The organism is Nocardia sp. NPDC004711, from assembly GCF_053601595.1.
In genome coordinates this window covers 1-57,671 of sequence record NZ_JBSGCB010000028.1, presented here as the reverse complement: position 1 = coordinate 57,671, position 57,671 = coordinate 1, and the positions used below count along the sequence as shown (strand labels likewise).

Below are 57,671 nucleotides of genomic sequence, written 5' to 3'. Positions count from 1 at the left end.
GACCGCGGCCCTGTCCGGCGGCATCCACCGTCACGCCGCCGACCTCGACGCCACCTCCCCCTTCGGCCACGTCTGCCGCCCCGAAGAGGTAGCCGACGTCGTCGCCTTCCTCGTCTCCCCCGCCGCCGGTTACCTCACCGGCCAGCGCATCGTCATCGACGGCGGCGCCTACCCATACCGGCCGTGAACCCGGAATTGCCACTGGCCAGGTCGATGCCCGGGTGCTCCCGGAATGTTCAACACAAGTTCGTGACCAGTCGGTATTCCGTGACCGGAATGCCGGGAAGCATGGTTAGCTGACCATGTGCCTGCCCTCCGACAGGCCGCAACCGACCGATTCTCGGGAGGATCCGTATGCCCACGACAGACAAGGCTTGGCCGCAGGGAACTCCGTGTTGGGTCGACTGTTCCGTCGACGATCCCGCCGCTGCGCGGGACTTCTACGCCCAGCTGCTCGGCTGGGACGTGCTCGACAGTCCGCCCGAGGCGGGCGGGTATCTGATGGCGATGCTCAACGGCAAGCCCGCCGCGGGCATCGGGCCCAAGATGGGTGAGGCCGCCATGCCCTCGGTGTGGACCACCTACTTCGCCGCCGAGAATGCCGATGCGGTCGCGGGCGCGGTCACGGCGGCCGGCGGCTCGGTGTTCATGCCGCCCTTCGACGTGATGGATGTCGGGCGCATGTTCGTCGGTGCGGACCCGGGGGGCGCGGTGTTCGGTGTGTGGGAAGCCAAGGCGCACACCGGCGCCGGGATCTTCAACGAGCCCGGTGCGTACTGCTGGAACGACCTGCACACCGCCGTGTACACACCGTCGCAGGAGTTCTACAAGCAGGTCTTCGGCTGGTCCTTCGACGAGATCGGCAGCGAGCAGATGCCGTACTCCACCTTCGCCGGCGCGGACGGCCGCCCGATGGGCGGCGTGGCCGACAGCACCGGCCAGCCCGGCGACGGCCCCAACTACTGGCTGACCTGGTTCCAGGTCGCGGGCGCGGACGCCGCGCTGGACAAGGCCAAGGAGCTCGGCGCGACCGTCCTGATGGGCCCGTCGGACAGCCCCTTCGGGCGCATGGGCATCGTGTCGGGCCCGCAGGGCGAGGTCTTCGGTCTGATCGACACCACCGTCACCATCGGCTGATCCATCGGTCGACGCCAAGGCCGAGTGGCTCTGTGCCACTCGGCCTTTCGCGTCAGGAGAACAGTCGCGCCACGAACGGCAGGCTGTCGGCCAGAGAGGCGAGCATGGCGCCGCTGTGGTCCTTCCCCGCGTAGACGTGCACCTCGGGATGCGTTCCGGCCACGGCCATGTCGGCGACCAGCTTGGCGGTGAGCGGTGCGGGGACATCGGTGTCATTGGTGCCCTGCCCGATGAACAGCGGCCGGTCGTAGCCGGTCAGCGGGACATCCATGACCGACCGCGCGGTCGGCACGAAATCGCCGTCCGCCAGCGGCCGCGACACCAGCTGGTTCAGCGACACACCGGTGGCACGCTCGGCCATCGGAGCGAAGCACAGGGTCTGGGCGTCGGTCACCAGCTGCTTGCCCAGCGGGGTCAGGTAGCTGTCGAGGTCGAAGTCCGGGCGGGCCGCCTTCAGGCCGTTGAACACGTAGGTGGTGTAGGCGGTGATGTGCGGGGACCCGATGGGCGGGGTGTTCGGACCGATCAGGGTCGCGGCATCGACGATATTGGAGGCCGGGCCGGTTGCCACCGCGCCACGGTAATCCAGTTCGGGCGCATAGCGTGTCGCGAGCGAGGCGGTGAAAACCGCGGCGCCGCCGCCCTGCGACTGCCCGATCGCCACCCACTTCGGGGCCAGCGAGTCGTCCACGGCGCGGGCGGCGCGCACCATGTCGATGGCGGCGTGCGCCTCGGCGCGGCCGTCGAGGTAGGCGTGCACGCCGGGGGTGCCCAGGCCGATGTAGTCGGTGGCGACGATGGCGTAGCCCTGCTTCATCCAGGTGGCGAGGAACCCCATGTCACGGTCGGAGCGACCGGCCACCGAGGGCGCGCAGTCGTCGCCGATGCCGACGGTGCCGTGCTCCCAGGACAGCACCGGCCAGCCGCCGGGCGGCGGGGTCCCCACCGGGGTGAAGACCACGCCGGTGGACAGCGCGGGCTGATCGGAGGAATCGCGGGTCCAGTAGGTGAGCTTGCGGGCCGAGCCGGTGCCGTCGATCCAGAGGTCCTGCGCCAGCGCCTCATTGCCGACGACGGCGCCCGGGGCCGCGCCCTCGGCCCGGGCGGGCGGGTCGGCCTGGGCGGTGGCGGCGAGCGGCCCGGTGGCCAGCACGGCCGCCGAGACCAGGGTGATCACGGTGCGTCGCGTCATCGGAGGAGTCCTCTCGTATCGTCTCGCTTTGGTGTCACAGTGAGACACTTCGGTCAGACTATCCTGAGAAGTGTCACTTTGAGACACCAGGGTGGATATCGGCGACACGAGAGGGCGGGATGACGGCACCGACCGGATTGCGGGAACGCGAGAAGGCCAGGGTGCGGCGCGAATTGATCGACGCGGCGCTGCTGCTGTTCGAGCGCCGCGGCTTCGAGCAGACCACCGTGCAGGAGATCGCCGACGCCGCCCAGGTGTCGCGGCGCACCTTCCACCGTCACTTCCCCGCCAAGGCGGCCGTGGTCTTCAGCCATGAGGAGGACGTCATGTCCTACCTGCTGGCCGCCCTGGACCACCGCCCGCCGCACGAGGCGGTCTTCGTCGCGCTGCGGGCCGCGCTGCGCGAGTTCCTGCTCGACGATGCCGAGGCCGAGCTGCGGCGCCGCCAGGCCGACACCGCCCGGCGGGCGCGGCTGGTGCTGATCACCAATCCGCAACTGCGCCAGGAGAATTTCACCGGCACGTTCGGCCGCCGGGACGCGCTGGCCCGGAGTTTCGCCCGCCGCGGCGGACTGGCCGAGGACGACCTGCGGGCGAAACTCGCCGCCGCGACCTGCTTCGCGGCGTTCGGAGTGGGGCTCGACGACTGGGTGGCGAGCCCCCATCCGTCCCTCGACCGCCTCTACGAGGTTCTCGACGGCACCGTCGCCGCGCTGCAGCACGGTCTCGAGATCCCCGCGGCGGCGGGCGACGACTGAGGGCTACAGCAGACCGCGCAGCCTCAGATCCGTGACGTACTTGTCGATGAGTTCCCTTGTCAGGTGCGGGATGTCGCCGTTCGGGCCGAGTTTCGCCTGCTGCACGGCCGTCTGGAAGCGCTTGGCCGGGAGCGCCGCGCCCGCGATGGGCAGGCCGGGGCGGCGGTAGGCGTGCAGGAGCGGCAGCACCGAGTGGGTGCGCTGCTGCTCCGGCAGGGCGCGCAAGGCGGTCTCGAAACGGCCGACCCAGTCCGGGTAGGAGTCGATGCGGTCGATGGGATGGCCGGATTCGATGAGCCAGTCCACGAATTCGTCGAGGGAGATGCCGTCGTCGTGGGGGTTGAGGACGTCGTAGGTCTCGAAACCGGCGGTGACGCGGGCGCCGAGAGCCGTGATGGCGGCGGCGGTGAAGTCCGCGGGCAGCCCGTCGTAGTGGGCCCGTCGCCGCCCGCCGCCGGAATCCAAGGCGTAGAACGACTTCGGGGCCAGACCGGTGGCGAGCACGCTGAGCAGCAGGCGGGTGAACATGTCGGGCAGGTTGAACTGCCCGGCGTACACGCTGTGCGCCAGGATCATGTCGGAGCGGAAGACCGCCACCGGCAGCCCGCACAGGTCGTGCGCCTCGCGCAGCAGCACCTCACCGGCCCACTTGCTGTTGCCGTAGCCGTTGGCGTACCCGTCGCCCACCGTGCGTACGGGGCTGATCTCGCGGATGTCGCCGTCCTCGGTGAACACGGCGGGGTCGATCTGATCGGCGACAGCGACCGTGGACAGGTAGGTGACCGGTTTGCGGGTCGCGGTGAGCGCCAGGCGGATCACCTCGGCGGTGCCGACCACATTGGGACCGAACAGCTGGTCGTAGGGCAGCACGTGATTGACCAGCGCGGCCGGGTGCACGATGAAGTCGACGGTCTCGGCGAGCTCCTGCCAAACCTCTTGGTCCAGACCGAGATTCGGTGCGCCGATGTCGCCGGCCAGCACGCGCAGGCGACGCCCGGCCAGCTCCCGGTAGAGCCGCAACAGCTCGGGATCGCCGCTGTCGAACACCTCGTCCAGCCGCCGGCGCGCCGATTCGGCGTCGCGGCCGCGAATGATGCAGACGAGGGTGCCGTCGGTGTCGTCCAGGCGCTGCAGCCATTCCAGGCACAGAAACCGGCCGAGGTAACCGTTGGCGCCGGTGAGCAGCACCGTACGCGGCGGCTGCGGCGCGAGCGGCAGACCGGGCGCGGCCGCCAGGGTCGCCGCGTCCACGAACTTGTCGAGGGTGAGGTCGGTGGCGCGAATCTCGCTGCCGCCGTGCACGGTCGACGCGGTGGGACGACCGCCTGCGCCGGACCGTTCGGCCTCGATGCGGGCGGCCAGCCCGGCCAGGTCGCCGGCGGGGCTGACGATCACGCCCACCGGCACCTCGACATCGAAGATCTCGCGCAGCAGCGTCGAGAACGACAGCGCCGACAGCGAATCCCCGCCCAGGTCGGTGAAGTGCGCATCCGCCTGTGGCTCGCCGCCGCCGAGGACGGCGCGGGCGGCCCGGCACACCGTCTCGAGCACCGGCCGGTCGGCGGCCTCGCGGCGCAGCGCAAGCAGCTCGTCCTCCTGCTGCCGCGCCTGCGCGCGGTACAGCTCCTCGAGCCGCTCGCCGTAGCGCTGCCTGAGCTTGGGCCGCAACAGTTTTCCGATGCCGGACAGCAGGCCGTTGTCCTGGGTGAAGGGCTCGGTCTCGATCAGGAATTCGCGCGGGATCTCGTAGGACTCCAGTTCGGCATCCTTGGCGATCTGCTGCATGGATTCGGTGATGGCCGCGGTCATCTCGGCGGGTTCGAGCGCGACGGCGGCCGCCGAGGGCACGATGACGGCCAGCAGGTGCGAGCGCTCACTGGACCCGTGCACGAAGATCTGGGCGATCAGCGGGCTGGTGGCGAAGACGGCCTCCAGCTTGGCCACGGCCACGAACTCGCCCTGCGACAGCTTGAGCACATTGTTGCGGCGGTCGACGTACACCAGATGGTCGGGCCGGACCTCGGCGACGATATCGCCGGTGCGGTAGTAGCCGTCCTCGTCGAAGATCTCGGCGGTCACCTCGGGACGTTTGAAATAGCCCGGGATCTGCTGCGTCGACTTCACCAGGAACTCGCCGCGCGGGTACGGCTTGTCGGTGGCGAAGTAGCCGAGCTCGGGTACATCGGCCAGCTTGTAGTCGATGACCGGCGGCCGGCGGATCTCGTTGTCCATGAGCAGGCCGCCGCCGGCCTCGGTGGAGCCGTAGCCGTCGACGAGCGGCTGGCCCAGCACCGAGTTCATGAACTCCTTCATCTCCGCGGAGATGGGCGCGCTGCCGACCATGACCCGGAGCAGGCGGCCGCCCAGGAAGTCCTGTCGCAGTGCGGCTTTCGCGGCCTCGTCGGCCTCGAAGGGGGCCGCGCCCGCGGCAATGCGGCGCTGTACGTCGCTCTGATAGCGCTGGAACACCATGTCGCACACGCGCGGGACGAAGAACGCCTCGGTGGGCCGGGCCAGGCCGAAATCCTCGAACAGGGTCGACATGTCGCTGGCCGCCGCGAAATACGCGGTCCCGCCGCGCGCGAAGGTGCCGCTCAGCACCATGCGGCCGGCGACGTGACTCAGGGGCATATAGCAGAAATTGATGACCGGGGCCGGAATGACCGTGGGCCCCAACCACATACCGGTCGCCAGACGCTGCGGGTAGATCGCGCCCTTGGGGGTCCCGGTGCTGCCGGAGGTGTAGATGAGCAGGGCGAGCTCGTCCTCGTCGGCGGGCACGTGCAGCGGCGCCGCGGGCAGGTCCCGGCCCCGGTCCGCCACGGCCGCAAGCGATTCCAGGCTGATCGCGGCTCCCGACTCCGCGATGCGGCGCTGTGCGGCGGCGTAGGTCTCGGCGTGGTGGTCGTCGCCGGGTTCGAAGTCGAAGACCACGATCGATTCCACCGGCGTGCCGCCGAGCACGCAGTCGAGCGCGGGCGGGAGCAGTTCCAGGCTCACCGCCAGCGTCCGGGCGCCGGTCTCGGTGATGATCGAATGCCATTGTGCGGCAGGTGAACCCGATTGCAGTGGGACGCTCACCAGGCCCAGCCGGATGCCGGCCAGCTCGACGGCGGTGAAGTCGCCGCTGGCGAAGCCCAGGATGCACAGGAAGTCCCCCGCGCGCAGGGGGTGTCGCGGGTCCGCGTGCCAGGCGGCCGCGATATCCCCGGAACGCACCCACAGCTCGCCATAGCTCGTGGTGCGATACGCGGGCAGCAGCCGCCGGGTGCGCCGCCCGTCGGCGCCGACCACGATCTCGGTGGCCCGCTCGGCGATGGCGGGCCGGTCGGCGTATCCGCCGAAGAGCACCGCCGCCACACCGGCCAGCCCCTGCCCGGACTGCTGGGCCGCGGCCGCGACCTCGGGTAGCGGGACCAGCGCCCGCACCTGATCGTCGGCCATCAGTTCCTCGAACCGCTTCGCGATCTCGGCATGCGCGAGCCGATCCGCGAATCGCTGGGTAAGCTCCGCCCGAACGGCGTCCTCGACCATCAATGTCCTCCCTGGTCTCCGGCGATCACGACGCCACGAATTCGTTCGGACGTCGGGTTTTCTCCCCATCAATTAGCTTTGCTAACGTTTCCACCATGGGCGGCCGGGAGGGGAAAGTCAAGCACTCCGCGGCGCACCCCCAATCCAGGATGCGCCGCGAATCCGCAGCGTGCTACCGGTAGCCCGAATCGGTCACCGCGGCATCGATCAGGTCGGCGATGGTGACCCGGCTGCCAGGCCAGCGAGGCGTGGCTCGAGGTCAGCTCGACGGTCCGGCGGGGCCCGTCCGCTCGGCCATGCGCCGCTCGTTGTCCAGGTTGATCATGCGGTCCCCGGTGGAGACCTGATACCAGGTCGGCTTGGCCTTCCAGGCCGGGGCGGTAACGGCGTCACCGAAGGTGGAGCCCAGTGGGGCCTGCTGGGTGACCGCCATGACCGGACCCTCGTCCTCAGTGTGGTCCTGGCAGAAGCTGTCGTGGAACTCAGACCAGGGCGTCGTCGGCGGGGCTGGGCTCGGCGGCGGGCCGGTCGGTGCGGAGCAACAGGCCGCAGCCGAGAGCGGCCACCGCCATGACGATCGCGCCCAGGATCGCCATGGTGTTCATACCCGAGGTGAAGGCGGCGCGGGCCGCCGAGAGGATGGCGTCCCCGCCGGGCAGGCCGGCACTGACACCGACAGCGCCGCCGAGGGTTTCATGAATGGTGTGCGCGGCGGCCGGGGGCAGATCCGCGGGCAGGGCGCGATCGACCTTGCTTCCGTACACCGCCGCGCCGATGCTGCCGAGCACGGCGATGCCGAGCGCACCGCCGAATTCGCCGCCGGTCTCGAGCACCGCGGAGGCCGCGCCCGCCCGCTCCGGCGCGACCGCGCCGATGGCCAGATCGGTGACCAGGGTCATCACCACCACCAGTCCCGCGCCCAGCAGGGCGGCCGCCAACAGCACCAGCGCCAGCGAGTGCACCCCGACCAGCGCCATCACCACGAAACCTGAAGCAGCGATGAGGAATCCGGCCGCCACCACCGGGCCCGGCCCCAGCTTGGGGGCCAGCGCCGCCGCCAGCGGAGCCGCGCCGCCCACCACCACGGCGGGGGCCAGGCTCCACAGCGCCGACACGAACGGGCTCATGCCGAGCACCGACTGCAGGTACTGGGTCACGAACACCGCATTGCCGACGAGGGCGAACATGCCCAGCAGTTGCGCCGACACCGACACCGTGTAGGTGCGCCGGGTGAACAGCGCCGCGTCGAGCACCGAGTCCGGCACCCGCCGCTGCCGGATCACGAACACCGCGCCCACTGCCAGCCCGGCCAGCAGGATCACCAACCGCCACACCGTGAATCCATTGGCGGCCCATTCCTTGAGCCCGAAGATGATCGGCATGACCGCCGCCAGCGACAGCACCGCGCTGATCCAGTCGAACCGTTCCGCCCGCGCCCCACGGAATTCCGGCAGCATCGCCTGGGCCAGCACCAGCAGCAGCGCCATGGCGGGGATATTGATCAGGAACACCGAGCCCCACCAGAAGTACTGCAGCAGTGCGCCACTGAGCACCGGACCGATGGCCACGCCGCTGCTCATCACGCCCGCCCACACCGCCATCGCCTTGGTGCGGTCGGCATCGCGGACGAAGATGTTGCGGATCAGCGCCAGCGTGGACGGCATGAGGGTGGCGCCCGCGATGCCGAGCACGGCACGGGCGGCAATGAGCGCCTCGGCATTCGGCGCGTAGGCCGCCGCGAAGGAGGCCACACTGAAGCCGGCCGCGCCGATCAGCAGCAGCCGCCGCCGGCCGATGCGGTCACCGAGCGCGCCCATGGTGAGCAGGAGCCCGGCCAGCACGAAGCCGTAGATGTCGAAGATCCACAGCTGCTGGGTGGCACTGGGATCCAGGTCGCGCACGATGAAGGGCACCGCGAAATACAGCACCGAGACATCCATGGAGACCAGCAGCAGCGGCAGGACGAGCACGGCGAGCGCGCTCCATTCCCGCCGGCCCGCGCGCCGGTGTTCTTCGTTGTTCATTGACTCGACGACTTTCGTTCCGGGAGAGGCGAACACCGCCAGCATCGCCGAATCCGCTGGCAGGGCCCTGGTATCGGATTGCCAGCGGACTGACAGCGCGCCCGGTCAGCATGACGGGTCGAACTCCCGTCCCCCGATGGGTCACACTCGATCGGCACGTACACGACGATCCGCCCCGAGGAACCATGCACAACCTTCCCGACGACGCCGTGCGCGTCGAAACCCCCGCGCGCTACCGGATCTCGAACTCAGCGGCGTTCTGGCTGCTGTCGATCGCGCTGGGGCTGCTGCTGTTCGCGTCGGCGGCCCCGTCGCCGATGTATCCGGTGTATCAGCAGATGTGGCACTACTCGTCGCTGGTGTCGACGGGTGTCTATGCCGCGAATGCCATTGCGCTGCTGGTGACTCTGCTGTTCGCGGGCTCGCTGTCCGACCATATCGGGCGGCGGCCGGTGCTCATCGCGGCGGTGCTGGTGGAGCTGGCCGGGACGCTGGCCTTCGCCGAAGCGCAGTCCGTGACTTGGCTTTTCACCGCCCGCATCGTGCAGGGCATCGCGACCGGACTGGCCACGGGTGCGATCACCGCGACGCTCATCGATCTGCAGCCCGCGGAATCGCGGCTGGGCGCGCTCATGACGAATGTGGCGGCCGGCGGCGGGCTCGCGGTGGGTGCGATCAGTTCCGGGCTGCTGGTGGCCTACGCGCCCGCGCCGACCCGGCTGGTGTACTGGCTGCTGGCGGTGGCGTTCACCGTCATCGTGATCGGCGTGCTGCTGATTCCGGAGACGGTCGCGCCCGACGGGCGGGGCCTGGCCTCACTCAAGCCCAAAGTGTCGGTGCCGCAAGAGGTCCGGGTGGCCTTCCTCACCCTGGTGCCGTCGATCGCGGCCACGTGGGCGCTGGGCGGGCTCTATCTGGCGCTGGGCGGCGCGCTCATGAAGGTGCACTTCCACGTCGGCACACCGCTGGCCGGTGGCCTGGTGGTGGTCGCGTTGCAGGGCACCTCGGCGGTGACCGCACTGCTGGCACGCGACTGGACCATCGATCAGGCGCTGCTGCGCGGGCCGATCCTGCTCATGTCCGGGGTCTCGCTGGCGCTGCTGGGCGCGGCGACCGAGTCGGTGTGGCTGTTCTTCGCGGCCAGTGTGGTGGCCGGGGTCGGCTTCGGGCCGTCGTTCTCGGGTGCGCTGCGCCTGCTGACCGGTCTGTCACCGGCCGAGACCCGGGCGGAGGTGGTGACCGCGATCTATGTGGTCTCCTACCTGTCGCTCAGTGTGCCCGCGGTCATCGCGGGGCTGTGCGTGCAGCGGTTCGGCCTGGCCGCCACGACCTACGGCTACGGCCTGATCGTGATCGCGATGGAGGCCGTCGCCCTGGCCGGGTCGCTGCGCCACCGCAGTCCGCACACCGCGCTGGCCGGACATCTGTGCCCGGCGCCGTGCCCGGGCTCGGTCGCGCCGATGCCGCGGGTGGTGTCGGCGCACCCCTGACCAGCGATCGCGGCCGCGGCTTGTTAAGGTGGACAGGTGATTTCCACCCGGCAGGCATGGCGCTGGCTGCACTAGCAGCCCGATGAACCATGACCACGGGCTGTACGCGGCCCGTGATTCCCGACCGGAACACCCAGCTCGTGCAGCCTCCATGAACTTTCAGGAGTTGTACGTGACCACCCTTTCGGATTCCTTCGCCGCGTCCCGCGAGCGCAGCGACGAGCTGGCCGCCGAGGTGGCCGCGCATCCCGGCCGCTTCCGCGTCCTCACCGGTGAACGGCCCACGGGCAGACTGCATCTGGGCCACTACTTCGGCACCGTCCGGGAACGGGTGCGGTTGCAGGAACTGGGCGTGGACCTGTGGGTGATCCTCGCCGACTATCAGGTCATCACCGACCGCGACAGCCTCGGCCAGGTCCGCGAGAACGTCTACAGCGCGGTGCTGGACTACGCCGCCGCCGGGATCGACATGAGCCGGGCGACCGTGTTCACCCATTCCTCGGTGCCGGCCCTCAATCAGCTCATGCTGCCGTTCCTGAGTCTGGTCACCGAGTCGGAGCTGCACCGCAATCCGACGGTGAAGGCGGAACTGGCCGCCTCGGAGCGGGCGCTGAGCGGGCTGCTGCTCACCTACCCGGTGCATCAGGCTGCCGACATCCTGTTCTGCAAGGGCAATCTGGTGCCGGTGGGCAAGGACCAGCTGCCGCACCTGGAGGTCACCCGGATCATCGCGCGGCGCTTCAACGAGCGCTACGGCCGGGTGTTCCCGGAACCGCAGGCGCTGCTCACCTCGACCCCGGAGATTCCGGGCCTGGACGGCCGCAAGATGTCCAAGAGCTACGGCAATGCCATCTCGCTGTCCATGACCGCAGATGAGACCGCGGCGCTCATCCGCCGCACCGCAACCGATTCCGACCGGCGCATCACCTTCGATCCCGATGCCCGGCCCGGCGTCTCGGCGCTGCTCACCACGGCCGCACTGTGCCTGGGCACCGATGAGCAGACGCTGGCGGACAAGCTCGGCGACGGCGGCGGCGCGGCGCTGAAGAAGCTGGCCACCGACGCGGTGAACGACTTCTTCGCGGGTCATCGGGCCCGGCGCGCGGAGCTGGCCGCGGACCCGGATTTCGCGAGTGGCATTGTGCGCGAGGGCAATCGGCGCGCCGACGAGATCGCCGAACGCACCCTCGACGAGGTGCGCTCGGCGATGGGGACGGTGTACTAGTCCGCCAGGGCTCCGTAGACCGCGGTCAGGAAGTCGTCGCCGAGCGGGCTGCGCCACTCGGCGGCGATGATGATGTTGGCGGACTGCACGAAAAGCAGTGTCACCAGATCCTTCTCGGGGTCCGCGTACCAGGCGGTGCCGAGACCGCCCGGCCAGGACAGGGTGCCGACGCTCGGGATGCCGCTGCCGGGTTCGGTCTGCATCTTCACGCCGTAGCCGAACCCCTGGTCGGCCCAGATGGCCTGGCCCAGCGGCGGATTGAAGGGAGCTGCCGCGTGCTGCTCGGGGGTGAGGTGGTCCCGGCTCAGCGCGGCAACCGTTTCGGCCGACAGGATCCGGAGCCCGTCCAGCTCACCGCCATTGAGCAGCATGCGGGCGAAGCGCGCGTAATCGTCCACCGTGGATACCAGGCCCGCGCCGCCGGAGGGGAACAGCGGCTCCTCGCCCCACGCGGTGGTGGCCGGCCGGTCGAGTTCGGTGCGATCGGGGCCGTACAGCACGCTCAGGCGGTCGCGCTCCGATTCTTGCACCGTGAATCCGGTGTCCATCATGCCCAGCGGCGTCAGCACCCGTTCGCGCAGCACGGTTTCCAGCGGCTGCCCGGTCACCCGGCTGATCAGGATGCCGAGGATGTCGGAGGCGGTGTGATAGCGCCACACCGTGCCGGGCTGCGCGATGAGCGGCAGCTCGCCGACCCGGCGCAGCCACTCGTCCGGTGCCAGCCGTTCGGCGTTCGCGACGCCGATGGCGCTCGCGATGGGATCGGCGGTGAGGGCGAACAATTGCGGTGCGAGGCTGGAGCGGCCCCAGCCCAGGCCCAGCCGGTAGGTGAGCAGATCCTCCACGGTGATCGGGCGCTCGGCGGGCACCACGTCCGCGGGCGAGCCGTCCGGGTCGCGCATGACGGTGCGGCCGGCCAGTTCCGGCAGCCAGGCGTCCACCGGATCCGACAGCGCGATGCGGCCCTCGTCCACCAGGGTCAGCGCCGCCACCGCGGTGATCGGCTTGGTCATCGAGGCGATGCGGAAGAGGGTGTCGCGCCGCATCGGCTGCTCGGCCCCCCGATCCCGCCAGCCCACCGTGTCCACCTGCACCAGTTCGCCGTGCCGGTAGATCGCGGCCACCGCGCCGGCCACCTCGTCCCGCTCGACGTACCCGTCGAGTACCTCGCTCACCTTCTTCAGCCCCTCGGCCGAAAACCCGTTCACCGCAATCGCTCCCTTCCGTCGGCAGCCGGAATCAACCGCCGACGGCCGCCGATATTCCCGGCGGGGTTCGGGTGGTTCTCTCAGGCACCCACGTATGCGGCGAGGTGCTGACCGGTCAGCGTCGAGCGGGCGGCCACCAGATCGGCGGGGGTGCCCTCGAAGACGATCCGGCCGCCGTCGTGACCCGCACCCGGTCCCAGATCGACGATCCAGTCGGCGTGCGCCATGACGGCCTGGTGATGCTCGATGACGATGACCGATTTGCCGGAATCCACCAGGCGGTCCAGCAATCCGAGCAGATGCTCCACATCGGCCAGGTGCAGACCGGTGGTGGGCTCGTCCAGCACATACACGCCGCCCTTGTCCCCCATGTGGGTGGCCAGCTTCAGCCGCTGCCGCTCACCGCCGGACAGCGTGGTCAGCGGCTGCCCCAGGCTCAGGTAACCGAGGCCGACATCGTCGAGATGCTGCAGGATCTTGTGCGCGGCAGGGATTTTCGCCTCGCCGTCCGCGAAGAACTCGAGCGCCGCGCTGATCGGCATGGCCAGCACCTCGCTGATATCGCGCCCGCCGAGCTGGTATTCGAGCACCGCCGCCTGGAAACGCTTGCCCTCGCACTCCTCACACACGGTGGCCACGCCGGCCATCATGGCCAGGTCGGTGTAGATCACGCCCGCGCCGTTGCAGGTCGGGCACGCACCCTCCGAATTCGCGCTGAACAGTGCGGGTTTCACGCCATTGGCCTTGGCGAACGCCTTGCGGATCGGCTCGAGCAGGCCGGTGTAGGTGGCCGGATTGCTGCGCCGCGAACCCTTGATCGCGCCCTGGTCGATGGACACCACGCCCTCACCGGCCGGAATCGACCCGTGCACCAGCGAGCTCTTGCCCGAGCCCGCGACACCGGTGATGACCACCAGCACGCCCAGCGGGATGTCGACATCCACCTTCTGCAGGTTGTTGGCCGTGGCGCCGCGGATCTCCAACGCCGCCTCGGACTTCCGGACCACATCCTTGAGCGCGGCCCGGTCGTCGAAGTGGCGTCCGGTGATGGTGCCACTGCTGCGCAGCCCGTCGACGGTGCCCTCGAAGCAGATCTCGCCGCCGCCGGAACCCGCACCGGGGCCGATGTCCACGATGTGGTCGGCGATGGTGATGGTCTCGGGCTTGTGCTCGACCACCAGCACGGTATTGCCCTTGTCCCGCAACCGCAGCAGCAGATCGTTCATGCGCTGGATGTCGTGCGGGTGCAGGCCGACGGTCGGCTCGTCGAAGACGTAGGTGACATCGGTGAGCGCCGAACCCAGATGCCGAATCATCTTGACGCGCTGCGCCTCACCGCCGGACAGCGTGCCCGATGCGCGGTTCAGGCTCAGATAGCCCAGCCCGATCTCGACGAACGAGTCCAGCACCTGCTGCAGCGATTCCAGCAGCGGCGCGACCGACGGCTCGTTCAGCGCGCGCACCCAGTCGGCCAGATCGCTGATCTGCATGGCGCAGGCGTCGGCGATGCTGATCTCGCGGATCTTCGAGGACCGGGCCAGCTCGCTGAGCCGGGTGCCGTCGCAGTCGGGGCAGATCTGGAAGGTGACCGCGCGCTCGACGAACGCGCGCACGTGCGGCTGCAGCGAGTCGATGTCCTTGGACAGCATGGACTTTCGGATCTTGGGAATCAGGCCCTCGTAGGTCAGGTTGATGCCCTCGACCTTGATCTTGGTCGGTTCCCGGTAGAGCAGGTCGGCGAGCTCGCGCTTGTTGTACTTCTTGATCGGCTTGTCCGGGTCGAAGTAGCCGCTGCCGATGAAGATCCGCCCGTACCAGCCGTCCATGCTGTAGCCGGGAATAGTGAACGGGCCTTCGTTGAGCGACTTGCTGTCGTCGTAGAGCTGGGTCAGATCGATGTCGTTGACCGCGCCGCGCCCCTCACAGCGCGGGCACATGCCGCCGGTCACCGAGAAGCTGCGCCGCTCCTTGACCTGCTTGCCGCCCTTCTCCACGGTCACCGCGCCCGCACCGCTGATCGAGGCGACATTGAACGAGAACGCCTGCGGCGAGCCGATATGCGGCTGCCCGAGACGGCTGAACAGGATGCGCAGCATGGCACTGGCGTCGGTGGCGGTGCCGACGGTGGAGCGCGGATCCCCGCCCATGCGTTGCTGATCCACGCTGATGGCGGTGGTCAGGCCCTCGAGCACGTCCACCTCGGGACGGGCCAGCGTCGGCATGAACCCCTGCACGAAGGCGCTGTAGGTCTCGTTGATCAGCCGCTGGGATTCGGCGGCGATGGTGTCGAAGACCAGTGAGCTCTTGCCCGAACCTGATACGCCCGTGAACACCGTGAGCCGGCGCTTGGGCAGATCGACGGAGACGTCCTTGAGGTTGTTCACCCGCGCGCCGACCACCCGGATCAGGTCGTGGGCGTCGGCGGCGGGCAGGGCGGGCTGCGGGGACTTGCTCGGGGCCATGCGTGTCTCCATCTGTGCGGGCGTACCGGTGGGGCGGAAGAGCGGGTCAGGAAGCCTGCTGGATACGAACCAGATTGCCCGCGGGGTCGCGCACGGCGAAGTCACGCACGCCGTAGGGCTGATCGGTCGGCTCCTGGACGATCTCGACCGCGTCGCCGGCCTGCAGCTTCTCGAAGGCGGCGTCGACGTCCGCGGAGGCCAGCAGGATGGCGCCGTAGGTGCCCTTGGCCATCATCTCCACGATGAGCTTGCGCTCGTCCTCGGTGATGCCCGGATCCACGGCCGGCGGGTGCAGCACGATGGAGGTTCCGGGCTGATCGGCCGGGCCGACCGTGAGCCAGCGCAGCCCGTTGTAGCCGACGTCCTTGCGGAGTTCGAAGCCGAGCGCGTCGCGGTAGAAGGCCAGCGCGGCCTCGGCGTCATTGTGCGGGAGGAAGCTCGCTGCAATGGTGATATCCATGGCGATCAGGCTAGTTGCGGGGCGCTTGCCTGGGCTTCTCGATTCCTGATCGGTCGGGTCACCTGCTTCTCGACGCAGGAGGGCATGCCCTCGGGGGCATCGGCCATCTGCTGTTTGTACACGCTGGGCGGCACCCCGACCAGCTCGGTGAAGCGGGTGCTGAAGGTGCCCAGCGAGGAGCAGCCGACCGCGAAGCAGACCTCGGTGACACTCAGGTCCCCGCGTCGCAGCAACGCCATGGCCCGTTCGATGCGCCGCGTCATCAGGTAGGCGTACACCGATTCGCCGTAGGCGGCCCGGAACTGCCGGCTCAGATGCCCGGCGGAGATGTGCGCGTCGCGGGCGAGGGCCTCGACATCCAGCGGCTGCGCGTACTCGCGGTCGATGCGGTCCCGCACCCGGCGCAGCCGCGCCAGATCGCGCAGCCGCTGTTCCTCGTCGGGTTTGCCGGTCACCTGTCGATGGTCGCACGCTGGGCGAATACTGTCGCGACGGCGTACCCGGTGATTTGGGGCTACCCTGCAAACGTTTTGTCAGGTAACAGTTTTGCCTTGACACAAGACATAGCGTGTCGGGGGAACCGGATCGGCCGGGGCCCCGGCACGAATCGACGATGAGGCCGAGCGTGGCCCGAGGACTGGAATCAGCTGTTCGATGAAGCTCTCTGCACTACGTAATAGGACCGCCCTGCGGACCGCCGCCGTCGCGCTCACCGCCGCGTTGTCCGTGGCCCTGGCCACCGGCACCGGCTCGGCCGACCCGGACAAGCCTTCGGCCATCAGTTCCATCCAGAAGGATGGACGGACCTGGCATCTGAAGGTCTACTCCGCGGCCATGGGCCAGGACATCCCCGTGGACGTGCAGCGTCCGGCCGACGAGTCGCAGGCCGCGCCGAACCTGTACATGCTCAACGGCCTCGACGGCGGCCTGGGCACCGCCAGCTGGAACGCCCAGACCAATGCCCTCGGCTTCCTGGCCGACAAGCAGGTCAATGTGATCCAGCCGATCGGTGGCCGCGGCAGCTACTACACCGACTGGATCAAGGACGACCCGCAGCTCGGGCGCAACAAGTGGACGACGTTCTTCACCCAGGAACTGCCGCCGCTGCTCGATGCCGCGCTCGGCTCCACCGGCCTCAATGCCCTGGCCGGCCTGTCCACCTCCGGCACCTCGGTGCTGCAGCTGGCCGAGGCCCAGCCCGGTCTGTGGAAGTCGGTGGCCGCCTACAGCGGGTGCGCGCAGATCGCCGACCCGATGGGCAAGCAGTTCCTCAAGTTCGCCGTGGAGACCTGGGCGGGCGGCAAGACCGAGAACATGTACGGTCCCGACGACAGCCCGCTGTGGACCGCCAACGACCCGGTCATCAATGCCGAGAAGCTGCGCGGCACCCAGCTCTACATCTCCAGCGGCAGCGGCATTCCGCTGATGAAGGACGTCGAGTACTACACCAAGTCCGCTCCCGGCCCGCAGGGTGACATCAACCTGGCGCTGGGCATGATCATCGAGGGCGGCGTCAACGCCTGCACCCACAACCTCAAGGACAAGCTGGACTCGATCAACATCCCGGCGACCTACCAGTTCGACCCGGTGGGCACCCACTACTGGCCGTACTGGGAGACCGCCCTGCACGACTCGTGGCCGCTGCTGGCCTCGGGTATGGGCATTCCCGCCTGAGTCACAGTTCGCGAGCGCCGCATGCCGTCGATCGGCATGCGGCGCTGCTGTTTTCCGGGGTTGCTACCGCCTGTCCGGGTTCGCCATCGGGGTCGCGGGGTCGGGGACGCTCATCGGTGAGCGCGCGATGCGGCCGCCCAGCCGTTCGTTGACCGTGAAGCCGTGGTGGCGGCACCAGGCGGCGAGGATGGGGACCGCGGAATCGTCGTCGCGGAAGGTCGGCACCAGCTGGCCGACGATGTAGAGGTGGTGGGCGTCGGCGGCGCGGCACAGGTGCTGCAGGACCGCGGTGCCCAGGCCGGTGCCCCGCAGTTCCGGATTCACGGTGATGTTGTCCAGCTTGATGGTGTCGGCGTAGATGTCGAACACCACCTCGACCAGCGGGTCGGCGCGGCGCAGGGATCCGATGTCGAAGGGCACCGGTCTCAGCACGCCGGGCAGGTGGTCGGACAGCCGTTGCCGCGCGGTCTCGTCGGGAGCGGTACGCGCCACGGCCAGCACCTCCTCGCTGAGGTCGGCGACCACCGCGCGGTCGCCGACCGCGGCCATGGGCCGGGCCTCCTCGGTGGCGTGGGCCAGGGCGGGCAGGCGGCGGGCCCAGTGCGGGGCGTCGTCGCCGTAGCGCAGGGCCAGGTCGGCGAGGGTGTCCTCGAGGCAGAAGGGCGCGCCGAGGCTGCGCACGAAGGCGCCCGACAGCACGCCCCAGCGGTGGTCGTCGGCGCCGACGCCGTGCACGGCGAGCTCGCGGACCAGGGCGTCGCGGCGGGCGGTGGCACGGGCGACCGGCGAGCCCGGCAGCTGCTGCAGCCAGCGTTGCCAGCCGGTCAGATTGGCGCGAATGCGGGTGGTGGCGATATCAGCGCTCGCGTCGAGATAGTTGCACAGCGCTTGCTGTCTGCGCTCCAACAGCTCCCTCGCCCGCTCTCGCCCGGGCTCGATGGGCGGCGTCCGACCCTCACTCATACTGACTCACGCTAGCGTCCAGTTGACTATGCACTGGTCACCGGCACGCAGAAACTGCGCTACCAGCCGGAACGCGCACCCGCGCCACCGGGGATGCCGCCCGGCCCGGGCCCGTACCACTGGGGCAGTGAAGTTTGCTGGGGCGCAACCGAATCCAGGTCCGTGACCCGGTCCAGCAGCCCGCGCTCGTAGACCAGGGCCTGCTTGCGCGACCATCCGGTCGAATGACGCAGCGCGGCACGGGCTTTGCGGCGGCGGTGATAGGTGAGCAGGGGCGCCAGCCCGGCCTCGGTGCCGACGGTGCGGGCGGCCGGGCCGGCGATGAGCGCACGGAACCAGCGCCGCTCGGTGGTCAGCACCCAGGCGTAGGCGATGGCGAAGATGACCAGGTCGATGAGGATGGGCAGGTAGGTCGACAACAACGCCGGACCGGGCGGGCGCGGGGCGTCGAAGAGGACGTGCATGGTGACGGCCAGCCCGTAGAACAGCGCGAGAACGCCGAGCCGCCAGAACCACGACCGGTCGGTGCGGCTGATCAGCAGCACGATGCCGACACCGGCCAGCGCCGACATGGCCCAGTGCGAGGTGAGTGCGGTGAAAAGTCGCAGCACCGCCACCAGGATCACGTCCACCACCGGATCCTGCGGGGAGGACAGTGCGGTCTGGGTGCTGTAGAGGCAGTCCTCGGCGATCTGCGCACCCAGCCCGACCGCCGCGCCGAGCAGCAGGCCGTGCATGGGCCGGGTCAGCCGGCCCCGGAACAGCAGCGCGACCACGGCGATGCCGATGGCCTTGATGTACTCCTCGTCGATGGGCGCGGTGATGGCGGCGCTCCAATTGACGGCGAAGCGGTCGCCGAACAGGTTCGTGATGGCGCGACTCACGTGATCGTTGGCCCACATGGCCAGGCCGGTCCACACCGTGGCGCCCCAGATCGCGCCCATCACCATGGGGGCGACCAGGTGGCGGCGGGCCCGGAAGGGGTCCAGCGCGAACAGGATTCGGCCGATGAACAGCAGGGTGAGGGCGGTGATCGGCAGGGCGGCGAGGGCGGCCGCGCCCGCGAACCACACCTGCCCGGCGGCCTGCAGCACGAACAACAGCGGCCCGGCCATCACGGCCAGGCAGTACACCCAGAACAGCAAGGAGCGCGGCTGGAACCAGCTCATGCCGCATCCTTTCCGGCCTGAGGGGAGCCCTCCATGGTTACGCTGCGCGAGCGCAGGGAGGTGGGGTGGCGCCTCCGGGCTCGACCGCTCACGCCTCGACCGCCTTGCTCGAGTTCAGCACGTCCGCGATCAGCCGGAATCCGGCTTCGCGGGTGGTTCCGGTGGCCGTGACGGTCACGCCCACGTCCCCGCTGTTGGCCACCGCGCACACTCCACCGGTGGTGTCGGGAAGCACGCAGGTGAGCCCGTGGAAGTCGCCGATATCCACGGCTCCCCCGTCGAAGCGGACGGTGACCCCGGCCGCGCGCAGCGGGAGCAGCATGCGCGGGGCGGCGGTGGCGAAGTCGGTGATGCCGTCGACCACCGACACCGACACCCGCTGGTCGCCGCTGTCGGAGGTCAGGACGGCGACGGATTCGTCGCCGGTGGCCCGCCGCCGCATCTGCTCGGGCGCCAGGAAGACCATGGCGTTGGCGGGATTCGCGGCGCCGTGCACGGCGCCGATCCCGGTCGCGATGATCTTGATACTGGTCCCCGCCGCCACCTCGGTCTCGCGGACCGGCACCGCCGATGACAGCAGGGGCGGCACCACGAGGGCGACCGCCAGCGCCCCCACCGCCCCGATCGCGGGCACTACCGAATGCACAAGGCGCACCATGCTTTCCACCCTCTCGGCTCCCTGAGGCAACGCCGGGGAGGGCGGATGCGTTCCGGACGCCCGGGTCGGGGTCCGGGCAGTCGCCCGCCCGGCGCTTGCCGCGAGTTAACCACACCGGCGGGCGCGATCGGGGTCGCAGCGCCGGGCGGGACCCGGGGTTGTGATCGGGCGCGCGGCTAGGAGGTGCGCGCGATGACGGCGTCGGCGACGCTGCGCAACCCGGACACCGCGGCGGGCGGGAACGGGGCGTGGGCGAGGGTCCGCTGCACGAGCAACCAGCGCTCACGGATCATCCGTTCCACCGTGGGACGCGCTGTGACGCTGAAGATCTCGCGACAGAGTTCGGCCCCGTGCAGGTCCAGTCCGGCATTGCCGACCAGGGCGTCGAGCTGGGCGCGCTGCTCGGGGCACGCGTGTCGCAGGGCGAGTGCGAGCAGCGTGGTGTGCTTGCCCTCGCGAAGGTCGTCGATGTTGGATTTGCCGGTCTGCGCCGGGTCACCGTAGACCCCGAGCAGGTCGTCCTGGAGCTGGAACGCCTCGCCTAGAGGACGCCCGTAGGACGAGAGTGCCCGCGCCACGCCGGGTCCGGCCCCGGCCAGGGCGGCGCCCAGTTGGAGCGGCCGTTCCACGGTGTAGGCCGCCGTCTTGTACCGGATGATCTCGAGCGCCCGGTCCAGGTCGCGGGTGGGGCGGCCGGTGGTGAGCAGGTCGAGATACTGGCCGTAGTTCACCTCGGTGCGCATGGCGTCGAGAATCGGTGCGGCAGCGGCATTCTGGGCCGCCGAGAGGCCCGCGGTGTGCAGCAGTTCCTGCGACCACACCAGCCCGAAGTCGCCGATGAGCAGGGCGGCGTGGGCGCCGAAGCGGGCGGCGGCCGGGCGGTCGCCGCGAGCGCTCTCGGCCACGGCCCGGTGCACGGTGGGCCGGTCGCGGCGGGTGGCGCTGTCGTCGATGATGTCGTCGTGGATGAGTACGGCGGCGTGGAACAGCTCGACCGCCGCGGCCACCCGGACCACGGAGTCGGGCAGCTCACCGCCGCCGCCGGCGTACCAGCCGAGCACGCAGAACAGCGGCCGGATCCGTTTGCCGCCCGCGAACAGGAACGCGCGCACCGCGTCGACCACGTCGGGGGGCAATCCGGCGGTGGCCGCGGATTCGGCCTTGTCGCCGAGGAATTCGTAGAGCGCGGCCTCCACCCGCACCCGGATGGCGGTGCGGTCCAGCGGGGATAGGGCGATCGCGGGGGTACTCACAGGGTGTCCTCCGATCCGGCGTTCTCGGTGAGGGATGGTGTCGCCGCGGCGAGGTCGAGCCGGGTGGTGGTCATGGCCGCCTCCGCATCGCGGCGGGGGCGGCGAAGACGACGTGCTCGCGGGCGATCTCGTACTCGCGCACGGTGACCGGGCCCCACCAGCGCAGCGCGTCGACCACCGCGTCCACCAGGGCGGGCGGCGCGGAGGCTCCGGCCGAGAGCCCGATCACCCGGGTGGGCTCGATCCACGCGCCGTCGATGTCGCCGCCGTCGTCGATGAGATGCGCCGCGATCCCCTGCCGCCGTGCGACTTCCACCATGCGTTGTGAGTTGGACGAGTTGACGGAGCCGACCACCAGGAACAGGTCGCTGCGTGCGGCGACCGCCTCGACGGCGGCCTGCCGGTTGGTGCCGGCGTAGCAGATGTCCGCGCTCGCGGGGCCGTGTAATCGTGGGAAGCGTTGCCGCAGTGCGGCAATGGTGTCGCGGGTCTCCTCCACCGAGAGCGTGGTCTGGGTCAGGAAGGACACCCGGTCGGGATCGGGCACGACCAGCGCGGCCACCGCGGCCGGGCCGTCCACGATGACCGTGGACTCCGGGGCCTCACCCGCGGTGCCCTCGACCTCCTCGTGCCCGGCGTGCCCGATGAGCACCACGGTGTCGCCGCGTGCCGCGAAACGCTGTGCCTCCGAGTGCACCTTGCTCACCAGGGGGCAGGTGGCGTCGACGACGGTCAGCAGTCGTTCACGGGCATGCTCGCGCACGGCGGGCGAGACGCCGTGCGCGGAGAACACCACGGTGGACCCCACCGGCACCTCATCGAGCTCCTCGACGAAGATCGCGCCGCGCGCGGCCAGATCCCGGACCACGTGGATGTTGTGCACGATCTGCTTGCGCACGTAGACGGGCGCGGTGCGGCCCGGCGCGGCAAGCAGCCGCTCGACCGTCACGATGGCGCGCTCCACCCCCGCGCAGAACGAGCGCGGGGCGGCCAGCAGCAGGGTGCGCCGGCGCTGCTTCGGAAGCCGCTCCAGTACCGAACTGGCACAGGTGTTCTCGTTCACGACCTCTCCTTCGTCACTTGTTCCGATGGTCGACGAGCTGAGCGAGGGTGCGGAGATCGCCGCACCCGGGCCGGTCCGGCAGTGCGGCCACCGCCGCGCGCATGCGCTGCCGCGCCAGTCGTTCGGCGCCGTGCCGACCGCCCGCCTGCTCGACGAGCGCTGCGGCGCTGCCGATCTCGTCGGCCGAGGGCGGGGTGGTCGTATCGAAGAACCGGTTCAGCGCCCGCCCGGCGTCGGTGCCGGACTCCAGCGCCAGCACGATCGGCAGTGATCGTTTGCGCCGGGCCAGATCCCCGGCGGGCTTGCCGCTGTGCGCGGGATCGCCCCAGATGCCGAGGATGTCGTCGCTCGCCTGGAACGCCACCCCGAGGTTCCGCCCGACATATTCGAAAACGGTGACGGTTTCGGCATTCGCGCCCGCGCTCAGCGCGCCGAGCGCGCACGCGCAGCCGAGCAGCGCGCCGGTCTTGCCCATCGCCATCCGCTCCCACCCGGCGGCGGTGGCCTGGGCGGCCCCGGCGTGACAGTCCTCGTGCTGGCCGCGGCACATCTCGGTGACCGTGGTCTCGAGCCGGTCGATGGCGGCGACGGCAGCGGCCGGGGGCAACACCCTCGCAAGGACATTCACCGCCAGCGCGTGCAGGGCGTCGCCGAGCAGCACGGCGTCCGGGACGCCCCAGACCTTCCAGACGGTGGGACGGCCGTGACGCACCGCGTCGAGATCCATGACGTCGTCGTGGAGCAGGGTGAAATTGTGGATCAATTCGACCGCGGCGGCCGCGCCGGCGGCCTCGGCGGGGACGCCGTCGCAGGCGAGGGTGGCGGAGGTGACCAGTGCGGGCCGGAGCATCTTGCCGGACGCGCCGCGGGTGGCGGCGCCGTGCTCGTCGCACCAGCCGAAGTGGTATCCGGCCATCCGCTGGATGGGTTGCGGCAGGGACAGCACCGCCTCGCGCAGCACCGGTTCGAGCACGGTGCGGGCGCGAGCCAGAATCTCGGCGGGGCGGTGCACGGGGGGAACGAAAGCGGTCACGGTCATGGAGACGCTTCTTTCGGTGCGCGAAGGGAATTCGGCTCACACGGTCGGCGTGGGCGTGACAACTCACCGAGGACGCCGACCGATCCTGAAGTCCGATCGCGCGCTCGAGAACAACCACCAGATTGTGTAAGTCGCCGTCGAATTCGACCTCCTTGCCTACGAGACCGGGTCCGCGCCGAATCGGTGCCGGGATGGGCTTGGGCGCACAGCCGCCGGTAGCGGGTCCGTGCGACTCCTCTCCGCTCCAGATCTGTTGTTCCTGTTGCTGTTTCCTCAATCACGCGCCCTGCGCCCACCGGCGTCGTCCGGATGGGGATTCAGGCGCGCGGAAATGGCAGTAGAAATTGGGTAGCTGAAACGGCTGCATACTCGGCCCCGGGTACTGAAATGGGAATCTGTGCGCGACAGGCGATTACGAAGCTGCGATATTCTGCGACCGATCGGGCTCCCGAAATTCGGGGCACTGCGGATACGCTGACGTCATCGAATTCTACCCTCAGCCGTCGGTATTGGTGAGGTGTTCGGCGAGAGCGCGCAATACCTGCCGGGCCGGCGCGGGTACGTACATATCCTCAACCGCGTCCAGCGCCTGCTCGCGACGCAGGGCGACCATCTGCTCGATCTCCTCGCGCGCGCCCACCTCGGTCATGATGTCCCGGCACAGCGTGGCCCCGCGCACGTCCAAGCCCGGATTGCCCAGTAGCGCACGCAATTCCACGGCGGTGGCGCCCACCGCCCGGCCCAACGCGGAGGCGACCAGCGCGGTGTGCCGGCCGTCGCGCAGATCCTCGAGCCGGGAATCGGTACCGGCCCGGTCGCCGAAGACCCGGTGCAGGTCCTCGGTCAGATGCACGGCCTCCCCCAGCGCGCGAGCGTAGACCGACAGTGCCGCCTGGGTATTCTCGTCGGCCCCGGCAAGGCGGGCGCCCAGCTGCAGCGGCCGTTCGCCGGTGTAGCCGACGGTCTTGTAGCGCACGATCTCCAGGGCGCGTTCCAGGTCGGCGACCGGATCCCCGGCCGCGCGCACATCCAGGTACTGCCCGTAGACGACCTCCATGCGCATGGCCGACATGACCGCGCTGGCGGCCGCGCGCTGACGGGCGCTCAGATGCGCCGAGAACAGCAGCTCATCGGACCAGGCCAGGGCCAGATCGCCGAGCAGGACCGCGGCCTGCCGGCCGAAGCGCTCCCGATCCGGCTTGTGCGCGAAGCGGGCCGCCATGGCGCAGGACATGGTGGGGAAGCCGCGCCGGGTGAGCCGGCGTTCGATGACATCGCGGTGGATGAGTACCGCGGCGTGCTGTAGCTCCAGCGCCGCGGCCACCCGCACGATGGCCATGGGCAGCCGATCGCTGCCACCGGCGGCGAACCAGCCGAGCACGCACAGCAGCGGGCGAATCCGCTTGCCGCCGCGGCAGACGAACGAGTGCAGGGCATCCACCAGGTCGGTCGGTAGCCGCTCGCGGTCCGCTACCCGCGCCTTCTCCGACAGGAAGCCCTCGAGGACGGCGTCCACCCGGTCGCGCACCCCGGTCATGTCGTGGGGAACGGTCCATTCGGCGCACACGGGTTCGGCCATGTCGACACACCTCTCCTGGCATCGGATTTCGATCGCGGGACGTGGGGCCGGGCGATCTCAGGATGAGCAGCCCCCTGCTTCGCCGCGAACAGCCTTCGGCCACAGGCCGCCTCGTGCCCCCGGAAATCCCCCGAAACCTGTTACCCCGACCATGTTCCGGCTACTCCCTGCGCGCAATCGAATCCACGCGATGTCGCTGTGCGCTCTGTGATCAATCCATGTGGTCGAAAATGATGTACGCCAATGCGTTTCAGTGCTGCGCCGGAAATGCGCAGACCCAATCCCGTTAGTCTTCAGCCAATGAGCGAAACCTGACCTGAACCGAGAAAAGTGTAATACGCACGATCGCCGACGGTAAAGCGTTACCGCTCAGCATCGTCGCCGACACACCCGGACGCGGGACGCGAATGCCGGGTGCGACGTGGAGATTCGCACCCGGCATCCGCCTCTGGCTCATACGACGAAATCCGCTGTCCCCCTATAGCAGAGCGGTCCGGCTACAGCAGATCGGCCAGGCCCTTCAGCGGCCCGGGCAGTCCGGCCACATGCTTCTTGATCCCGGCGGCCACCGGGTTCGGCGTCTCGGCGCGCAGCCGGTCCAGCTCGGTCTGCATGGTCCGGACGGACCGGGTGTAGTACTCGTCGACCAGGTCCGCGTCCTCCGGATCGCCCGGCTCGACCGACCAGTCCAGTGCGGGCAGGAAGCTGACGGTCACCGAGGCGGGCAGCGGCAACTGCGGCAGAATCGGCGCGACACCGAACGGCAGGCCGAGGGTGTACGGAAACACCTTGGCACGCACCAGCTTGTCGAGCTGCAGTAGCCGTGCGGTGCGCTCACCGCGGCTGAGCACGAAGATGGAGTCGTGGCCGCCATTGGCGACCGCGGGGATCACCGGGACACCCATTTCGAGGGCGAGCCGCACGAAGCCCTTGCGCTCGGCGAAGTCGATCTTGCCGCGATCGGTCCACGGGCGGCACGCCTCCCAGTCGCCGCCGGGGTACACCATGACCGCGCCACCGTCCTTGAGCCCCTTGGCCGCCGACTCGCGCGAGGCCGCGATGACGCCGAACTGGCGCAGGCTGTCGCCGAGAATCGGTGCGCGCAAAAGGATGTCGTGCGCGACGCCGTAGCTGGGCTCGTCCGGCCGGCGCTCCAGCATGGCCATGAAGGTGATCCACACCTCGGGGGCCCAGTAGATGGACGAGTGGTTGCCGATGACCAGGGCCGGGCCGGACGCGGGCAGATTCTCCAGCCCGGTGACCGTCGGGGTGAAGTAGTCGGTGTAGGCCCGCGCCAGGGGCAGCAGCGGGTGGTTCGGGTCGGGAATTACCTTGGTTTCGGTCATGAGCCATTCCTGTCGGTTGCCATGCCGGGGACGGGCGGCACGCAACGACGCCCCACGTCGTCGAACAACGTCGAGCCGAATTGAATTGCCCCCGGGTCACATCCCCATTGATAGCTCCGACGGCCGCGCATGCGCGGTCCGGTTCAGCGTACGGACGTCGCTGCGTTGCGACAGATGCCCGTCACCGTCCTCCTGCCCCACCGACGTTATCAAACCCAAGCGTTTGCTTGGTATAGAGTGTGCGAATCCCAACATTCATCCGATTCAGGACGAAATCCTTACGCGGCGGTGCTTGCCCGGCGGCGCGATCGGATCGACCATGGCGGGAGTGCCCCGGACGCGACGTTCACAGCGAGGGCGATTCGGGTCACGGCGATTCGGAAGGATGTGCCGATCATGGTGACGATAGCTGGCCCGGCCGGCCACCTGGGGGCGATCCTGCTGGCCACCGGCTCGGTACCGGACCAGGTTCCGGACTACAGCCGCACCGAGATCTGGATCGGCTCGGCCATCCTGCTGCTCACTTTGGTGGCAGTGCTGGTCGCGGTGCTGCGCCGACGCTAGGCGACGCGCGCGATCCCTGGTGCCCGGCAGACCGTGCAGGGCACCGAGATCCTCGGTGCCCTGCGCTTCGTTCCGTCAGGCCGGAAGCCGACATACGGAACTTTCATGCCATAATGCGCATATCACCGTATATATATCTCAGTGTGCCCGCCGGCGACGGAACAACGCGCCCGCGCCCAGATAGCCGATCAGGGCGATGCCCGCACACCAGGCCAGTGCGGTCGGCGCGGAGTCCCCCACCGGGGTATCCATCAGCAGCCCGCGCACCGTCTCGGCGATCGAGGTGACCGGCTGATGCTGGGCGAAGCCGCGCAGCCAGCTCGGCAGCGTGTGGGTCGGCACGAACGCGCTGCTGACGTACGGCAGGAACATGAAGATGAACATGAAGCCGTTGGCCGCTTCGGGATTGGAGGCCAGCAGGCCCAGGGCGGCGGCCGCCCAGGACAGCGCCAGCACGAAGCACGCCAGCATGCCGGCCACCGCGAGCCAGCGCAGCGGATCCGCGGTCGGTCGGAAGCCGAGCGCCACCGCGACCAGCACCACCACCCCGGTGGTGAGCAGATTGCGCAGCACGCTCTCCAGCACGTGCCCGGTCAGGACCGCGCTGCGGGAGACCGCCATGGCCCGGAACCGGTCCACGATGCCACTGTGCAGGTCGGTGGCCACCGCCACGGCCGTGGCGCCCGAGCCGAAACCCGCGCACAGCAGCAGGATTCCGGGCACCACGTAGTCGATGTAGGAGCCGCCGACGTTCATCGCGCCGCCGAAGACGTAGACGAACATCAGCAGGATGGTCACCGGCACCGCGATGGTCATGATCATGGTGTCCGGGCTGCGCAGGGTGTGGCGCAGATTGCGGCCGACCATGGTAGCGGAGTCCCGGACCGAGTGCACGAGAGTACCCATCACGCAGCGCCTTTCACGGTGGCGCCGGTCAGCGCGAAGAAGACATCGTCGAGATCCGGTGTGTGGATGGCCAATTCGCCGATGGCCACGGCATGGTCGTCGAGATGGTCGAGCAGCTTGCGGATATCGCCGACGCTGCCGTCCGAGGGCACCCGCAGCGCCAGCTGCTCGGTATCCGGTTCGGCCCCGGGCAGGGCCCGCGCCGCCGCCGCCAGGCCGTGCTCGTCGGCGAAGCCGAGTCGCAGGTGGCCGCCCGGCGCCAGCCGTTTCAGCTCTGCCGCAGTACCCTCGGCGACAATGCGCCCGGCGTCGAGAACCGCTATGCGGTCGGCCAATTGGTCGGCCTCCTCCAGGTACTGGGTGGTGAGGAAGATGGTCACGCCGTCGGCGACCAGACCCCGGATCACCCGCCACAGCTCGCGGCGGCTGCGCGGATCCAGGCCGGTGGTGGGCTCGTCGAGGAACACGATGCGCGGCCGCCCCATCAGGCTCATGGCGATGTCGAGGCGGCGGCGCATACCGCCGGAATAGGACCCCGCGCGCTTGCCCGCGGCATCGGTGAGATCGAACTGCTCCAGCAATCGTGCTGTGCGCCTGCCGGTTTCGCGGGAACCCAGATGCAGCAACCGCCCCATGAGGCGCAGATTCTCGGCGCCGGTGAGGATCTCGTCCACCGCCGCGAACTGCCCGGTGACGCCGATGGCCGCGCGCACCGCGTCCGGCTCGCGCACCGGATCGTGGCCGCCCACCCGCACCTGTCCCCCATCGGGCCGGTTCAGTGTGGTGAGGATGCGCACCACGGTGGTCTTGCCCGCGCCGTTCGGGCCGAGCAGGGCGAACACCGTGCCGGCGGCCACGGTTACATCGATGCCGCGCAGCACTGGCTGATCACCGAAGGATTTGGTGAGCCCGGCGACCGCGATGGCGGGTTCGGGTCTGGATGTGGTCATGGAGGGACTCCGATCAGAAACTGTTTATGTCGTACACTTTGTTTATAAGCTACACAGTTTTCGGGATGGCGCAAGATGGAGGCGGAACGACGACAGGAGGTCAGATGAAGGGGCCCGACGAACGAGTCCTGCCCAAGGCGGTGAAGTTGCTGTGGGATCTGGACGACGCGGGCAGCCGTGGACCCAAACGCGGGCTGAGCCTCGATCAGATCCTGGACACCGCCGTGCGGGTCGCCGACGCCGAGGGCTATGCCGCGCTGTCCATGGCCCGGGTCGCCAAGGAGCTCGGGTTCACCACGATGTCGCTCTACCGGTACGTCGACAGCAAGGACACCCTCGTCGAGCTGCTGCACGACCGCATCTTCGACGTGACCCCGGACCTGCCGGCCGATGGCTGGCGCGCCGGGCTGGAAGCCTGGGCCTGGGCCGAATTCCACGCCATCCGCGCCCACGACTGGTGGCTGGACATCCCCATGACCTCGCCCCCGCTGGGCCCGAACAATATGGCCTGGCTCGAGGCGGGCATGGGCGTGCTATCCGGTCTCGACCTCGCCGAGCCACTCAAACTGCAACTGCTGGTGAACCTTTCGATCTATGTCATCGGCCGCACCCGCTTCCTGCGGGACACCATCCAGCAGCACGATCAGGACCAGGACTTCACCGCCATCCTGACCGCGGTGCTCGACCCCGGGCGCTTCCCGATCGTCAGTGCCGCCCTCGCCAACCGCGCCTTCGACACCGACGACATGCACTGGGAGGAAGCCGATTTCAGCTTCGCCCTGGATCGGCTGCTGGACGGTTACCAGGTCTTCATCGACAGCCAGATCGGAGCCTGATTCCGGTTACCGCCGGATTGCGCTGGGCGGGAACGGCACAGGGCCGTGTCAACCGTGCGTAAACATCGTGCAAATGGGCCCGCTACCGCTTGACCGGCCCCGCACCGAACCCGACCATGGCCTCATGAGGCCCGCACGGCCGGTGCGGGCGGCTCGCGTTACGACGCGATGAGAGATAGACGCATCGTCGTCCTGCTGCGAGGAGGTGAGGGACATGGCCGTTGTCGCGTGGACGCGTTCCACCACCGCCCTCCCCACGCTGGCGGCCGGGGCCATGGTCCTCGTCCTGGCCGGGCTGACCACTGCTTTCGTCTACCTGGCGGTGCCCGCCGTGGCCGGTCCGGCCGAGCGCGCGCCCGCGCCGATCGAGGTCCACACCGATCCCCCGGCGGTGCTGCCGGTGTGCACCGAGGTCACCGAGGACAGCCCGAATCCGGCGTGCGCGGACACCGATACCGACATCAGTGCCGATCCCGCGCCGCCCGACCAACCGTGACCAGCGAGCCCAGCAGTAGCGCCGCGAGCACGAAAAGCGCTGCCACACAGGACATCAGGCCGGCCCAGCCGCCGGCCGCGTAAGCGATCCCGGCCGCGCTGCCGACCACCGCACTGCCCAGGTAGTACGCAAACATGTAGAGAGACGATGCCGCGCCGCGATTTTCGGCCAGCGTGCCCACCCAGGCGCTGGCCGTGGTGTGCGCGGCGAAGAACCCGGTAGTGAACAGCAGGATGCCGATCAGCACCGTGGTCAGGTGATCGGGGATGGTGATCAGCGCACCGAGGGCCATCAATGCCACCGCGGCGGCGAGGACCCGCGCATGGCCCCGACGATCGGCGAGCCTGCCGGTGTACGCCGAGGCGACCGTCCCGGCGAGGTACAGCACGAACACCGATCCGGCCAGGGCCGCGGGCAATTCGAAGGGACGATGGGTCAGGCGGTAGCCCAGGAAGTTGTAGACCGACACGAAGCTGCCCATCAGCAGGAAGGCCAGACCGAAGAGCGCGATCAGGCCGCGATGCCGCAGCTGCGCCGTGAGATCGCCGATCATGGTGCCGAAACCGGCCGGGCGCGCGGCGAATCCGCGCGAGGGCGGCAGGCTGTACGCGAACCAGACCGTGCACGCCGCAGCGGCCAGCGAGACCGCCAGCTCCGCCCAGCGCCACGAGGTCAGCCCGAGGGCGAGCGAGGGAATCAACCGGCCCGCCAGCCCGCCGATGGTGGTCCCGGCGATATAGACGCCCATGGCCGCGCCGAGTCCGGCCGCCCCGATCTCCTCGGCCAGATACGCCATGGCCACCGCGGGCACGCCCGCCAGCGAAACGCCCTGCACGGCCCGCACCGCCAGCAGGGTGTCGAGGGTCGGGCACAGCGGCAGCAGCAGACCCAGCGCCGAGGCCACCACCGCCGAACCGATCATCACCCGGGTGCGGCCGATCCGCGCCGACAGCGCACCCGCCGGAATGATGGCCAGCGCAAGAAATCCCGTGGTCAGTGAGACGGCGAGGGCCGCGTGCGCGGGCGGGACCGAAAAGGCGGCCGACAGGCTCGGCAGCAGCGACTGGGTGGAGTACATGGCCGCGAACGTGGTCAGCCCGGCTGCGAAAAGGGCTGCGGTGACCCGCTTCTCGTGTGCGTGTCCCGGCCGGCCGGGCCCGGCGGTAAAGGTGGGCCCAGGCGTGGCCACGCTGGTCGGCTCCGGCGCTGCCGTACCGATCGGTTGCGGTGTCGCCGTACCGGTCGGCCCTGACGCGGCGGTGCTGGTGGTCCCTTGCACGGTAGTCATCGGATCCTCTCGGTACTGGGGGTGCGGGATCCAGGGTGCGACGCTGGCACTTAGAACGGAAATGCATGATTATTGGAGTTCTCATACTCTGTCGACATATAGCGAGGAGGCGGCGTGCTCGGCTCGGATCTGGAGTGGTTCACGACACTCGCCGAAACGGAGAATGTCAGCGCGGCCGCCGACCGGCTGCACCTGGCGCAGCCCACGCTGTCGCGCATGCTCGCCCGGCTCGAGCAGCGGCTCGGCACGCCCCTGTTCGACCGGCACGGCAAGCGCATCCGGCTCAACGAGTACGGCCGCCTCTACTACGAGCACGCCCGCCGCGCCCGCGCCGAACTGCACGCCGGGGAGCAGGCCGTCGCCGACCGCATCAATCCGGCCAAGGGAGTGGTCCGGCTGTCGTTCCTGCATTCCTTCGGCGGCCGGCTGGCCCCGCAGCTGATCGGCGAATTCCGGCGCGGCTCGGGGCGGGTCGGCTTCACGCTGTATCAGGGCGCGGCCGAGGTCATCACCCGGCAGGTGCTCGACGGCGAGGCCGATCTGGCGCTGGTGTCACCGCGGCCCGGCGAGCCCGGCATCGGGTGGCGCACCCTGCTGAATCAGCCGCTGGTGCTGGCGGTTCCGGCCGACCACCGGCTGGCCGCGCCGTCCGGCAAGACCGGGCAGCGGCCGATCCGGCTGGCCGAGTTGGCCGACGCCGAATTCATCACCATGCATCCGGGATTCGGCATGCGGCGGATCTTCGACGAACTGTGCGCGGCGGCCGGGGTCCGGCCGCGCATCGTCTTCGAGTCCAGTGATCTGGTGACGGTCTCCGGGCTGGTGGCGGCCGGGCTCGGCGTCGCGCTGGTGCCCGCCGAGGAGCCGATGCCGCCGGGGCTGGCCGTCGTCCCGGTCGCCGACGCGGGCGCGTCCCGGGATGTCGGATTGATCTGGTCGGCGACCGCCACGCCGTCGGAGGCGGTGCGGCGGTTCCGCGATTTCGCCGCCGACTGGGCGGCCCGCCGTCACCCCCGGTGAATGCGCGCGCTGTTACGGTGGCTGGACGGTAACTGACCTGTTGCTTCAGACCTTGGGAGCCGCCCGTGCAGCGGTATCGCGCGGCCCTCGACACGGTGGGTGGGTGCGCCGCCGCCGCGATCGCGGGCCTGGCCCTCATCGTGCCCATCGACACCGGGTGCGCCGCCGAATCGTCCGCGCTGCAGATGACGCTGCTGAGCGTAACCGTGCCGCGGGCCACCGCCGTGGGCGTGATCGTCGCGGTCCTGGCCGCGGTATGCGTGCGCATGTTCGGCACCCGCACCGCCTGGGGCACCGCCACCGTCGCGATGCTGATCCTGGTCGTCAACCACCTACTGGGGCCCGCCGGCTCCGCTAGCCTGGCCACCTCCAACTTCGTCGATTCGATCGCGGCGGGCGTGCTGCTCGGCGCGGCCGGGGCGGCGGCGCTCGAAAACCGGCTGCCCGCAATCGGATACCTGCTCGGGGCACTCATCGGCGTCACGGTGGGCGACCATATCGAGACCATCTCGGCCGAGCAGGGCACCCAGTCGCTGCTCGAACGCGCCTTCGTGGATCTGCCGCCGGAATGGGCCACCGCACCGACGATGGGATTGCTGGCCGTGTGCTTCACCCTGTGCCCGCGCGCGCGGATGGCGGCCTACCCCACCGCGTTGAACCTGCCGTTCGCGCCGGTGCTCGCCGCAGCCGTGGTGGTCACCACCATCGACCTGGTGTCGGAGCGGCTCACCACGGCGACGAGCGGCACCGCGGTCATCGTGGCCGGAACGCTCGCGGTGCTCGCGGCGGCGGTCATCGCGGCGCTGCTGCTGCCCGAGCGCGACGGCACCCTCACACTGCTCGCGGTGGCGCTCGCCGCGACCGGCAGCGCGATCGCCATTGCGGCCCAGGCGCACTGGAAGCTCGCACCGATACTGACGGTCATGGCGCTCGGCCTGGCGGCCGGCCTGCGGCGCCAGGCGCCGGTCGTCGCCGCGGTCGCGATCGTCGCCCTCGGGGTGTTCGCGCTGCTGGTTCCCGACGCGCGGCACGATGACTCGTGGAGCGCGCTGATCGGCAGCTGTGCCATCGCAGCGGTGGCCGGGTACAGCTTCGGCGCGGTGACCACCCGCGGCACGGCCGGGACCGTGCTGGCGATCGGCCTGCTGTTCATTCCGACCGCCGTGCTCACGCTGGAGTTCCGCGGTTGCGACACGTTCCCGCTGCATCCCAACCGGGCCGTCGGATCGGGTGACCGCGCCGCCTGGATGGCCATCGCTCTCGGGGCCGGATGCCTGGCCGCCGTCATCGCGCTGCGACGGCTGCGGCCCGAGCGGGTCGAACAGGATCAGTAGATCCGGTACAACCAGATCCGGGGATCGCCGAGTTCACCGGTCGCGCCCCAGCCATACGCGTGGGCGATGCCGTCGCCGTGGTAGCCGTGCAGGTAGGCCCGCAGTTCCGTACGGCCCGCGTGCCCGGACACGATGCCCCGCAACACGATCGCGGTCAGGTCGTAGGCCTCGGCGGCATACGCGGTCGGGGCGGAACCGGTGGCGGACCGGTATTCGCCGACGAAGCGTTCGGTGGCCGCCCCGCACTGGCAGGCAACCAGGGTGCCGGTGGCCGCCGGACCCGCGAGCGTCCGGAAGTCCGGGTCGTAGCTGCCGTCGCCCAGCACGAAAGTCGCCGTGACACCGGCACTCCGGAGCTTGGTGAGCAGCCGGGCGGCGGCCGATTTGTACCCGGCGTAGAACACCGCGTCCGGGTGCGCCCCGGCGATGGTGTTCACGGCGTCACCCGGATCGCCGTCCGGGTCGATGCTGACCTGGCACCCCGCGAGCGCGGCCGGGCCCAGCCCCGTGGTCACCGAGTCCGCGAGCGAGCCGCCGAATCCGCCGTCGCTGTCGCGCACCACGCAGACCCGGGACAAGCGTGCGGTGTTCGCCAGATACCGGCCGAGCGCCGGGCCCTCCGCATTGTCGTTGGCCAGGCCGCGGAAGAAGCCGGACCAACCCGACTGCGCCAGTAGCGGATTCGTCGCTGCCGGGGTGAGAAACGACAGCCCGGCGGCGTCAAACGTCTTGCCCGCCGCCACCACCTCGCGGGACAGGGTGGGACCGATCACCGCGACGATCGAGGTGTCCGCAGCGATCTGCTCGGCGATCTGCGCCGCCGTCGTCTGGCTGCCCGCGGTGTCGAACCGCCGGACGGCGACCGGGCAGGCCTTGCTGCCACCCTGGACGAACTGGTCGACGGCCAGCTGCACGGCATCGATCACCGTGCGGCCCAGAGCGACATCGGTCTCAGCGCCAGTCAGGGGCACCGCGGCGGCGATGGAGACCGGCTTGCACGGCAGCCGTCCGTCGTTCGCGGGGTCCTCCACCGAGACGGGGTAGGCGACCTTGTCACCCAGGGCGTCGATCTGGGTGAGCGGCACGAAACCCGGGTACACGGCGGCATACGGGCCGCCGGTGTTCGCCGGGGGCGTGCTCCTCGACGACCCGGAATCGTGTGTCGCCCAGACGATTCCGGCCGCAGTCGCGACCACGACGGCCAGCGCCGCCGCACCGGCGGCGATCCAGCGCCCGCGCCCGCCGTTCCGGTCCGGCGGCGGAGGCGGTGGGGACGACGGATCGTCCAGCACAGTGGTCTCGCCCGCCCGGGGCAGGGTGATGGTGGCCGACACGCTGTCGCTCGGTCCGGTCGACGCGACCCGGGCACCGGCGAAGAGAGTGGTCACGGGTGACGCGGCGGCCACCCGCAGCGGCAGCATGGTGGACTCGGACTCATCCGACAGTGCCCGCAGCGCAGCGTCGGCGAACGCACGGCAGGAGTCGAAGCGGTCCTCCGGTCGTTTGGCCAGCCCGCGCGCCAGCACCGCGTCGAGGGCGGCGGGCAGCTCCGGTCGCCGGTCGGTGACCCGCGGCGCCGGATGCTGCAGGTGCCCCGCGATGACCGCCGCCGCGGTCTCCGCCTGGTACGGCGTCGATCCGGTGAGCAGCCGGAACAGTGTGCACGCCAGCGAATACTGATCCGAGCGCTCGTCGAGCGCGGCCCCCGACAGCTGCTCCGGCGACGCGTAGGTGATCGTCGCCGCCAGCATCCCGGTCCGGGTGATCTGTGCCGAGTCGTCGCGCAGTCGCCCGATCCCGAAGTCCGTCAGCAGAATCCGCCGATCCTGCCCCGGCACCGAGCGGGTCAGCAGAATATTGGCCGGCTTCACATCCCGGTGGATCACCCCCATCGAATGCGCGTAGTCCAGCGCCTTGGCGGTCTCGCCGATGATGTGGACCGCGTCGTGCGCGGGCAGGGTGAACGGGTCCAGCGCCGCCGCGTCCCCACCGTCCACGTACTGCATGGCGATCCACAGCCGCCCGTCCTCGACCCCCCGATCGTGCACCGCAACGATATTCGGATGATCCAGCCGGGCCACCAGCTCGGCCTCCCGCTCGAACCGGAACCGGGTCTCCCGCTGCGACACCAACTCCCGCGCCAGCAGCTTGATCGCCACCCGCCGAGGCAATCGCGGATGCCGGGCCAGAAAGACGTCCCCCATCCCGCCCCCACCGAGCCGCCGCTCGATCAAATACCCGGCGAATTCCGTACCCGCAAACAACATTCGGCCCTTCGCACCCCGCAACCTCCCCCGAACCATACCCGCTACACCCCGCAAGAGATCCGATCGACAGCCCCGCCCACCCAGACCTTCGTGACCGGGCTGGTGCCGGAGTTCTCGGCGCTGAGGCCGGATGATCCGGTGCGGGATATCGATGTCGACGCGGTGGCGGCTCCGGCACCGGAGCATCCGGGTACGGAGTTCGCGACGCGGCCGACAGGGTTGTGTGATGCGGAGTGGGTCGGGCTCGGGGGCTCGCGGGCTATTGTGGGCAGTTGCCGTCAGAGTTGATGGCGGGTCGGTGTGGGGGCGGCGACGCGGAGGCGGTTCCGCTGGGCGGGATCGAGTGAGCCGGAGGGGAATCGGGTGGGCCGGATCGGACAGGATTCGGGGAAACCCCCGCTGATCTCCCGCAGTCCCGGTGCATAGGCCGTAACCTGCTGTCCCACAAGCGAAGAATGCTCCTGACCGGACACCAGTCCGACCGAGGACACCCTTACCCGCCCTGAAGTGCAGGTTTAGGGTGCGTGTCCGAGCGTTGGTCTTGCGTGAACAGGCGGTAGCGTCTAGGAGGGACCCGGTCGCACACGCGGCCGGGCGCTTCGTCCACGGCAGGTCGGTGCACGGAGCAAGGGCAGGAACGTCGAAGGAGCAGCGGACGTGACGACTACCGGTGGTGCGGGCCAGCGGATCGAAACCGCCGCGCAAACACTGTGGGAGGCACCCGATGTGGTGTCCGACGGCAAGGAGTTCGGCCCCACCGGACGCCCGGTTCGCGAGATTCCGGAACCTCACGAAGCCGATCACAGCGGACCCGCCCTGATCGTCGCCATGTGCAATCAGAAGGGCGGCGTCGGCAAGACCACCTCGACCATCAATCTCGGTGCGGCGCTGGCGGAATACGGACGCAAGGTGCTGCTCGTCGACCTGGATCCGCAGGGCGCGCTGTCGGCGGGACTCGGTGTGGCGCACCACGATCTGGACGTCACCGTGCACAACCTGCTCGTCGGCCCCGGCAAGGTGAATGTCGACGACGTGCTGATGAACACCAAGGTCGAGGGCATGGATCTGCTGCCCAGCAATATCGACCTGTCGGCGGCGGAGATTCAGCTCGTCAACGAGGTCGGCCGGGAGCAGACGCTGGGCCGCGCCATCGCGCCGCTGCGCGACCGCTACGACTACATCCTGATCGACTGCCAGCCCTCGCTGGGCCTGCTCACCGTGAACGCCCTGGCCTGCGCCGACGGCGTCATCATTCCGATGGAGTGCGAATACTTCTCGCTGCGCGGCCTGGCCCTGCTCAACGACACCGTGGAGAAGGTGCGGGACCGGCTGAATCCGGAACTGACCCTGTACGGCATCGTGGTCACCATGTTCGATGCTCGCCTATTGCATTCACGTCAGGTGATGACGCGCGTGGTCGAGGTGTTCGGCGACCTCGTGTACGACACCGTGATCTCGCGGACCGTCCGCTTCCCCGACGCCAGTGTCGCCGGCGAGCCCATTACCACCTGGGCGCCGAAATCCGGTGGCGCGGAAGCCTATCGGGCCATGGCCCGGGAAGTCATCCAGCGGTCGGGCCGTTGAGCGGTCCTCTCGATTCGTCCGAGCACGACCCGGCGGACGCGGATACAGCCCTGCCCGCCGGAGATCCGGACTCGCCGGTCCCGGCCGGCATCGTGGCAGGCGGCGGTAATGCCGCGGCACCGGACGATCAGCACGCAACGGGCAAATTTCACCTGAAGCTCGCCAACTTCGAGGGCCCGTTCGACCTGTTGCTGCAGCTCATCAGCTCGCGGCGGCTCGACGTCACCGAGATCGCGTTGCACAAGGTCACCGACGAATTCATCGCCCACACCAAGGCGCTCACCGCCCGGCTCTCGGAAGAAAAGGGGCTGCGCGCGGACAAGATCCTCGACCAGACCACCGAATTCCTGCTCATCGCGGCCACCCTGCTGGATCTGAAGGCGGCCCGGCTGCTGCCCTCCGGCGAGGTCTCCGACGAGGAGGACCTCGAGCTCCTCGAAGCCCGCGACCTGCTGTTCGCACGGCTGTTGCAGTATCGCGCCTTCAAACAGGTCGCGGCGCTGCTGGGCGAACTGGAGGCCGCGGCGCTGCAACGCTATCCGCGCGCGGTGTCGCTGGAGGAGCGGTATCTGGCGCTGTTGCCGGAGGTTACGCTGGGGGTGGACGCCGCGGGGTTCGCCGAGGTCGCAGCCACCGTGTTCCGGCCGCGTCCGAAACCGAGGGTGGGGCTGGATCACATCCACGCCCATGCGATTTCGATCGCCGAACAGGCCGCGCTGGTGCTGGAGATGCTGAAAAGCCGTGGCGCGGGCGGCTGGACGACCTTCCACGAACTCTGCGCCGACTGCGAACTGCCGATCCAGATCGTGGCCCGCTTCCTCGCGCTGCTCGAGCTCTACCGGGGCAAGACCATCGAGTTCGATCAGCCCGACCCCCTGGGCCCGCTCTCCATCAGCTGGATCGGCGAGCTCGAAGACCAACCCGCCCAACCGGTGACGATTGAAGAGGATTACGGGTGACCGAGGTGCAGAACATGGGTGACGACGCGCACGACCCGGCCGCCGCCAACCAGGCTGCGCCCCAACCGACCCTGGCCGAAAGGATCGTGGCCGAAGCGGCCGCGGCAGCGAAGGCCCGCGCAGCCGGGGCGAAGGCCGCCGAGTCCGAGGCCGAGGTCACCGAGCCCAGCGGTGTCGAAACAACGGCCGAGGGCGTCGAGGCCCCGGCCGAGGGTGCGGTGCTCACCGACGAAGCGACCATGCTCGAGTCCGCCGCCATGGAGCCCGCGGCTGACGCGCCCGAGTCCGCGAACGGCGGCCCGGCGTCCGTGGCTGATACCTCCCAGTCCATCGCTGGCGCTGCCGAGCCTGTGGCTGAAGTCACTCAACCTGGGGCGGAGGTCGTGGCACCGGACGGGCCGGGCGTCGATGCGGAGGAGTTCGAGGACGAGGAGGCGCTCGAGGAGGACGAGTTTCGGGCGGCGCTCGAGGCGATGCTGTTGGTGGTGGATGCGCCTGCGCCGGTGGAGTTGCTGGCGTCGGCTTTGCGGGATCACCCGATCCGGGTGGAGACCGCGCTGCGGGAGATGTCGGCGGAGCTGACCGCGCGGCGCAGTGGCATGGATCTCAGGTACGTCGGCGACGGGTGGCGCTACTACACGCGGACGGAATTCGCCCCGTATGTGGAACGTATGCTGTTGGACGGCGCACGGTCGAAGCTCACACGCGCCGCTTTGGAAACCCTGGCGGTGATCGCGTACCGTCAACCGGTTACCCGAGCACGCGTGAGTGCGGTGCGCGGTGTGAACGTGGATGGCGTGATCCGGACCCTGCTGGCGCGGGGCCTGATCGCGGAGGCCGGAGCGGACCCGGAGACCAACGGCACTCTGTACATCACCACCGAGCTGTTCCTGGAACGGATCGGACTTGCGTCACTGGCGGATCTGCCGCCGCTGGCCCCACTGCTCCCGGGCGTCGATCTGATCGACGAGATCAACGAGAGCCTGGACACCGACCCCCGGTACACCAGGCTGAGGAAACCTGCCGAGGCCGATATCGACCTCGGCACCGATGACTGAAACAGGACAACGTGAATACACCCGCTCGCCGAGATGGCACACCGGATCGTAGGAAACGTGGCAGTGAACCGCCCCGCGGCGGTTCCCGGGCCGCCCGCGGCCGGACCGGAGACGACCGGTCCGCGCGCGGCGGCAGCTCGTACGGCGGAGGCTACGACGGCCCCGCGAACTCACGCGGCGGCGCCGCGAACAGCCGTGGCGGCTCCGCGAATCGCGGCGGATCGCGCGGCGACTCGCCCTCGTGGGGCGGCAATTCCCGAGGCGACTCGCGCGGCGGCAGCGGCTCGTACGGCGGCGGACGCGGCGGCAGCGGGTCCTATGACTCGCGCTCCGGCGGATCCCGCGGCGGCTCGTACGGCTCGCGCGGCGCTTCCAGCTCGCGCGGCGAGGGCTACGGCTCGCGCGGCGAAGGCTATGGCTCGCGCGGTGAAGGCTATGGCTCGCGCGGTGAAGGTTCCGGCTCGCGCGGCGAAAGCCAGTGGGGCGGAGGCGGTTCGCGCGGTGGCGCGTCCTCGCGTGGCGGCTCCTCGTTCGGAAACTCCGCCCGCGGCAACCAGTCTCGCGGCGACTGGGGTTCCGATTCGCGTGGCGCCGGGCGTGGCGGCGACAGCCGTGGCGGCCAGTCGCGCACCGGATTCGGCTCCGACCGTGCCGGTTTCGGCCAGGATCGCAATGCGTCGCGCGGCCGGATCGGCGGCGGCAGCCCGCTGGCCCCGCACACCTCGCCGAACACTCCCGCCAAGAAGAAGGCCAAGCCGGTCAAGCAGGTCGTGGCTCCGGTCCTGATCAGCAATGCCAGGCCGGCACGCCGCCAGCATGTGGACGCCGACGCGCAGGGCCCGAAGAAGCTGCCCTGGGGCGAGGGCGAGCGCCTGCAGAAGGTCCTCGCGAAGGCCGGGGTGGCCTCGCGCCGCGCGGCCGAGGAGATGATCGAGGCCGGCCGCATCGAGGTGGACGGCAAGATCGTGCGCGAGCAGGGCCTGCGCATCGATCCGCAGACCGCGGTGGTCCGGGTCGACGGCGTGCGCGTGGTGATCCGCGACGAGCAGGTGTACCTGGCGCTGAACAAGCCCAAGGGCTGGCAGTCGACCATGTCCGACGAGATGGGCCGCCCGTGCGTGGGCGACATCGTCGCCGAGCGGATCGCGGCCGGGCAGCGGCTGTTCCACGTCGGCCGTCTGGACGCCGACACCGAGGGCCTGCTGCTGCTCACCAATGACGGCGATCTCGCGCACCGGCTCATGCACCCGTCCTTCGAGGTGTCCAAGACCTACCTGGCCACGGTCAACGGCGAAGTCAAGAACCGCGAGGTCGGCAAGCTGCTCAAGGACGGCGTCGAGCTGGAGGACGGTCCCGCCAAGGTGGACCGGTTCCAGGTGCTCGAGGTCGGCCAGGGCAAGTCGCTGGTGAAGGTGGTGCTGCACGAGGGCCGCAAGCACATCGTGCGCCGCCTGCTGGCCGAGGTCGGCCACCCGGTGACCGCGCTGGTGCGCACCCACATTGGACCGGTCGCACTGGGCGATCAGCGGCCGGGCACGCTGCGCGTGCTGGGCCGGGACGAAATCGGGAAGCTCTACGAGGCGGTGTCGTTGTGAACGGTGTGGGAAGTCTGATCGACGCGACCGGCGCGCTGACCGGGTGGGCGCGGCTGGTCGTCGCCATGGACGGCCCGTCGGGCACCGGCAAGTCGAGCGTGTCGCGCTTGCTGGCGACCCGGCTCGAGGCCAGCTACCTCGACACCGGTGCCATGTACCGGGTGGCGACACTGCGCGTGCTGCGCACCGGCGTGGACCTGGACGACGCCGCGGCCATCGCGGTCGCGGTCAAGGAGCTGCCGCTGACCATCGGCACCGATCCGAGCCGGGAGGTCATCCTGCTCGACGATGAGGATGTGTCGAGCGAGATCCGCGGCAATGCGGTGACCAAGGCGGTGTCGGCGGTGTCGGCCGTGCCCGAGGTGCGCGAGCAGCTGGTGGCCCTGCAACGGGACCTGACCGCGGCGGCCGGGCGAATCGTGGTCGAGGGCCGCGATATCGGCACCGTCGTGCTGCCCGAGGCCGATGTGAAGATCTACCTGACCGCCTCGGCCGAGGCCCGCGCCACGCGACGCAATGCGCAGAACATCGCCGAGGGCCGGGGTGACGATTTCGAGGCCGTGCTGGCCGATGTGCAGCGCCGCGACACCCTGGATTCGACCCGCAAGGTGTCGCCGCTGCGTCCCGCCGAGGACGCCGTGCTGGTCGACACCAGCGATCTGAACAAGGACGAGGTCATCGACGAGCTGTATCGCGTGGTGGCCGAACGGATTTCGGCGGGAGGCGCGCAGTGACGCAGGACACCTTCGCCGGTGATGGCATCTGGTCGGACGAATCCGACTGGGACATCGCCGAATTCGAGGGCGAGCAGGACGCCGAGCACATCCCGCTGCCGACGGTGGCCATCGTCGGCCGGCCGAATGTCGGCAAGTCGACCCTGGTGAACCGCATTCTGGGCCGCCGCGAGGCCGTCGTGGAGGACATTCCGGGCGTGACCCGGGACCGGATCTCCTACGAGGCCACCTGGGCCGGACGCCGGTTCCTGGTGCAGGACACCGGCGGCTGGGAGCCCGACGCCAAGGGCCTGCAGCAGTCGGTGGCCCGGCAGGCCGAGGTCGCCATGCAGACCGCCGACGCGATCGTCGTGGTCGTGGACGTCACCGTAGGCGCGACCTCCGCCGACGAGGCGGTGGCGAGGACGCTGCGGCGCAGCAAGACCCCGGTCATCCTGGTGGCCAACAAGGTCGACAACCAGAAGCTGGAGGCCGATGCGGCCGAGCTGTGGTCGATGGGCCTGGGTGAGCCGCGCCTGGTCTCGGCCACGCACGGTCGCGGCACCGGTGATCTGCTGGACCTGATTCTGGAGGTGATGCCCGAAACCCCGCGCGAGGGAACGGGTCTCACCGGCGGCCCGCGCCGCGTGGCGCTGGTCGGCAAGCCGAATGTGGGCAAGTCCTCGCTGCTGAACCGGCTGGCGGGCGAGGAGCGCTCGGTCGTCCACAATGTCGCGGGCACCACCGTCGACCCGGTCGACTCGCTCGTCGAGTTGGGCGGCAAGCCCTGGCGTTTCGTGGATACCGCGGGCCTGCGCCGCAAGGTGAGCACGGCCAGCGGCCACGAGTTCTACGCGTCGCTGCGCACCAAGTCGGCCATCGAGGCCGCCGAGGTGGCGGTAATGCTGATCGACGCTTCGGAGCCGATCACCGAGCAGGACCTGCGCGTCATCTCCATGGTGGCCGACACCGGCCGCGCCCTGGTGATCGCCTACAACAAGTGGGATCTGGTCGACGAGGACCGCCGCGAGATGCTCGAGCGCGAGATCGACCGCGAAATGGTCCAGGTCCGCTGGGCCCAGCGCGTCAATATCTCCGCTCAGACGGGTCGCGCCGTCCAGAAGCTCGTCCCCGCCATGGAAACCGCCCTGGATTCCTGGGACAAGCGCATCTCCACCGGCCGCCTGAACAACTGGCTCAAGGAGGTCATCGCCGCCACCCCGCCTCCGATGCGCGGCGGCCGCCTCCCCCGAGTCCTGTTCGCCACCCAGGCCTCCACCCGCCCCCCGACGTTCGTCCTCTTCACCACGGGCTTCCTCGAGGCCGGCTACCGCCGCTTCCTCGAACGAAAGCTCCGCGAAGAGTTCAACTTCGACGGCTCCCCGGTCCGCGTGAACGTCCGCGTCCGCGAAAAGCGCGAACGCAAGAAGTAAGGCCCACGCGCCGAACGAAACCCAACGCCCGGGCGACGGATCCCACCGTCCCCCGGGCGTTCTCGTTCAGCGGGCGCGCGGATGCGCGGTGGCCCAGACCTCGTGCAGGGTGCCGACGGTGACCAGGGTGTAGATCTGGGTGGTGGTCACCGAGGCGTGGCCCAGCAGTTCCTGGACGACCCGGACGTCAGCGCCGCCGTCGAGTAGATGCGTGGCGAAGGAATGCCGGAGGGTGTGGGGCGACACCTGGGCGGCGATGCCGGCCCGCTCCGCCGCGGATTGCAGGACCTGCCAGGCGGTTTGGCGGGAGAGGCGGCCGCCGCGGTGGTTGAGGAACAGCGCGCTGTTGCCCTTGCCCCGGGTGGCGAGGGCCGGGCGGCCGCGAACCAGGTAGTTGTCGAGGGCGGCCAGGGCGGGGCGGCCGATGGGGACCATGCGCTGTTTGCCGCCCTTGCCGTGCAGGACCACCGCGCGTTCGGCGGTGTCGATGTCGTCCACGTCGAGCCCGACCATCTCGGAGATGCGGGCGCCCGTGGAGTACAGCAACTCCAGTAGTGCCCGGTCGCGCAGCCCGCGCGGGCCCTCGGCGATGTCTCCCCCGGCGGCGTCGAGCAGGCGGGAAACCTGGTCGTACGGGAGGGCTTTCGGCAGTCTGCGGGCGGGTGTCGGCGGTTTCACCGGGTGCGCCACATCCGCGTCGGTAATGCCCTCCGCGGTCGCGAACCGGTGCAGCCCGCGGACGGCGACCAGGGCCCGCGACGCCGACGAGGCCGCCAGGGCGGGATGCTCGGAGTCCCCCGACCGCAGCGACACCATGTAATCGGCAATGTCCGATTCGGCCACGCGTGCAAGCGTTTCCACACCGCGCTCGGTCAGAAAGTACTGGTATCGGCCCAGATCCCGCCGATAGGCGCTGAGCGTGTTGTGCGCGGCGCCGCGCTCGACCGCCAAATGGTCTAGGTACGCGTCGATCTGCCGCTTCAGCACGGCTCACATCTTTGCAGCCGCCACCGACGAACTCCCCGACCCGAACCCGGCAAAGCAAACAAGTTTCCCAATCGGGACCTATTGCCTTCCCAATCGGGATCTACTGCGATGCCTCCCGCGCCTTGCGATCCAGGAACGCGGTGGGCATCCCCGGCCAGGGCGCGTCGGCGGGCCGCAGCCGAGCCCCGCTGGACCGGGCCGTCATCAGCGCGGTCACCCCGGCCACCGCGGTGGCATTGGTGATGTCGCCCGCCAGCGCGGCCTGTACGGCCTCCGTCAACGGCATCCGCAGGATCTGGAGGTCGGCCTCCTCCATTTCCGGGTCCGGCCGGTCGATCTCGCAGAGCCCGGTCGCCAGATACACCCGCAGCGCCTCATCGGTGAACCCGGGCGAGAGCGCCACATCGACCAGCACCGACCACTCCCGTGCGGCCAGCCCGGTCTCTTCGGCCAGCTCTCGCCGGGCGGCTTCGAGGGGATCCTCGCCCGCCTTGTCCAGCAGTCCGGCCGGCAGTTCCAGCAGCCGCCGCCCGATCGGATGCCGATACTGATTCACCAGCACCAGATTGTCGTCGTCGTCCAGCGCCGCCACGGCGACCGCCGCGTGGTGCTCGATCACCTCCCGCTCGGCGACCTTGCCGCCGGGCATGACCACCTGGTCCAACCGCAGCGCCAGGATCGCGCCCGAGTACACCGTGCGACTGGACAGGACATCGAAATCGTGTGTGCCGGGGACCGGTTCCGAGGAGGTCATTCCAGAACCGTAGCGCGGATACCCCGGCGGATACGAAACCGCCCGAGCACTCGTCGAATGCTCGGGCGGGCCGTGGAATCCCGGTCAGGCGGGGATCACTTGGAGACCTTCTCGGCCTCCGAGGCGGGTACCTCGTCGGGAATCTCCACCGGAAGCCGTTCGGCGGCCTTGTATTCCAGCGCCGCCGAGATCAGCGCCGCGAACAGCGGGTGCGGGCGCGTCGGACGGGACTTGAGCTCCGGGTGCGCCTGGGTGGCGACCAGGAACGGGTGCTTGTCCTGCGAGTACTCCACGAACTCGACCAGGTGGCCGTTCGGGGAGGTGCCGCTGAACTTCAGGCCGCTCTTGGCGATCTTGTCGCGGAAGGTGTTGTTGACCTCGTACCGGTGCCGGTGCCGCTCGGAGACCTCGGTCTCGCCGTACGCCCGCGCCACCAGCGAATCCTGCTGCAGCACAGCCGGGTACGCGCCGAGCCGCATGGTGCCGCCCAGATCGGCCTCGCCGGCCACGATCTGCTCCTGGTCGGCCATGGTCGAGATGACCGGGTACTTGGTGTTGGGCTCGAATTCCGCCGAGTTGGCGTCCTTCATGCCCACCGAGCGCGCCGCCTCGATGACCACGCACTGCAGACCCAGGCACAGGCCCAGCAGCGGAATCTTGTGCTCGCGGGCGTAGTGGATGGCGCCCACCTTGCCCTCGATGCCGCGAATGCCGAAGCCGCCCGGGATCAGGATGGCGTCCACGTCGGCCAGGTGCGAGCGCGCACCCGCCTCGGTCTCGCACTCGTCGGACTGCACCCAGCGGATGTTCACCTTGGCCCGCGAGGCGAAACCGCCCGCGCGCAGCGCCTCGGTGACCGACAGGTAGGCGTCGGGCAGGTCCACGTACTTGCCGACCAGCGCGACGGTGACCGCTTCGCGCGGGTTGTGCACGCGGTCCAGCAGATCGCCCCAGACCGTCCAGTCGACGTCGCGGAAGGGCAGCCCCAGCTTGCGAACGACGTAGGCGTCCAAGCCTTCCCGGTGCAGCACCTTCGGAATGTCGTAGATCGACGGCGCGTCCGGCGTCGAGATGCAGGCGTCCACATCCACGTCGCACATGAGCGCGATCTTGTTCTTCAGCGGCTGCGGCACCTCGCGGTCGCAGCGCAGGATGAGCGCGTCGGGCTGGATACCGATATTGCGCAGCGCCGCCACCGAGTGCTGGGTCGGCTTGGTCTTGAGCTCGCCCGAGGGACCCAGGTAGGGCACCAGCGTGACGTGCAGGAAGAAGCAGTTGTCGCGACCCACCTCGTGGCGAATCTGCCGCGCCGCCTCGAGGAACGGCTGCGACTCGATATCGCCCACGGTGCCACCGATTTCGGTGATCACCACATCCGGCGCCTGCCCGTGCAGGTCCGGTCCCGTCATGGCGAGAATGCGACTCTTGATCTCATCGGTGATGTGCGGGATCACCTGCACGGTGTCACCGAGGTACTCACCCCGGCGCTCCTTGGCGATCACCTTCGAGTACACCTGGCCGGTGGTGACATTGGCGTCCCCGGACAGATCGCGATCCAGGAACCGTTCGTAGTGGCCGACATCGAGGTCCGTCTCCGCGCCGTCCTCGGTCACGAACACCTCACCGTGCTGGAAGGGGTTCATGGTGCCGGGATCGACATTCAGGTACGGATCCAGCTTCTGCATCGTGACGCGGAGTCCGCGTGAAGTGAGCAGCTGACCGAGGCTGGAGGCGGTCAGACCCTTACCGAGTGAAGAGGCGACGCCACCGCTGACGAAGATGTGTTTCGTGGCCGCGCGCGCCGGAATCCGTGATTGACCCACGGGACTTCACGGTAACACGGATCGGCGACGCCGATCGCATGCCGCGCATGTTGGTTGCCCGCGATTGGCTCGATTCTGCGTGTCGAGGGAAGTCTTCCCCATGTCGGCATCGGCGTGGCCGGGGCTTTCCGACGTGCGGCCGGGGGATCGTCTCAGTGCGGCATGGCCGCGACTGTGAGCGAGGTCGCCTTCTCACCCGTGCCGTAACGGCCGGTACCGCCGTTCAACTGCTCGGTGAGTCCGAGCACCGTGGTGATCCGCCCGATCTCACGATCGACATTGTCGACGGTCGTGACGGTCGACAGCCCACCCTCGGACCGTGTCACGGCGATCGCCCCGGGCCCCTCGGCGGCCCCGTAGCGACCCGCCAGCACCACCCCCGCACTGTGGGACCGCAGACCCCCGGCGAACCTGGCGATGATGGTGCCGCGATTGTTCTCGTCGGCCCGCGCCCCGTCGCCGGTGACCACCACGGCCAGCTGGGCGGGCTGCACCTCGGCGAAGGTCAGGAAGCCGCCGCCGCGCAGTGTCTCGAGAGCCAGGCCGCGCTCCTGCGGGGTGCCGCGCGCCTGCCCGCTGACCGGATCGTCGAGCAGCGCCTGGCCGAGCAGATCGCCCGCGAGGCTGCCCTGATCCACGGCGTCGACCTTCAGTTGCGCGCCCGCGGGGACCACGTTCAGCAGCGCGGTGCGCAGTCGGTCGCCCTCGGAGGAGTCGGCGAACGCGCCGGTCAGGCCGATCCGGCCGGTGACCGCGGCGCCCGCGGTGGTGAGGGCCGTGGTGACGGCATCGGCGTCGCCGCTGTCGGCGTCGGGGGTGGTGAAGACGAGGACCGACCGGTTGGCCAGCGCGCCCGCCAGCAGCTTGCCCGCCGAACCCGACAGGAAGGCGTCGGCCGCCTTCACCTGTTCGTTCAAACGCCCGTTCTCGGCACGCAGATCGTCGATCTGCTGCCGGTCGCCCGTGCCGGGAAACAACCCATTGCCTTGTGTGCGGGTGCCCAGCACCACGCCGACCGCCAGGGCCAGGAATACCGCGGCGATCGAAATCGCGTGGTGGCGAATGGAAATCATCGGTCCCCTAGATGTGCCGGTCGAATAGGCCCTGCACCCAGTGCGATCCGCGATGCCAGGTGTCGGCGGTCCAGGTCAGCGCCTCAACGCCCATGTGGGTGGCCAGCAACGCGACCACCAGGGCAACCAGCGCCGCGAGCACCACCAGCGCGACCGCCCAGCCGGAGCCCCCGTGGCGGTACAGCGAGGCAACGGCTTTCGCGTCCATGAGCTTGGTGCCCATTTTGAGGCGGGTCAGGAAGGTGGCCGGATTAGAATCGCGCCGGCCGCGGTCGAAGAAGTCGTCCAGCGAGGCCGCCGCACCGACGGTGACGATCAGCGACGCACCGTGGTGATCCGCCAGCAACAGCGCCAGATCCGCGGGCGCGCCCGAGGACGGGAAGGTGGTCGCGCCGATGCCCAGATCCTGGATGCGCTCCAAACCCTTGGCGTGGCCGTCGGTATCGGCGGGCAGGATCACCTCCGCGCCGGACTTCAGCGTGTTCGCGGTGATCTCCTCCGGGTCACCGACGATGAGGTCGGGCCGGTAGCCGTGGCGGGTCAGGGTGTCCGCACCCCGGCCGACGCCGATCAGGATCGGCGCGTACTCCTTGATGAACGGCTTGATGCGCTTGAGGTCGTCGATGTGCTCGGGACCGTCGGCCACCACCACGACATGCCGCTTCTTCATGTCGACTTCGACTTCCGGCACGCCGATTCCGTCGATGAGCAAGGAGGATTCGGTGCGGATGAACTCGATGGTGTTGCCGGAGAAGGCTTCCAGATGGTCGGCCAGCCCGTTGCGCGCCTCGATCATGCGCTCGGCGATGGTGAGCTCGGTGAGCTCGATACTCTCGACGAGTACCTCGGGTTCCTTCTTCGCCAGTTTGTCCGCGTAGACGACGCCACCCTCGACGCGAACCTTGGCGCCGTCCTTGATCTTCTTGAAGACATCCGAGCTGACCGCGTCCAGCAACTGGATGCCATTGGCCACCAGCACTTCCGGACCGAGGTTCGGATATCGCCCGGAGATCGACGGCGAGGCGTTCACCACCACCGCCACCTGGGCTTCGACGAGCCGGTCGGCGGTGAGCCGATCCAGGTCCATCTCATCGAGCACCACCACGTCGCCAGGCCCCACGCGCTGGAGCAAACGCCTGGTGTTGCGGTCCACCCGGGCCATCCCGGTCAGACCCGGAAGCGTTTCGGTATTACGCGACAACAGGGCCAGCATCTTCATAACGATCGATGATTACGGCAAAGTCTCAACCTTTGATGGAGGCGCGCCGGACTCCCCCGCCTCCCCGCGACCTTTTGCGGCCGGCCAAGCGCCGTCGTCGGCCATGCATCCGTGCCTGCGGTTGGTGCCGAACCGATTCCGGGCGTACCCGACGAGTTACCCCAACCGGTACGAAATCAGTGGTCGCCCTCCATACGCCCGACCCGGGTGCCGCGCCCGTCGCACCTTCCTTCTTACCGACCGGTAAGGCTATGCTCCGGACATGGCCAGCACCACCGTTGATACCGTCCTACCCGCCCCGCGTGAGGTCGTCTACAAGCTCTTCACCGAGCGCGACAGCCTCAATGCCTTTCTGCCCATTCAGATCTCACTGAAGAAGCCGGGCATCGGGAGCCCGTCCGGCGTCGGCGCGCAGTACCACCTGGGCCTGGCCGGCATCGGCCCGACCGAGGAGACCACCGAGCTCGTCCCCAATGAGCGCATGGTCTACCGCGTCATCGCGGGCGCCCCGGTCAAGCGGCACGTCGGCACCATCAGCTTCTCCGATGCGCCGGGCGGCACCCGGGTCGTCTACACCATGGAATCCGAGCCCAGCCTTCCCGTCCCCGCCCAGATCCTCGAGCCCGGCCTCCGCGCCCTCACCAACGCCCTCATCGGCGGAGTGCGCAAGGCGATCAAGTAACGCTCGGCCACCGCGCTTTCGGAGTCGGCGCGGCGGCAGGGACAGAACCGGCCGGACCCTTCGCGGGCCCGGGCCGGTTCTTCTGTCTCGGTGCCCGGTTACTCGCCCGAGACGGCGGCGCCGACCTTCTCGGCGTCGGCGGTGGTGAGGAGTTCCCAGGCGTGGGCGCGGCCGGTTTCGGTATCGCCCATGCCCGCCAGCATGCGGGCGAGTTCGATGACGCGTTCGTCCTGGGTGAGGGCTTTGACGCCGGATTTGACGGCCTTGCCGTCGTCGAGCTTGTCGACCACCAGGTGGGTGTCGGCGAAGGCGGCCACCTGCGGCAGGTGGGTGACGACGATGACCTGGTGGGTGCGGGCCAGCCGGGCCAGGCGGCGGCCGATCTCGACGGCGGCGCGGCCGCCGACACCGGCATCGACCTCGTCGAAGACCATGGTGGTGCCATGTTCGGAGCTGGCCAGAACCACCTCCAGGGCGAGCATGATGCGGGAGAGCTCACCGCCGGAGGCGCTCTTGCTCAGCGGCAGCGGGTGCGCGCCGGAGTGGGCGGCCAGGCGGAATTCCACCTCGTCCACGCCGGTCGAGCCGGCGTGCAGTTCGGTGCCGTCGATGACCAGCGGGGCCGAATCCTGTACGCCCGCAAGGACGGGACCGACGCCGACCTCGAGCCGGGCACGACCCATGGCCAGACCACCCAGTTCGGTGCTCACCGCCGACGCCAGCTTCCCCGCGGCCTTGCTGCGGGCCGCGGTCAGCTTCTTGGCCGTTTCGCGCACCTTCTCGGCCGCGGTCTCGACATCCGCGGCCAGCGCCGCCAGCGCCTCCTCCGACACGTCCAGCGAGGCCAGGCGCGTGCGCGCCTCCTCGGCCCACTTGATGACCCCGTCGATATCCGGCGCGTACTTGCGGGTCAGTGTCTTCAGCTCGGCCTGGCGGGTCAGCATGGACTCCAGCGCGCCCGGATCGGCCGGCAGGTCCGACAGGTAGGAGCTGAGCTCGGTGGTCAGATCCACCACCACCGAAATCGCCTCGCCCAGACGGGGAGCCAGCGCGGTCAGGATCGGATCGTCGGAGGCTTCGATGCGGGCGCGCGCGGTGCCCAGCAGATCCAGGGCGCCCGCGTCCTCACCCGGTGAATCGGCCGGACCGGCCAGCGCGTCGTGCGCGGTGGAGGCGGCCTCGCGCAGCGAATCCAGATCCGACAGCCGGCGCACCTCGGCCACCAGATGGTCGTCCTCGCCGGGTTCCGGTGCGACGGCGTCGATCTCGGCCAGCGACTGCGTCAGATGGTCGGCTTCCAGGGCCAGCTCCCGGCTGCGCGCGGTCCGCTCGAGCAGCTGATTGCGCTTGTCCAGCCAGGCCTTTCGAGCCTTCTGGTACTTGGCCAGCAGCGGCGCCACCGCGTCGGAGGCGAACTGGTCCAGCGCGTGCAACTGCTGGTCGGGCCGCTGCAGCCGCAGCTGATCGTTCTGCCCGTGCACGGTGAGCAGCGGGGTGGTGAAGTCCGCGAGCACCGCGGCCGGCACGCTGCGGCCACCCAGGTGGGCGCGGGAGCGGCCATCGGACCCGACCGTGCGGACGGCGATGATGCTGCCGTCGTCATCGCGTTCGGCGCCGGTGGATTCCAGCACCTGCTCGACCTCGCCGAGGGCGCCATCGTGCACCTCGTCCACGGTGAAACGGCCCTCCACCACGGCCCGCGACGCCCCGAGGCGCACCCGCCCCGCGTCGGCGCGGGCGCCGCTGAGCAAGTGCAGGCTCGTCACCACCATGGTCTTGCCCGCACCGGTCTCACCGGTCAAAACGGTCAAACCCTCGTGGAATTGTGCGGTGGCGGTGGAAATTACGCCCAGCCCGTCAATCCTGATCTCTGTCAGCACTCGTGCTCTCCGTTCGCCGTCGGCCACGCCAGCCTGTCACGGGCAACTGGAATTTGCGCACCATCCGATCGGCGAACGGCGCGGAGTCGAGCCGAACCCACCGCACCGGGTCGGTCCCGCGGACCGTCTCGACCCGGCCGCCCCGCGGCAGTGCGAGGGTGCGTCGGCCGTCGAGGAAAACGATCGCATCATGGCCCGTCGCAACGGTTTCCACCGCGATCAGCGAATTCGGGCTGGTCACCAGGGGCCGCGCGAACAGGGCATGCGCATTGGACGGGATCACCAGCAGCGCTTCGAGTTCCGGCCACACCACCGGCCCGCCCGCCGAGAAGGCGTAGGCGGTGGACCCGGTCGGCGTGGCGATCAGCACACCGTCGCAGCCGAAGGCCGACACCGGCCGGCCGTCCACCTCCAGCACCACCTCCAGCACGCCCATGCGCGCCGCGTTCTCGATGCTGGCCTCGTTCAACGCCCAGCCGCGCTCCACCACCACATCGTCGACGCGCACGGTGACGTCGATGGTCATCCGCTCCTCGACGGTGTAGTCGCGCCGCACCACCTGGGACAGCGCCTCGTCCAGATGCTCGGCCTCGGCCTCGGTGAGAAAACCGATGCGCCCCAGATTGATTCCGAGCACCGGCACCGAGGCACTGCGGGCGAGTTCGGCCGCCCGCAGGAACGTCCCGTCACCGCCGAGCGCCAGCACCATCTCGGTGCCGACCGCCGCGTCGAGATCGTGTGCCATCACCCGCACCGGGTACCCGTCGGCCGCGCCCTCGTCGTCGATGTCGAACCGGGTGCTGTACGCCTCGTCCTCGAGCACGCGCAGCCCCATCCCGGCCCCGCACAGGATCTTCGCGACCCGGTGCGCGGTATCGGTGATCTCCGGCCGTCCCGGGTGCGCGACCAGCAGAACCTCCCTGGCCGGGCTAGCCGCGTTCACTGTGGACCCTCCTGCACCGCACGCTCGATCAGCGCCGCCACACGCGCCGCCTCGTCTGCATCGTATGCGCCCCCACCGACGTCCGCGCCGTCACCGGTCGCAGCGGGCTCGGTCTCCGGACGCGCCGGCGCGCCGGTCTCCTTGCGCAACCAGAGGAAATACTCGACATTCCCGGACGGACCGGGCAGCGGACTGGCCGTCACGCCACGCGTACGCAGCCCGAGTTTCGCTGCCGCGGCGGCGACTTCGCGCACCACCTCGGCGCGCAGGGCCGGATCCCGCACCACACCACCGGATCCCACGCAATCCTTACCCACCTCGAACTGCGGCTTCACCATGGGCAGCAGATCCGCGCCCGGCACACAGCAGGCGGCCAGTGCGGGCAGCACCAGGCCGAGAGAGATGAACGACAGGTCGGCGACCACCAATTCGACTGTGCCGCCGATGAGTTCGGGCGCCAGCTGCCGCACATTGGTGCGGTCGTGCACGCGGACGCGGTCATCGTTCTGCAGCCGCCAGATCAGCTGGCCGTACCCGACATCGGCGGCCACCACCTCCTTGGCTCCACGCGACAGCAACACATCGGTGAATCCGCCGGTGGACGCACCCGCGTCCAGGCACCGCTTGCCCTCGACCGACACGCCCTGCGGCTCGAACGCCTCGAGCGCGCCCAGCAGTTTGTGCGCGCCGCGCGAGGCCCACTGCACCTCGTCGGGTTCCTCCCGCACCAGCAGCGGCGTGCCCGCCTCGACTCCCGTCGCCGCCTTGGTGGCGACCGACCCATTGATCAGGACGCGGCCCGCGTTGATCAGCTCGACCGCGTGTTCCCGCGACCGCGCCAATCCGCGGCGAACCAGTTCCGCGTCCACCCGCGCGCGCCTGGCCACCTCAGATCTTGTCCACCGTGGCCAGTGCCTGCACCAGCACCTCGTGCGCCTGCTCCAGAATCTTGGCCCGCCGCACGATATCGGTGCCCTCCGAGTGCATACTCGGCGCGCCCGGGAAGCCCGGATTCGGTGCGCCCGCCGACAATTCGGCCAGCAGCGCGGCCACCTCCGCCTTGACCCGCTCCGGGTCGGCGAACTCCTGATTCGCACCCGGCAGATGCTGCCCGGGCAACGGCGCCCCCGGACGGGGCCCCGGCGTCCCGATAGGGGATCCCGGCGCGGGAAACTGCGGGCGAGGCGTGGGCATAGTCATCGTGGCGACAACGCTACCCGAACCCGCATTCGAACACACGTACCCCACCGCCTACCGATCTCCCCGCCGACCGGCCCCGTCCGCGTCGCCCCACCCCGCTCTCCCGGATTTCCTGGAAAACCGCTCGTGTGCAGTCGACAGGGCGAGGCAAATGGACAGAGACGTCGAGAAAGCCGATCGCCGAGGCCCCGACCTTCGTGCCGACACTTCGACCTGGCCACCAGCCGCCATCGCGCGACCGTTCGAGGCGTGAAGACCATTGTGAGACTTCACAATAATGAGTTGTCGAGGTCGCCGAACGCTGGGCTGCAGTCCGATCGACGACAGCGCCGGAGAAGGCGCGGAGCCGCACACCGCGAACTTCTCCGTCGTCGCCTTCCGCATCGCCGGGCAAGAGGTCACCCTCGAGCCCGGCAGCATCCGTGGGACTTTCCGCGTCATGGTCGGAAGGCGGCGTACAACACCGTCGTGAAGTTCGAGGAGTCCGCGCGTTCACCACGGACCTGTCGGCCGCCGAGGTCACCGTGGGCAACTCCTCCGACGACGCGACCTGATCCAGGCCCGCGGCAAGTCCTGGATTACCCGCGAGGCGTCGAGGAGATCCGGATGGCGCGGCCCGGGGCCGCGTCCAGACGGGCCGCGATCTCCTTCGCGATGTCTCCGACGCCCGGAACGACCGGATCGAGGTCGGCGACAGGGTGATTCAGCGCGTCGAGGGATTCGGCGATGTAGGTCGGCATGCGATCCGAGGGCTGGGTGCCCAGATCCTCGAGCGTGCTCACGCCGGTCAGCACCATCAGCGACGCCAGGCCGGTGGCGTGCGCGCCGTCGATATCGGTGTCGAGGCGGTCGCCGACCACCAGGGCGTCGCGGGTACCGGCCCGCTCGAGCGCATCCTCCATCAGCGGCGCGTACGGCTTGCCCGCCACGATCGGCTCCAGGCCCGACGCCTGCCGCAGCGCCGCGACCATCGAGCCGTTGCCGGGAGCCAGGCCGCGCTCGGTGGGAAGCGTGGCATCGGTATTGGCGGCCACCCACAGCGCCCCCGCCCGCAGCGCGTAGGCGGCCTCGGCCAGATCCGCCCATGCCGTCTGCATCGAATGGCCCTGCACCACGGCGCTCGGCACGAGGCCGTCGAAGCGGCGGACCGCCTGCAGGCCGACGTTCTCCACCTCGGCCATCAGGTCATCGGTGCCGACCACCAGCACCGTCGACCCCGGCGGGATCCGCTGCGCCAGCACACGCGCGGCCGCCTGCGCGCTGGTCACCACTTCGTCCTCGTGGGCGTCGAATCCGAGCTCCCGCAGGTGGAAGGCCACCGCGTCGGCCGAGCGGCTCGCATTGTTGGTGACATACATCAGGCGCTGTTCCGGATCGCCCGCCGAAAGTGCTTCCGACGCACCCGGAATCGGCTCGTGGCCGCGGAACAGCGTTCCGTCCAGATCCAACAGCAATGCCTCGAACCGATCCCGCAGTCGCATTACGCCGTCCCTCTCGTCACTCTTCACAGAAACAAAAACGACCGTGCGGCTGCGCTGTTGCGCGGCCGCACGGTCGAAATCACTTGCCGGTCCTCAGTTCTCGGAGTCGTCCGCGGGCTTGCCGGAGCCATCCGCGGCTTTCCCGGTCGGCTCCGACTCGGCAGCGGTGTCGGCGGCGTCGGAATCCTCCTCCGCCGCAGCGGAATCCGCGTCGTCCTCGGCCTCGTCGTCGTCCTCGTCTTCGTCGAACGCCGCGGTCCAGTCCGCGCCGCCGTCACCGTCGCCGGAGAGTTCGGCGGCGCGGTCCTCGGCGTCGGTCTCGCCGTCCAGGTCGGCGGAGGCGGCGTTCATGAACCAGGTCAGCGCTTCGTCCTCGCGACCGGCGGCCAGCAGGGCCTCGGCGTAGGCGTAGAACAGGCGCGCGGCCGCGGAACCGGTGCGCGCCGGGTCCAGCTCGGCGGTCTGCAGGGTGACGACGGCCTGGTCGAACTGCCCCAGATCCATCCGGGCGCCGGCGACCACGATGCGCAGCTCGGTGGCCTCGTCGCCCTGCAGGGCCCGGGCCTCGTCGCTGCGGCCCAGCTCGATGGCGCGCTCGGGACGGCCCAGACCACGCTCGCAGTCGGCCATGACGGCCAGCAGACCCGCGCCGCCGGACATGCGGCGCGCGGTCCGCAGCTCCGACAGCGCCTCGGCCCATTCACCCGCGTGATAGGCCGCGACACCGGCGGTCTCGCGCACCACCGCGATGCGGCCGGCCCGCTGCCGGGCAGCGCGCGCGTGCTCCAGTGCCAGTTCCGGATCCTCGTCCAGCAGCTGCGCCACCATGACCAGGTGCCGCGCCACCGACTCGGCATTGCCCTTGTCCAGGCTCAGCAGATCGCGCCGCACCGCCGGCTCGAGATCGGAGGCCTGCACGTCGTCCGGCAGGTTCGGTTCATCGGGACGACCCGAACGCCGCTCCCCCGGCCGGCCGCCGCTGACCCGCGCGCCTTCGCCACCACGGCGACGCTCGCCCTCGAACGACCTCTCGCTCGAGCCGCTTCCGGCCCGCTCGACATCCTGTCCCGCCCCCGAGTGTTCCGGACGCTCATCCGCGAACCCGTTGCGCGCGAAGCCCTTCCGCTCCTCCCGCTCCCCGCGGTCCCGGTCGAATCCCCGTCCCCCACCACGGTTGAACCCGCCTTCACGACGGTCACCGCGATCGAAGCCACCTCCACGACGCTCGCCCCGGTTGAAGCCGCCCTCACGACGGTCTCCCTGGTTGAAGCCGCCCTCACGGCGCTCACCACGGTTGAAGCCACCTTCGCGACGGTCACCCCGGTTGAAGCCGCCCTCACGACGATCACCGCGATCGAAGCCACCCTCACGACGCTCGCGGTTGAATCCGCCTTCACGACGCTCACCGCTGCGCTGGAAACCGCCCTCACGACGCTCGCCACGGTCGAAGCCACCTTCGCGACGGTCACCACGGTAGGAGCCACCTTCACGACGGTCACCACGGCTGAAGCCACCGTCACGATCGCCACGGTTGAAGCCACCCTCGCGGCGCTCGCCGCGATTGAAGCCACCGTCACGATCGCCGCCTCGGTTGAAACCGCCCTCACGGCGCTCGCCACGCTGGAAACCGCCTTCACGACGGTCACCACGGTTGAAACCGCCCTCGCGACGCTCACCGCCGCGATCGAAGCCACCCTCACGACGCTCGCGGTTGAACCCGCCTTCACGACGATCACCACGGTCGAAGCCGCCCTCACGACGATCACCGCCGCGCTGGAAACCGCCCTCGCGACGCTCACCGCGGTTGAATCCGCCCTCACGGCTGTAGCCGCCCCGGCCACCTTCGCGCTCGGACCCGCCGCGGCCGCCGCCCTCGCCCCGATAGCCGCCGCGATCGCGGTCGCCCTCGGAGCGGTAGCCGCCACGCTCATTGTCACGACCGCGGTTGAATCCGCCACCGCTGCGGTTGAATCCGCCCTCACGGCCGCCATCGCGCTCGCGGCGCGGTCCGCCCGACGACCGTCCCTGGTCGTGGCGTTCGCCTTCGTCGCGCCGGCCATAGCCGCCCTGTCCGGTCCCACCACTATTACGGCGGAAGGGTTTGCGGCCGTCGTTCTGCTCCGCCACGGTGATCCCTCTCTGTTCTTGTAGCCTGCGGTACCCGGCCACGGCGCTGGAGCGCGTGAGGAGGGCCGGTGGGCGATCCCACCTACCCATGAATTCAATCACGCCGCTCTCGAGCGTCAACGCGGCACCGGGTGGTCAAACGCCGAAAGGGGACCCGGTGAGGGTCCCCTTTCGCGAAGGATGTTCCGGCGGTGTCCTACTCTCCCACACCCTGTCGAGTGCAGTACCATCGGCGCAGGTGGCCTTAGCTTCCGGGTTCGGAATG

The 57,671-nt window shown here is 69.7% G+C and carries 49 protein-coding genes, 1 rRNA gene and 1 pseudogene (1 of these 51 running past the window's edge); 19 read left to right on the top strand and 32 right to left on the bottom strand.

Going from position 1 to position 57,671, the window contains the following annotated elements:
* Both ACWEKS_RS27315 and ACWEKS_RS27310 read left to right on the top strand, forming a co-directional pair.
* Positions 1-187, top strand: partial view of an SDR family NAD(P)-dependent oxidoreductase gene (locus tag ACWEKS_RS27315; RefSeq protein WP_452342706.1) — the 3' end only. The gene continues 605 nt to the left of window position 1, outside the view; only the last 187 of its 792 coding nucleotides appear in the window; the start codon falls outside the window, past its left edge; its stop codon occupies positions 185-187.
* A 167-nt stretch (positions 188-354) separates the two neighbouring features.
* Positions 355-1,137 carry a VOC family protein gene (locus ACWEKS_RS27310; RefSeq protein ID WP_452342705.1) on the top strand — a complete coding sequence of 261 codons (783 nt, stop codon included), beginning with the start codon at positions 355-357 and terminating at the stop codon, positions 1,135-1,137.
* A 52-nt stretch (positions 1,138-1,189) separates the two neighbouring features.
* Here ACWEKS_RS27310 and ACWEKS_RS27305 read toward each other — a convergent pair whose 3' ends face one another.
* Positions 1,190-2,329 carry a lipase family protein gene (locus tag ACWEKS_RS27305; protein ID WP_452342704.1) on the bottom strand — a complete coding sequence of 380 codons (1,140 nt, stop codon included), beginning with the start codon at positions 2,327-2,329 and terminating at the stop codon, positions 1,190-1,192.
* Between the two features lie 119 nt (positions 2,330-2,448).
* On the opposite strand from ACWEKS_RS27305, the gene ACWEKS_RS27300 reads away from it, so the two are divergent.
* Entirely contained in the window at positions 2,449-3,087 is a 639-nt protein-coding gene (locus ACWEKS_RS27300; RefSeq protein WP_452342703.1) for a TetR family transcriptional regulator, read from the top strand.
* A 3-nt stretch (positions 3,088-3,090) separates the two neighbouring features.
* Here the strand turns inward: ACWEKS_RS27300 and car are convergent, their stop codons facing one another.
* From car to ACWEKS_RS27285, 3 genes and pseudogenes are all read right to left on the bottom strand, one after another.
* Complete coding sequence (car, locus tag ACWEKS_RS27295; RefSeq protein ID WP_452342702.1) at positions 3,091-6,621, bottom strand: carboxylic acid reductase; 3,531 nt, start codon at positions 6,619-6,621, stop codon at positions 3,091-3,093.
* A gap of 172 nt (positions 6,622-6,793) precedes the next feature.
* A pseudogene (locus tag ACWEKS_RS27290) lies at positions 6,794-7,141 on the bottom strand (alpha/beta hydrolase); the annotation flags it as partial.
* Positions 7,104-8,645, bottom strand: a complete 1,542-nt coding sequence (locus tag ACWEKS_RS27285) for an MFS transporter (RefSeq protein ID WP_452342701.1) — start codon at positions 8,643-8,645, stop codon at positions 7,104-7,106. The gene ACWEKS_RS27285 and the pseudogene ACWEKS_RS27290, both read right to left, overlap by 38 nt.
* Positions 8,646-8,830: 185 nt before the next feature.
* On the opposite strand from ACWEKS_RS27285, the gene ACWEKS_RS27280 reads away from it, so the two are divergent.
* Positions 8,831-10,135 (top strand): MFS transporter, encoded by a 1,305-nt coding sequence (locus ACWEKS_RS27280; protein ID WP_452342700.1) that lies wholly within the window; start codon positions 8,831-8,833, stop codon positions 10,133-10,135.
* 172 nt (positions 10,136-10,307) lie between these two features.
* Positions 10,308-11,360 carry a tryptophan--tRNA ligase gene (trpS, locus tag ACWEKS_RS27275; protein ID WP_452342699.1) on the top strand — a complete coding sequence of 351 codons (1,053 nt, stop codon included), beginning with the start codon at positions 10,308-10,310 and terminating at the stop codon, positions 11,358-11,360.
* On the opposite strand, the gene ACWEKS_RS27270 is transcribed toward trpS, so the two are convergent.
* The 4 genes from ACWEKS_RS27270 to ACWEKS_RS27255 all read right to left on the bottom strand — a co-directional run bounded on the left by ACWEKS_RS27270 (position 11,357) and on the right by ACWEKS_RS27255 (position 15,945).
* A complete protein-coding gene (locus ACWEKS_RS27270) occupies positions 11,357-12,568 on the bottom strand; it encodes a serine hydrolase domain-containing protein (RefSeq protein ID WP_452342698.1) in 1,212 nt (403 codons plus the stop codon). The two genes, trpS and ACWEKS_RS27270, sit on opposite strands and share 4 nt — an antisense overlap.
* Before the next feature lie 80 nt (positions 12,569-12,648).
* Positions 12,649-15,030 carry an ATP-binding cassette domain-containing protein gene (locus tag ACWEKS_RS27265; protein ID WP_452342697.1) on the bottom strand — a complete coding sequence of 794 codons (2,382 nt, stop codon included), beginning with the start codon at positions 15,028-15,030 and terminating at the stop codon, positions 12,649-12,651.
* Between the two features lie 46 nt (positions 15,031-15,076).
* Positions 15,077-15,490: a VOC family protein gene (locus tag ACWEKS_RS27260; RefSeq protein WP_452342696.1), complete on the bottom strand. Its 414-nt coding sequence runs from the start codon at positions 15,488-15,490 to the stop codon at positions 15,077-15,079.
* Positions 15,491-15,495: 5 nt separating this feature from the next.
* A complete protein-coding gene (locus ACWEKS_RS27255) occupies positions 15,496-15,945 on the bottom strand; it encodes a helix-turn-helix transcriptional regulator (protein ID WP_354844782.1) in 450 nt (149 codons plus the stop codon).
* 199 nt (positions 15,946-16,144) lie between these two features.
* On the opposite strand from ACWEKS_RS27255, the gene ACWEKS_RS27250 reads away from it, so the two are divergent.
* The gene (locus ACWEKS_RS27250; protein WP_452342695.1) at positions 16,145-17,164 is read left to right on the top strand and encodes an alpha/beta hydrolase; all 1,020 of its coding nucleotides are present in this window, start codon (positions 16,145-16,147) and stop codon (positions 17,162-17,164) included.
* Positions 17,165-17,227: 63 nt separating this feature from the next.
* Here the strand turns inward: ACWEKS_RS27250 and ACWEKS_RS27245 are convergent, their stop codons facing one another.
* From ACWEKS_RS27245 to ACWEKS_RS27210, 8 genes are all read right to left on the bottom strand, one after another.
* Entirely contained in the window at positions 17,228-18,127 is a 900-nt protein-coding gene (locus ACWEKS_RS27245; RefSeq protein ID WP_452342694.1) for a GNAT family N-acetyltransferase, read from the bottom strand.
* A 59-nt stretch (positions 18,128-18,186) separates the two neighbouring features.
* Positions 18,187-19,296 (bottom strand): PrsW family intramembrane metalloprotease, encoded by a 1,110-nt coding sequence (locus ACWEKS_RS27240; protein WP_452342693.1) that lies wholly within the window; start codon positions 19,294-19,296, stop codon positions 18,187-18,189.
* Between the two features lie 88 nt (positions 19,297-19,384).
* The gene (locus ACWEKS_RS27235; RefSeq protein WP_452342692.1) at positions 19,385-19,954 is read right to left on the bottom strand and encodes a hypothetical protein; all 570 of its coding nucleotides are present in this window, start codon (positions 19,952-19,954) and stop codon (positions 19,385-19,387) included.
* Between the two features lie 176 nt (positions 19,955-20,130).
* Positions 20,131-21,207: a polyprenyl synthetase family protein gene (locus tag ACWEKS_RS27230; RefSeq protein ID WP_452342691.1), complete on the bottom strand. Its 1,077-nt coding sequence runs from the start codon at positions 21,205-21,207 to the stop codon at positions 20,131-20,133.
* Positions 21,208-21,277: 70 nt separating this feature from the next.
* Positions 21,278-22,270: a 4-hydroxy-3-methylbut-2-enyl diphosphate reductase gene (gene ispH / locus ACWEKS_RS27225; protein ID WP_452342690.1), complete on the bottom strand. Its 993-nt coding sequence runs from the start codon at positions 22,268-22,270 to the stop codon at positions 21,278-21,280.
* A 13-nt stretch (positions 22,271-22,283) separates the two neighbouring features.
* Positions 22,284-23,309: a polyprenyl synthetase family protein gene (locus tag ACWEKS_RS27220; protein WP_452342689.1), complete on the bottom strand. Its 1,026-nt coding sequence runs from the start codon at positions 23,307-23,309 to the stop codon at positions 22,284-22,286.
* Between the two features lie 496 nt (positions 23,310-23,805).
* Positions 23,806-24,888: a polyprenyl synthetase family protein gene (locus ACWEKS_RS27215; RefSeq protein ID WP_452342688.1), complete on the bottom strand. Its 1,083-nt coding sequence runs from the start codon at positions 24,886-24,888 to the stop codon at positions 23,806-23,808.
* 497 nt (positions 24,889-25,385) lie between these two features.
* On the bottom strand, positions 25,386-26,234 hold the full coding sequence (locus tag ACWEKS_RS27210; protein WP_364624214.1) for a lysophospholipid acyltransferase family protein: 849 nt from the start codon (positions 26,232-26,234) through the stop codon (positions 25,386-25,388).
* 396 nt (positions 26,235-26,630) lie between these two features.
* Between ACWEKS_RS27210 and ACWEKS_RS27205 the strand changes: the two genes are divergently transcribed.
* The gene (locus tag ACWEKS_RS27205) at positions 26,631-26,798 is read left to right on the top strand and encodes a hypothetical protein (RefSeq protein ID WP_364624212.1); all 168 of its coding nucleotides are present in this window, start codon (positions 26,631-26,633) and stop codon (positions 26,796-26,798) included.
* A 138-nt stretch (positions 26,799-26,936) separates the two neighbouring features.
* Here the strand turns inward: ACWEKS_RS27205 and ACWEKS_RS27200 are convergent, their stop codons facing one another.
* Both ACWEKS_RS27200 and ACWEKS_RS27195 read right to left on the bottom strand, forming a co-directional pair.
* Positions 26,937-27,704, bottom strand: a complete 768-nt coding sequence (locus ACWEKS_RS27200; RefSeq protein WP_452342687.1) for an ABC transporter permease — start codon at positions 27,702-27,704, stop codon at positions 26,937-26,939.
* On the bottom strand, positions 27,704-28,654 hold the full coding sequence (locus tag ACWEKS_RS27195; RefSeq protein ID WP_452342686.1) for an ATP-binding cassette domain-containing protein: 951 nt from the start codon (positions 28,652-28,654) through the stop codon (positions 27,704-27,706). Before ACWEKS_RS27195 ends, ACWEKS_RS27200 begins: the two co-directional genes overlap by 1 nt.
* 104 nt (positions 28,655-28,758) lie before the next feature.
* Between ACWEKS_RS27195 and ACWEKS_RS27190 the strand changes: the two genes are divergently transcribed.
* Both ACWEKS_RS27190 and ACWEKS_RS27185 read left to right on the top strand, forming a co-directional pair.
* Positions 28,759-29,490, top strand: coding sequence for a TetR/AcrR family transcriptional regulator (locus ACWEKS_RS27190; protein ID WP_452342685.1), 732 nt, complete (start codon positions 28,759-28,761; stop codon positions 29,488-29,490).
* Between the two features lie 214 nt (positions 29,491-29,704).
* A complete protein-coding gene (locus ACWEKS_RS27185; protein ID WP_452342684.1) occupies positions 29,705-29,986 on the top strand; it encodes a hypothetical protein in 282 nt (93 codons plus the stop codon).
* On the opposite strand, the gene ACWEKS_RS27180 is transcribed toward ACWEKS_RS27185, so the two are convergent.
* The gene (locus ACWEKS_RS27180) at positions 29,952-31,274 is read right to left on the bottom strand and encodes an MFS transporter (protein WP_452342683.1); all 1,323 of its coding nucleotides are present in this window, start codon (positions 31,272-31,274) and stop codon (positions 29,952-29,954) included. The genes ACWEKS_RS27185 and ACWEKS_RS27180 overlap by 35 nt on opposite strands.
* Before the next feature lie 114 nt (positions 31,275-31,388).
* Between ACWEKS_RS27180 and ACWEKS_RS27175 the strand changes: the two genes are divergently transcribed.
* Both ACWEKS_RS27175 and ACWEKS_RS27170 read left to right on the top strand, forming a co-directional pair.
* The gene (locus ACWEKS_RS27175) at positions 31,389-32,294 is read left to right on the top strand and encodes a LysR family transcriptional regulator (RefSeq protein WP_452342682.1); all 906 of its coding nucleotides are present in this window, start codon (positions 31,389-31,391) and stop codon (positions 32,292-32,294) included.
* A 65-nt stretch (positions 32,295-32,359) separates the two neighbouring features.
* Positions 32,360-33,628 (top strand): hypothetical protein, encoded by a 1,269-nt coding sequence (locus ACWEKS_RS27170; protein ID WP_452342681.1) that lies wholly within the window; start codon positions 32,360-32,362, stop codon positions 33,626-33,628.
* On the opposite strand, the gene ACWEKS_RS27165 is transcribed toward ACWEKS_RS27170, so the two are convergent.
* Positions 33,622-35,895, bottom strand: a complete 2,274-nt coding sequence (locus tag ACWEKS_RS27165; protein WP_452342680.1) for a bifunctional serine/threonine-protein kinase/ABC transporter substrate-binding protein — start codon at positions 35,893-35,895, stop codon at positions 33,622-33,624. The two genes, ACWEKS_RS27170 and ACWEKS_RS27165, sit on opposite strands and share 7 nt — an antisense overlap.
* A gap of 687 nt (positions 35,896-36,582) precedes the next feature.
* On the opposite strand from ACWEKS_RS27165, the gene ACWEKS_RS27160 reads away from it, so the two are divergent.
* From ACWEKS_RS27160 to der, 6 genes are all read left to right on the top strand, one after another.
* On the top strand, positions 36,583-37,479 hold the full coding sequence (locus ACWEKS_RS27160; protein ID WP_379389062.1) for a ParA family protein: 897 nt from the start codon (positions 36,583-36,585) through the stop codon (positions 37,477-37,479).
* An 89-nt stretch (positions 37,480-37,568) separates the two neighbouring features.
* On the top strand, positions 37,569-38,438 hold the full coding sequence (locus ACWEKS_RS27155) for a segregation and condensation protein A (protein ID WP_452342766.1): 870 nt from the start codon (positions 37,569-37,571) through the stop codon (positions 38,436-38,438).
* 329 nt (positions 38,439-38,767) lie between these two features.
* On the top strand, positions 38,768-39,496 hold the full coding sequence (gene scpB, locus ACWEKS_RS27150; RefSeq protein WP_452342765.1) for an SMC-Scp complex subunit ScpB: 729 nt from the start codon (positions 38,768-38,770) through the stop codon (positions 39,494-39,496).
* An 11-nt stretch (positions 39,497-39,507) separates the two neighbouring features.
* Positions 39,508-41,091 carry a pseudouridine synthase gene (locus tag ACWEKS_RS27145; RefSeq protein ID WP_452342679.1) on the top strand — a complete coding sequence of 528 codons (1,584 nt, stop codon included), beginning with the start codon at positions 39,508-39,510 and terminating at the stop codon, positions 41,089-41,091.
* Positions 41,092-41,156: 65 nt separating this feature from the next.
* Positions 41,157-41,825, top strand: coding sequence for a (d)CMP kinase (gene cmk / locus ACWEKS_RS27140; RefSeq protein ID WP_452342764.1), 669 nt, complete (start codon positions 41,157-41,159; stop codon positions 41,823-41,825).
* Positions 41,822-43,237 carry a ribosome biogenesis GTPase Der gene (gene der, locus ACWEKS_RS27135; protein ID WP_452342678.1) on the top strand — a complete coding sequence of 472 codons (1,416 nt, stop codon included), beginning with the start codon at positions 41,822-41,824 and terminating at the stop codon, positions 43,235-43,237. Before cmk ends, der begins: the two co-directional genes overlap by 4 nt.
* Before the next feature lie 66 nt (positions 43,238-43,303).
* On the opposite strand, the gene xerD is transcribed toward der, so the two are convergent.
* The 5 genes from xerD to steA all read right to left on the bottom strand — a co-directional run bounded on the left by xerD (position 43,304) and on the right by steA (position 49,093).
* Positions 43,304-44,224, bottom strand: coding sequence for a site-specific tyrosine recombinase XerD (gene xerD / locus ACWEKS_RS27130; RefSeq protein WP_452342677.1), 921 nt, complete (start codon positions 44,222-44,224; stop codon positions 43,304-43,306).
* 100 nt (positions 44,225-44,324) lie between these two features.
* On the bottom strand, positions 44,325-44,978 hold the full coding sequence (locus tag ACWEKS_RS27125; RefSeq protein ID WP_452342676.1) for an NUDIX domain-containing protein: 654 nt from the start codon (positions 44,976-44,978) through the stop codon (positions 44,325-44,327).
* A 95-nt stretch (positions 44,979-45,073) separates the two neighbouring features.
* Positions 45,074-46,801, bottom strand: coding sequence for a CTP synthase (locus ACWEKS_RS27120; protein WP_452342675.1), 1,728 nt, complete (start codon positions 46,799-46,801; stop codon positions 45,074-45,076).
* Positions 46,802-46,953: 152 nt separating this feature from the next.
* Positions 46,954-47,874 (bottom strand): copper transporter, encoded by a 921-nt coding sequence (locus ACWEKS_RS27115; protein WP_452342674.1) that lies wholly within the window; start codon positions 47,872-47,874, stop codon positions 46,954-46,956.
* A gap of 7 nt (positions 47,875-47,881) precedes the next feature.
* Positions 47,882-49,093 carry a putative cytokinetic ring protein SteA gene (gene steA, locus ACWEKS_RS27110; RefSeq protein ID WP_452342673.1) on the bottom strand — a complete coding sequence of 404 codons (1,212 nt, stop codon included), beginning with the start codon at positions 49,091-49,093 and terminating at the stop codon, positions 47,882-47,884.
* 262 nt (positions 49,094-49,355) lie between these two features.
* Here steA and ACWEKS_RS27105 point away from each other — a divergent pair, with 262 nt between their 5' ends.
* Positions 49,356-49,775, top strand: coding sequence for an SRPBCC family protein (locus ACWEKS_RS27105; protein ID WP_354844850.1), 420 nt, complete (start codon positions 49,356-49,358; stop codon positions 49,773-49,775).
* Positions 49,776-49,873: 98 nt separating this feature from the next.
* Here ACWEKS_RS27105 and recN read toward each other — a convergent pair whose 3' ends face one another.
* The 6 genes from recN to ACWEKS_RS27075 all read right to left on the bottom strand — a co-directional run bounded on the left by recN (position 49,874) and on the right by ACWEKS_RS27075 (position 56,197).
* Entirely contained in the window at positions 49,874-51,655 is a 1,782-nt protein-coding gene (recN, locus tag ACWEKS_RS27100) for a DNA repair protein RecN (RefSeq protein ID WP_452342672.1), read from the bottom strand.
* The gene (locus ACWEKS_RS27095) at positions 51,633-52,598 is read right to left on the bottom strand and encodes an NAD kinase (protein ID WP_364624179.1); all 966 of its coding nucleotides are present in this window, start codon (positions 52,596-52,598) and stop codon (positions 51,633-51,635) included. Before ACWEKS_RS27095 ends, recN begins: the two co-directional genes overlap by 23 nt.
* Entirely contained in the window at positions 52,595-53,485 is an 891-nt protein-coding gene (locus tag ACWEKS_RS27090; RefSeq protein ID WP_452342671.1) for a TlyA family RNA methyltransferase, read from the bottom strand. The genes ACWEKS_RS27095 and ACWEKS_RS27090 overlap by 4 nt, the downstream gene beginning before the upstream one ends.
* A gap of 1 nt (position 53,486) precedes the next feature.
* The gene (locus ACWEKS_RS27085) at positions 53,487-53,717 is read right to left on the bottom strand and encodes a hypothetical protein (protein ID WP_452342670.1); all 231 of its coding nucleotides are present in this window, start codon (positions 53,715-53,717) and stop codon (positions 53,487-53,489) included.
* A 659-nt stretch (positions 53,718-54,376) separates the two neighbouring features.
* On the bottom strand, positions 54,377-55,279 hold the full coding sequence (locus ACWEKS_RS27080; RefSeq protein ID WP_452342669.1) for an HAD-IIA family hydrolase: 903 nt from the start codon (positions 55,277-55,279) through the stop codon (positions 54,377-54,379).
* 93 nt (positions 55,280-55,372) lie between these two features.
* Positions 55,373-56,197: a hypothetical protein gene (locus tag ACWEKS_RS27075; protein WP_452342668.1), complete on the bottom strand. Its 825-nt coding sequence runs from the start codon at positions 56,195-56,197 to the stop codon at positions 55,373-55,375.
* A gap of 159 nt (positions 56,198-56,356) precedes the next feature.
* Here ACWEKS_RS27075 and ACWEKS_RS27070 point away from each other — a divergent pair, with 159 nt between their 5' ends.
* Positions 56,357-57,430, top strand: a complete 1,074-nt coding sequence (locus tag ACWEKS_RS27070; RefSeq protein WP_452342667.1) for a hypothetical protein — start codon at positions 56,357-56,359, stop codon at positions 57,428-57,430.
* A 159-nt stretch (positions 57,431-57,589) separates the two neighbouring features.
* Here ACWEKS_RS27070 and rrf read toward each other — a convergent pair.
* Positions 57,590-57,671: ribosomal RNA gene (rrf, locus tag ACWEKS_RS27065) — 5S ribosomal RNA — on the bottom strand; the annotation flags it as partial.

Coding starts and splice junctions, on each gene's coding strand:
- ACWEKS_RS27300 (WP_452342703.1), top strand. CDS start 2,449: ATGACGGCACCGACCGGATTGCGGGAACGCGAGAAGGCCAGGGTGCGG.
- ACWEKS_RS27265 (WP_452342697.1), bottom strand. CDS start 15,030: ATGGCCCCGAGCAAGTCCCCGCAGCCCGCCCTGCCCGCCGCCGACGCC.
- ACWEKS_RS27260 (WP_452342696.1), bottom strand. CDS start 15,490: ATGGATATCACCATTGCAGCGAGCTTCCTCCCGCACAATGACGCCGAG.
- ACWEKS_RS27195 (WP_452342686.1), bottom strand. CDS start 28,654: ATGACCACATCCAGACCCGAACCCGCCATCGCGGTCGCCGGGCTCACC.
- ACWEKS_RS27125 (WP_452342676.1), bottom strand. CDS start 44,978: ATGACCTCCTCGGAACCGGTCCCCGGCACACACGATTTCGATGTCCTG.
- ACWEKS_RS27215 (WP_452342688.1), bottom strand. CDS start 24,888: ATGGCCGAACCCGTGTGCGCCGAATGGACCGTTCCCCACGACATGACC.
- ACWEKS_RS27245 (WP_452342694.1), bottom strand. CDS start 18,127: ATGAGTGAGGGTCGGACGCCGCCCATCGAGCCCGGGCGAGAGCGGGCG.
- ACWEKS_RS27205 (WP_364624212.1), top strand. CDS start 26,631: ATGGTGACGATAGCTGGCCCGGCCGGCCACCTGGGGGCGATCCTGCTG.
- ACWEKS_RS27200 (WP_452342687.1), bottom strand. CDS start 27,704: ATGGGTACTCTCGTGCACTCGGTCCGGGACTCCGCTACCATGGTCGGC.
- cmk (WP_452342764.1), top strand. CDS start 41,157: ATGGACGGCCCGTCGGGCACCGGCAAGTCGAGCGTGTCGCGCTTGCTG.
- ACWEKS_RS27235 (WP_452342692.1), bottom strand. CDS start 19,954: ATGGTGCGCCTTGTGCATTCGGTAGTGCCCGCGATCGGGGCGGTGGGG.
- ACWEKS_RS27250 (WP_452342695.1), top strand. CDS start 16,145: ATGAAGCTCTCTGCACTACGTAATAGGACCGCCCTGCGGACCGCCGCC.
- ACWEKS_RS27105 (WP_354844850.1), top strand. CDS start 49,356: ATGGCCAGCACCACCGTTGATACCGTCCTACCCGCCCCGCGTGAGGTC.
- steA (WP_452342673.1), bottom strand. CDS start 49,093: ATGAAGATGCTGGCCCTGTTGTCGCGTAATACCGAAACGCTTCCGGGT.
- ACWEKS_RS27280 (WP_452342700.1), top strand. CDS start 8,831: ATGCACAACCTTCCCGACGACGCCGTGCGCGTCGAAACCCCCGCGCGC.
- car (WP_452342702.1), bottom strand. CDS start 6,621: ATGGTCGAGGACGCCGTTCGGGCGGAGCTTACCCAGCGATTCGCGGAT.
- ACWEKS_RS27190 (WP_452342685.1), top strand. CDS start 28,759: ATGAAGGGGCCCGACGAACGAGTCCTGCCCAAGGCGGTGAAGTTGCTG.
- ACWEKS_RS27165 (WP_452342680.1), bottom strand. CDS start 35,895: ATGTTGTTTGCGGGTACGGAATTCGCCGGGTATTTGATCGAGCGGCGG.
- ACWEKS_RS27240 (WP_452342693.1), bottom strand. CDS start 19,296: ATGAGCTGGTTCCAGCCGCGCTCCTTGCTGTTCTGGGTGTACTGCCTG.
- ACWEKS_RS27210 (WP_364624214.1), bottom strand. CDS start 26,234: ATGACCGAAACCAAGGTAATTCCCGACCCGAACCACCCGCTGCTGCCC.
- ACWEKS_RS27220 (WP_452342689.1), bottom strand. CDS start 23,309: ATGACCGTGACCGCTTTCGTTCCCCCCGTGCACCGCCCCGCCGAGATT.
- ACWEKS_RS27180 (WP_452342683.1), bottom strand. CDS start 31,274: ATGACTACCGTGCAAGGGACCACCAGCACCGCCGCGTCAGGGCCGACC.
- ACWEKS_RS27080 (WP_452342669.1), bottom strand. CDS start 55,279: ATGCGACTGCGGGATCGGTTCGAGGCATTGCTGTTGGATCTGGACGGA.
- ACWEKS_RS27305 (WP_452342704.1), bottom strand. CDS start 2,329: ATGACGCGACGCACCGTGATCACCCTGGTCTCGGCGGCCGTGCTGGCC.
- ACWEKS_RS27285 (WP_452342701.1), bottom strand. CDS start 8,645: ATGAACAACGAAGAACACCGGCGCGCGGGCCGGCGGGAATGGAGCGCG.
- ACWEKS_RS27310 (WP_452342705.1), top strand. CDS start 355: ATGCCCACGACAGACAAGGCTTGGCCGCAGGGAACTCCGTGTTGGGTC.
- ACWEKS_RS27115 (WP_452342674.1), bottom strand. CDS start 47,874: ATGATTTCCATTCGCCACCACGCGATTTCGATCGCCGCGGTATTCCTG.
- ACWEKS_RS27185 (WP_452342684.1), top strand. CDS start 29,705: ATGGCCGTTGTCGCGTGGACGCGTTCCACCACCGCCCTCCCCACGCTG.